The sequence below is a fragment of the Pseudomonas sp. GW821-FHT09E04 genome, assembly GCF_059416185.1.
In genome coordinates this window covers 1-55,904 of the sequence record NZ_JBWKOR010000010.1, presented here as the reverse complement: position 1 = coordinate 55,904, position 55,904 = coordinate 1, and the positions used below count along the sequence as shown (strand labels likewise).

58 protein-coding genes, 1 tRNA gene and 3 pseudogenes are annotated in these 55,904 nt (G+C 58.8%); 44 read left to right on the top strand and 18 right to left on the bottom strand.

Annotated elements, in window-relative coordinates; all coding sequences use genetic code 11:
* The first annotated feature begins 46 nt into the window (after positions 1-46).
* From AC07N4_RS28220 to ychF, 4 genes are all read left to right on the top strand, one after another.
* Entirely contained in the window at positions 47-988 is a 942-nt protein-coding gene (locus AC07N4_RS28220; RefSeq protein WP_003171603.1) for a ribose-phosphate pyrophosphokinase, read from the top strand.
* A gap of 141 nt (positions 989-1,129) precedes the next feature.
* Complete coding sequence (locus tag AC07N4_RS28215; RefSeq protein ID WP_102621216.1) at positions 1,130-1,729, top strand: 50S ribosomal protein L25/general stress protein Ctc; 600 nt, start codon at positions 1,130-1,132, stop codon at positions 1,727-1,729.
* A gap of 171 nt (positions 1,730-1,900) precedes the next feature.
* Positions 1,901-2,485, top strand: coding sequence for an aminoacyl-tRNA hydrolase (gene pth / locus AC07N4_RS28210; protein ID WP_007951726.1), 585 nt, complete (start codon positions 1,901-1,903; stop codon positions 2,483-2,485).
* A gap of 22 nt (positions 2,486-2,507) precedes the next feature.
* On the top strand, positions 2,508-3,608 hold the full coding sequence (ychF, locus tag AC07N4_RS28205) for a redox-regulated ATPase YchF (RefSeq protein ID WP_096822727.1): 1,101 nt from the start codon (positions 2,508-2,510) through the stop codon (positions 3,606-3,608).
* A gap of 62 nt (positions 3,609-3,670) precedes the next feature.
* Here ychF and AC07N4_RS28200 read toward each other — a convergent pair whose 3' ends face one another.
* The gene (locus AC07N4_RS28200) at positions 3,671-4,888 is read right to left on the bottom strand and encodes an MFS transporter (RefSeq protein ID WP_096822726.1); all 1,218 of its coding nucleotides are present in this window, start codon (positions 4,886-4,888) and stop codon (positions 3,671-3,673) included.
* 333 nt (positions 4,889-5,221) lie between these two features.
* Between AC07N4_RS28200 and AC07N4_RS28195 the strand changes: the two genes are divergently transcribed.
* The 15 genes from AC07N4_RS28195 (at position 5,222) to AC07N4_RS28125 (ending at position 20,592) form a co-directional block, all read left to right on the top strand.
* Entirely contained in the window at positions 5,222-7,279 is a 2,058-nt protein-coding gene (locus AC07N4_RS28195; RefSeq protein WP_493066610.1) for a methyl-accepting chemotaxis protein, read from the top strand.
* 115 nt (positions 7,280-7,394) lie between these two features.
* Positions 7,395-7,471 (top strand) — tRNA-Met (locus tag AC07N4_RS28190).
* Positions 7,472-7,640: 169 nt separating this feature from the next.
* Positions 7,641-8,882, top strand: a complete 1,242-nt coding sequence (locus AC07N4_RS28185) for a tyrosine-type recombinase/integrase (RefSeq protein WP_493066611.1) — start codon at positions 7,641-7,643, stop codon at positions 8,880-8,882.
* A gap of 171 nt (positions 8,883-9,053) precedes the next feature.
* Positions 9,054-9,935, top strand: a complete 882-nt coding sequence (locus AC07N4_RS28180) for a hypothetical protein (protein WP_493066612.1) — start codon at positions 9,054-9,056, stop codon at positions 9,933-9,935.
* A 134-nt stretch (positions 9,936-10,069) separates the two neighbouring features.
* Positions 10,070-10,339, top strand: coding sequence for a helix-turn-helix transcriptional regulator (locus AC07N4_RS28175; RefSeq protein WP_493066613.1), 270 nt, complete (start codon positions 10,070-10,072; stop codon positions 10,337-10,339).
* Entirely contained in the window at positions 10,340-10,642 is a 303-nt protein-coding gene (locus AC07N4_RS28170) for a helix-turn-helix domain-containing protein (RefSeq protein ID WP_493066614.1), read from the top strand.
* A gap of 317 nt (positions 10,643-10,959) precedes the next feature.
* Complete coding sequence (locus AC07N4_RS28165) at positions 10,960-11,121, top strand: hypothetical protein (protein WP_493066615.1); 162 nt, start codon at positions 10,960-10,962, stop codon at positions 11,119-11,121.
* Positions 11,118-11,414, top strand: coding sequence for a DUF3077 domain-containing protein (locus AC07N4_RS28160; RefSeq protein ID WP_493066616.1), 297 nt, complete (start codon positions 11,118-11,120; stop codon positions 11,412-11,414). Before AC07N4_RS28165 ends, AC07N4_RS28160 begins: the two co-directional genes overlap by 4 nt.
* Entirely contained in the window at positions 11,411-11,626 is a 216-nt protein-coding gene (locus AC07N4_RS28155; RefSeq protein ID WP_493066617.1) for a hypothetical protein, read from the top strand. The genes AC07N4_RS28160 and AC07N4_RS28155 overlap by 4 nt, the downstream gene beginning before the upstream one ends.
* Entirely contained in the window at positions 11,623-12,147 is a 525-nt protein-coding gene (locus AC07N4_RS28150; protein ID WP_493066618.1) for a hypothetical protein, read from the top strand. Before AC07N4_RS28155 ends, AC07N4_RS28150 begins: the two co-directional genes overlap by 4 nt.
* Positions 12,148-12,167: 20 nt before the next feature.
* Entirely contained in the window at positions 12,168-12,443 is a 276-nt protein-coding gene (locus AC07N4_RS28145) for a hypothetical protein (RefSeq protein ID WP_493066619.1), read from the top strand.
* On the top strand, positions 12,436-13,317 hold the full coding sequence (locus AC07N4_RS28140; RefSeq protein ID WP_493066620.1) for a toprim domain-containing protein: 882 nt from the start codon (positions 12,436-12,438) through the stop codon (positions 13,315-13,317). The genes AC07N4_RS28145 and AC07N4_RS28140 overlap by 8 nt, the downstream gene beginning before the upstream one ends.
* On the top strand, positions 13,304-15,106 hold the full coding sequence (locus AC07N4_RS28135; protein ID WP_493066621.1) for a DUF927 domain-containing protein: 1,803 nt from the start codon (positions 13,304-13,306) through the stop codon (positions 15,104-15,106). The genes AC07N4_RS28140 and AC07N4_RS28135 overlap by 14 nt, the downstream gene beginning before the upstream one ends.
* Positions 15,107-16,591: 1,485 nt before the next feature.
* Positions 16,592-17,962, top strand: a complete 1,371-nt coding sequence (locus AC07N4_RS28130) for a hypothetical protein (RefSeq protein WP_493066622.1) — start codon at positions 16,592-16,594, stop codon at positions 17,960-17,962.
* Entirely contained in the window at positions 17,962-20,592 is a 2,631-nt protein-coding gene (locus tag AC07N4_RS28125) for a lytic transglycosylase domain-containing protein (RefSeq protein ID WP_493066623.1), read from the top strand. The genes AC07N4_RS28130 and AC07N4_RS28125 overlap by 1 nt, the downstream gene beginning before the upstream one ends.
* Positions 20,593-20,595: 3 nt before the next feature.
* On the opposite strand, the gene AC07N4_RS28120 is transcribed toward AC07N4_RS28125, so the two are convergent.
* A complete protein-coding gene (locus AC07N4_RS28120) occupies positions 20,596-20,760 on the bottom strand; it encodes a hypothetical protein (protein ID WP_493066624.1) in 165 nt (54 codons plus the stop codon).
* Positions 20,761-21,464: 704 nt separating this feature from the next.
* On the opposite strand from AC07N4_RS28120, the gene AC07N4_RS28115 reads away from it, so the two are divergent.
* Entirely contained in the window at positions 21,465-22,094 is a 630-nt protein-coding gene (locus AC07N4_RS28115) for a hypothetical protein (RefSeq protein ID WP_493066625.1), read from the top strand.
* Between the two features lie 26 nt (positions 22,095-22,120).
* Positions 22,121-22,285 carry a hypothetical protein gene (locus AC07N4_RS28110; RefSeq protein ID WP_493066626.1) on the top strand — a complete coding sequence of 55 codons (165 nt, stop codon included), beginning with the start codon at positions 22,121-22,123 and terminating at the stop codon, positions 22,283-22,285.
* A gap of 783 nt (positions 22,286-23,068) precedes the next feature.
* Here the strand turns inward: AC07N4_RS28110 and AC07N4_RS28105 are convergent.
* Complete coding sequence (locus tag AC07N4_RS28105) at positions 23,069-23,581, bottom strand: hypothetical protein (protein ID WP_493066627.1); 513 nt, start codon at positions 23,579-23,581, stop codon at positions 23,069-23,071.
* Between the two features lie 594 nt (positions 23,582-24,175).
* On the opposite strand from AC07N4_RS28105, the gene AC07N4_RS28100 reads away from it, so the two are divergent.
* From AC07N4_RS28100 to AC07N4_RS28050, 11 genes and pseudogenes are all read left to right on the top strand, one after another.
* Positions 24,176-24,694, top strand: a complete 519-nt coding sequence (locus AC07N4_RS28100; protein ID WP_493066628.1) for a hypothetical protein — start codon at positions 24,176-24,178, stop codon at positions 24,692-24,694.
* Between the two features lie 6 nt (positions 24,695-24,700).
* Complete coding sequence (locus AC07N4_RS28095) at positions 24,701-25,138, top strand: type II toxin-antitoxin system YafO family toxin (protein WP_493066629.1); 438 nt, start codon at positions 24,701-24,703, stop codon at positions 25,136-25,138.
* 69 nt (positions 25,139-25,207) lie between these two features.
* On the top strand, positions 25,208-25,426 hold the full coding sequence (locus AC07N4_RS28090; protein WP_493066630.1) for a hypothetical protein: 219 nt from the start codon (positions 25,208-25,210) through the stop codon (positions 25,424-25,426).
* A gap of 23 nt (positions 25,427-25,449) precedes the next feature.
* On the top strand, positions 25,450-25,704 hold the full coding sequence (locus tag AC07N4_RS28085) for a hypothetical protein (RefSeq protein ID WP_493066631.1): 255 nt from the start codon (positions 25,450-25,452) through the stop codon (positions 25,702-25,704).
* Positions 25,701-25,892: a helix-turn-helix transcriptional regulator gene (locus AC07N4_RS28080; protein ID WP_493066632.1), complete on the top strand. Its 192-nt coding sequence runs from the start codon at positions 25,701-25,703 to the stop codon at positions 25,890-25,892. The genes AC07N4_RS28085 and AC07N4_RS28080 overlap by 4 nt, the downstream gene beginning before the upstream one ends.
* 67 nt (positions 25,893-25,959) lie before the next feature.
* Positions 25,960-26,220 (top strand): annotated as a pseudogene (locus AC07N4_RS28075) (pyocin activator PrtN family protein); the annotation flags it as partial.
* Positions 26,212-26,493, top strand: coding sequence for a helix-turn-helix transcriptional regulator (locus AC07N4_RS28070; RefSeq protein ID WP_493066646.1), 282 nt, complete (start codon positions 26,212-26,214; stop codon positions 26,491-26,493). The pseudogene AC07N4_RS28075 and the gene AC07N4_RS28070, both read left to right, overlap by 9 nt.
* 38 nt (positions 26,494-26,531) lie before the next feature.
* Positions 26,532-26,804 carry an excisionase gene (locus AC07N4_RS28065; RefSeq protein ID WP_493066633.1) on the top strand — a complete coding sequence of 91 codons (273 nt, stop codon included), beginning with the start codon at positions 26,532-26,534 and terminating at the stop codon, positions 26,802-26,804.
* Between the two features lie 418 nt (positions 26,805-27,222).
* Positions 27,223-28,470, top strand: a complete 1,248-nt coding sequence (locus AC07N4_RS28060) for an S-type pyocin domain-containing protein (protein WP_102621214.1) — start codon at positions 27,223-27,225, stop codon at positions 28,468-28,470.
* Positions 28,471-28,479: 9 nt separating this feature from the next.
* On the top strand, positions 28,480-28,749 hold the full coding sequence (locus tag AC07N4_RS28055; RefSeq protein WP_102621213.1) for a bacteriocin immunity protein: 270 nt from the start codon (positions 28,480-28,482) through the stop codon (positions 28,747-28,749).
* On the top strand, positions 28,746-29,006 hold the full coding sequence (locus AC07N4_RS28050) for a bacteriocin immunity protein (RefSeq protein ID WP_256580623.1): 261 nt from the start codon (positions 28,746-28,748) through the stop codon (positions 29,004-29,006). The genes AC07N4_RS28055 and AC07N4_RS28050 overlap by 4 nt, the downstream gene beginning before the upstream one ends.
* Before the next feature lie 80 nt (positions 29,007-29,086).
* Here the strand turns inward: AC07N4_RS28050 and AC07N4_RS28045 are convergent, their stop codons facing one another.
* Positions 29,087-30,190 (bottom strand): DUF2817 domain-containing protein, encoded by a 1,104-nt coding sequence (locus tag AC07N4_RS28045; protein ID WP_493066634.1) that lies wholly within the window; start codon positions 30,188-30,190, stop codon positions 29,087-29,089.
* Positions 30,191-30,345: 155 nt separating this feature from the next.
* Here AC07N4_RS28045 and ggt point away from each other — a divergent pair, with 155 nt between their 5' ends.
* The 4 genes from ggt to AC07N4_RS28025 all read left to right on the top strand — a co-directional run bounded on the left by ggt (position 30,346) and on the right by AC07N4_RS28025 (position 34,094).
* Positions 30,346-32,178, top strand: coding sequence for a gamma-glutamyltransferase (ggt, locus tag AC07N4_RS28040; protein ID WP_493066635.1), 1,833 nt, complete (start codon positions 30,346-30,348; stop codon positions 32,176-32,178).
* Positions 32,179-32,443: 265 nt separating this feature from the next.
* Positions 32,444-32,746, top strand: coding sequence for a type II toxin-antitoxin system HigB family toxin (locus AC07N4_RS28035; RefSeq protein ID WP_085709278.1), 303 nt, complete (start codon positions 32,444-32,446; stop codon positions 32,744-32,746).
* Between the two features lie 3 nt (positions 32,747-32,749).
* On the top strand, positions 32,750-33,121 hold the full coding sequence (locus tag AC07N4_RS28030) for a helix-turn-helix domain-containing protein (RefSeq protein ID WP_273537701.1): 372 nt from the start codon (positions 32,750-32,752) through the stop codon (positions 33,119-33,121).
* A gap of 154 nt (positions 33,122-33,275) precedes the next feature.
* Positions 33,276-34,094 (top strand): MerR family transcriptional regulator, encoded by an 819-nt coding sequence (locus AC07N4_RS28025; RefSeq protein WP_493066636.1) that lies wholly within the window; start codon positions 33,276-33,278, stop codon positions 34,092-34,094.
* Between the two features lie 79 nt (positions 34,095-34,173).
* On the opposite strand, the gene AC07N4_RS28020 is transcribed toward AC07N4_RS28025, so the two are convergent.
* The 6 genes and pseudogenes from AC07N4_RS28020 to AC07N4_RS27995 all read right to left on the bottom strand — a co-directional run bounded on the left by AC07N4_RS28020 (position 34,174) and on the right by AC07N4_RS27995 (position 38,491).
* On the bottom strand, positions 34,174-34,395 hold the full coding sequence (locus AC07N4_RS28020; RefSeq protein ID WP_102621208.1) for a helix-turn-helix domain-containing protein: 222 nt from the start codon (positions 34,393-34,395) through the stop codon (positions 34,174-34,176).
* A 7-nt stretch (positions 34,396-34,402) separates the two neighbouring features.
* Complete coding sequence (locus tag AC07N4_RS28015) at positions 34,403-34,963, bottom strand: DUF2975 domain-containing protein (protein ID WP_102621207.1); 561 nt, start codon at positions 34,961-34,963, stop codon at positions 34,403-34,405.
* A gap of 93 nt (positions 34,964-35,056) precedes the next feature.
* Positions 35,057-35,656 carry a flavin reductase family protein gene (locus tag AC07N4_RS28010; RefSeq protein WP_493066637.1) on the bottom strand — a complete coding sequence of 200 codons (600 nt, stop codon included), beginning with the start codon at positions 35,654-35,656 and terminating at the stop codon, positions 35,057-35,059.
* An 87-nt stretch (positions 35,657-35,743) separates the two neighbouring features.
* Positions 35,744-36,175, bottom strand: a pseudogene (locus tag AC07N4_RS28005) (methyl-accepting chemotaxis protein); the annotation flags it as partial.
* Positions 36,176-36,283: 108 nt separating this feature from the next.
* Positions 36,284-36,970: pseudogene (locus AC07N4_RS28000) on the bottom strand (PAS domain-containing protein); the annotation flags it as partial.
* A 207-nt stretch (positions 36,971-37,177) separates the two neighbouring features.
* The gene (locus AC07N4_RS27995) at positions 37,178-38,491 is read right to left on the bottom strand and encodes an MFS transporter (protein ID WP_493066638.1); all 1,314 of its coding nucleotides are present in this window, start codon (positions 38,489-38,491) and stop codon (positions 37,178-37,180) included.
* A 200-nt stretch (positions 38,492-38,691) separates the two neighbouring features.
* On the opposite strand from AC07N4_RS27995, the gene AC07N4_RS27990 reads away from it, so the two are divergent.
* Positions 38,692-40,110: a short-chain fatty acid transporter gene (locus tag AC07N4_RS27990; RefSeq protein ID WP_102621203.1), complete on the top strand. Its 1,419-nt coding sequence runs from the start codon at positions 38,692-38,694 to the stop codon at positions 40,108-40,110.
* A 35-nt stretch (positions 40,111-40,145) separates the two neighbouring features.
* Here AC07N4_RS27990 and AC07N4_RS27985 read toward each other — a convergent pair whose 3' ends face one another.
* A complete protein-coding gene (locus AC07N4_RS27985; RefSeq protein ID WP_493066639.1) occupies positions 40,146-40,490 on the bottom strand; it encodes a HepT-like ribonuclease domain-containing protein in 345 nt (114 codons plus the stop codon).
* Positions 40,487-40,777, bottom strand: coding sequence for a nucleotidyltransferase family protein (locus AC07N4_RS27980; protein ID WP_493066640.1), 291 nt, complete (start codon positions 40,775-40,777; stop codon positions 40,487-40,489). The genes AC07N4_RS27985 and AC07N4_RS27980 overlap by 4 nt, the downstream gene beginning before the upstream one ends.
* Positions 40,778-40,922: 145 nt before the next feature.
* Here AC07N4_RS27980 and AC07N4_RS27975 point away from each other — a divergent pair, with 145 nt between their 5' ends.
* The 3 genes from AC07N4_RS27975 to AC07N4_RS27965 all read left to right on the top strand — a co-directional run bounded on the left by AC07N4_RS27975 (position 40,923) and on the right by AC07N4_RS27965 (position 44,620).
* Positions 40,923-42,623 carry an acid phosphatase gene (locus AC07N4_RS27975; RefSeq protein ID WP_096822676.1) on the top strand — a complete coding sequence of 567 codons (1,701 nt, stop codon included), beginning with the start codon at positions 40,923-40,925 and terminating at the stop codon, positions 42,621-42,623.
* A 119-nt stretch (positions 42,624-42,742) separates the two neighbouring features.
* On the top strand, positions 42,743-43,915 hold the full coding sequence (locus AC07N4_RS27970; RefSeq protein ID WP_096822675.1) for a hypothetical protein: 1,173 nt from the start codon (positions 42,743-42,745) through the stop codon (positions 43,913-43,915).
* A 180-nt stretch (positions 43,916-44,095) separates the two neighbouring features.
* Complete coding sequence (locus tag AC07N4_RS27965; RefSeq protein WP_096822673.1) at positions 44,096-44,620, top strand: SET domain-containing protein-lysine N-methyltransferase; 525 nt, start codon at positions 44,096-44,098, stop codon at positions 44,618-44,620.
* An 8-nt stretch (positions 44,621-44,628) separates the two neighbouring features.
* Here the strand turns inward: AC07N4_RS27965 and can are convergent, their stop codons facing one another.
* Positions 44,629-45,273 carry a carbonate dehydratase gene (gene can, locus AC07N4_RS27960; RefSeq protein WP_096822671.1) on the bottom strand — a complete coding sequence of 215 codons (645 nt, stop codon included), beginning with the start codon at positions 45,271-45,273 and terminating at the stop codon, positions 44,629-44,631.
* 141 nt (positions 45,274-45,414) lie between these two features.
* On the opposite strand from can, the gene AC07N4_RS27955 reads away from it, so the two are divergent.
* Complete coding sequence (locus tag AC07N4_RS27955) at positions 45,415-45,822, top strand: serine kinase/phosphatase (protein WP_493066641.1); 408 nt, start codon at positions 45,415-45,417, stop codon at positions 45,820-45,822.
* Between the two features lie 46 nt (positions 45,823-45,868).
* On the opposite strand, the gene rimI is transcribed toward AC07N4_RS27955, so the two are convergent.
* On the bottom strand, positions 45,869-46,321 hold the full coding sequence (gene rimI, locus AC07N4_RS27950) for a ribosomal protein S18-alanine N-acetyltransferase (RefSeq protein WP_096822667.1): 453 nt from the start codon (positions 46,319-46,321) through the stop codon (positions 45,869-45,871).
* Complete coding sequence (locus AC07N4_RS27945) at positions 46,314-47,066, bottom strand: energy transducer TonB (protein ID WP_493066647.1); 753 nt, start codon at positions 47,064-47,066, stop codon at positions 46,314-46,316. The genes rimI and AC07N4_RS27945 overlap by 8 nt, the downstream gene beginning before the upstream one ends.
* Before the next feature lie 231 nt (positions 47,067-47,297).
* On the opposite strand from AC07N4_RS27945, the gene mksB reads away from it, so the two are divergent.
* Genes mksB through mksF form a run of 3 tightly spaced genes read left to right on the top strand, consistent with a single transcriptional unit; the run spans position 47,298 to position 52,103 of the window.
* Complete coding sequence (gene mksB, locus AC07N4_RS27940) at positions 47,298-48,575, top strand: Mks condensin complex protein MksB (protein ID WP_273539198.1); 1,278 nt, start codon at positions 47,298-47,300, stop codon at positions 48,573-48,575.
* Positions 48,565-49,266, top strand: a complete 702-nt coding sequence (mksE, locus tag AC07N4_RS27935; protein WP_047599132.1) for an Mks condensin complex protein MksE — start codon at positions 48,565-48,567, stop codon at positions 49,264-49,266. The genes mksB and mksE overlap by 11 nt, the downstream gene beginning before the upstream one ends.
* Complete coding sequence (mksF, locus tag AC07N4_RS27930) at positions 49,263-52,103, top strand: Mks condensin complex protein MksF (protein ID WP_102621194.1); 2,841 nt, start codon at positions 49,263-49,265, stop codon at positions 52,101-52,103. The genes mksE and mksF overlap by 4 nt, the downstream gene beginning before the upstream one ends.
* Positions 52,104-52,172: 69 nt before the next feature.
* Here the strand turns inward: mksF and AC07N4_RS27925 are convergent, their stop codons facing one another.
* From AC07N4_RS27925 to AC07N4_RS27915, 3 genes are read right to left on the bottom strand one after another with little or no spacing between them, the layout of a single operon-like run.
* Positions 52,173-54,476 (bottom strand): PqiB family protein, encoded by a 2,304-nt coding sequence (locus AC07N4_RS27925; RefSeq protein WP_493066642.1) that lies wholly within the window; start codon positions 54,474-54,476, stop codon positions 52,173-52,175.
* Entirely contained in the window at positions 54,469-55,092 is a 624-nt protein-coding gene (locus tag AC07N4_RS27920) for a paraquat-inducible protein A (protein ID WP_096822659.1), read from the bottom strand. Before AC07N4_RS27920 ends, AC07N4_RS27925 begins: the two co-directional genes overlap by 8 nt.
* Positions 55,079-55,738 (bottom strand): paraquat-inducible protein A, encoded by a 660-nt coding sequence (locus AC07N4_RS27915; RefSeq protein WP_096822658.1) that lies wholly within the window; start codon positions 55,736-55,738, stop codon positions 55,079-55,081. The genes AC07N4_RS27920 and AC07N4_RS27915 overlap by 14 nt, the downstream gene beginning before the upstream one ends.
* Positions 55,739-55,904 lie beyond the last annotated feature (166 nt).

Sequence of the window (55,904 nt, the reverse complement as noted above, 5' to 3'; positions counted from 1 at the left end):
TTTCCTATACTCATCCAGGTATACCCTCAGCCTTCAGGTACTGCGCGTGTCCAAGATGATGGTCTTTACGGGGAACGCTAACCCCGATCTGGCTCGGCGTGTTGTACGTCAGCTGCATATCCCTCTCGGTGACATCTCTGTCGGTAAATTCTCCGACGGCGAAATTACAGCCGAGATCAATGAAAACGTTCGCGGTAAAGACGTTTTCATTATTCAGCCGACTTGCGCTCCGACCAACGATAACCTGATGGAACTGGTAGTGATGGCTGACGCCTTCCGCCGCTCCTCGGCTACTCGTATCACTGCTGTTATTCCTTATTTTGGTTATGCCCGTCAGGATCGCCGTCCGCGTTCCGCACGTGTGGCTATCAGCGCGAAAGTCGTCGCTGACATGCTTACCGTAGTCGGCATCGACCGTGTTCTCACGGTTGATCTGCATGCTGACCAGATTCAGGGTTTCTTCGATATTCCGGTAGATAACATCTACGGCTCCCCGGTTCTGGTGGATGACATCGAAGATCAGCGCTTCGAGAACCTGATGATCGTGTCCCCGGACATTGGTGGCGTCGTGCGTGCACGTGCCGTTGCCAAGTCCCTGGGCGTGGATCTCGGGATCATCGACAAACGCCGTGAGAAAGCCAATCACTCTGAAGTGATGCATATCATCGGTGATGTCGAAGGGCGCACCTGCATTCTGGTCGATGACATGGTCGATACCGCCGGCACTCTGTGCCACGCGGCCAAGGCCCTGAAAGAGCATGGCGCAGCCAAGGTCTTTGCCTACTGCACACACCCTGTGCTGTCGGGTCGGGCCATCGAGAATATCGAAAATTCCGTGCTGGACGAGCTGGTGGTCACTAACACCATCCCGCTGTCCGCTGCAGCACAAGCCTGTGCACGTATCCGTCAACTGGATATCGCACCGGTTGTTGCCGAAGCGGTTCGCCGCATCAGCAATGAAGAATCGATCAGCGCGATGTTCCGTTAAGGGCCCTGCCCTTCTCGAAATGTCTCGTTGACGAAAAGCGCCCCGCCCCGGCATTCCTGCCGGGGCGGGGCTTTTTTGCCCATACCGTGTTCGGCGCTGGTCGCAAACGCCACTCGGTCATGGCTATTTTGGAGATACAAAATGAACGATTTTACTCTGAATGCTGAAGCGCGTTCCGACCTGGGGAAAGGTGCGAGCCGCCGCCTGCGTCGTCTCGCCGCCCTGGTTCCAGCTGTTGTTTACGGTGGCGACAAAGCCCCTGAATCCATCAGCATGCTGGCCAAAGAAGTTGCCAAACTGCTCGAAAACGAAGCGGCTTACAGCCACATCATCGAGCTGAACGTTGGTGGCACCAAGCAAAACGTGATCATCAAAGCTCTGCAACGTCACCCGGCCAAAGGCCACGTGATGCACGCTGACTTCGTACGCGTTGTAGCTGGCCAGAAACTGACCGCTATCGTTCCTGTGCACTTCATCAACGAAGCTGCTCCAGTGAAGAAAGGCGGCGAAATCTCGCACGTTGTTGCCGAGATCGAAGTTTCCTGCCTGCCAAAAGATCTGCCTGAGTTCATCGAAGTCGACCTGGCTGACGCTGAAATCGGTTCGATCATTCACCTGTCGAACATCAAAGCCCCTAAAGGCGTTGAGTTCGTTGCTCTGGCTCACGGTAACGACCTGGCTGTTGCCAACGTCCACGCTCCACGTGTTGCTCCAGAAGCTACCGAAGGCGCAGCAGAGTAATTCACTCTGTGAAGCCGGAGTGAGCAGGTAACATCGCGGACTGGAACGTAGCGAGAAAGCGGGCGAGAACGCGGAGTTTACATCCATGGTAAATGAGCATTTTTCGTCCACTTTCGCCGCCTTCCCTGATCGCGGCGATGTTATCCACCACTCCAAGGAAGGGCCCCTATCGTGACTGCCATCAAACTGATCGTTGGCCTGGGAAATCCAGGCGCTGAATACGAACAGACCCGGCATAACGCAGGGGCCCTTTTTGTTGAGCGCATCGCCCACGCACAGAATGTGAATCTCGTGGCCGATCGCAAGTATTTCGGCCTGACCGGGCGGTTTTCGCATCAGGGTCAGGATGTTCGTCTGCTGATTCCCACCACCTACATGAACCGCAGCGGCCAGGCCGTGGCGGCACTCGCCGGTTTCTTCCGCATCAAGCCTGAAGAAATCCTGGTGGCGCACGACGAACTCGATCTGCCTCCGGGCGTCGCCAAGCTCAAGGTTGGCGGCGGTCATGGCGGTCACAACGGATTGCGCGACATCATTGCGCAATTGGGCAATCAGAATACGTTCCACCGCCTGCGGCTTGGCATCGGCCACCCGGGCGTCGCCAGTATGGTTTCAAATTTCGTCCTGGGTCGTGCGCCACGCGCCGAACAGGAAAAACTCGATGCCAGCATCGACTTTGCCCTCGGCGTGCTGCCGGATATCCTCGCCGGTGAATGGAACCGCGCGATGAAAAACCTGCACAGCCAGAAGGCCTGACTCTTATCCGAGGGGAAACACCATGGGATTCAATTGCGGCATCGTCGGCCTGCCTAACGTCGGCAAGTCCACCCTGTTCAACGCCCTGACCAAATCCGGGATCGCGGCCGAGAACTTCCCCTTCTGCACCATCGAGCCGAACAGCGGCATCGTGCCGATGCCGGATCCGCGTCTGGACGCCCTGGCGGCCATCGTCAATCCGAAGCGCATCCTGCCGACCACCATGGAATTCGTCGACATCGCAGGCCTGGTAGCCGGCGCCTCGAAAGGTGAAGGCCTGGGTAACAAGTTCCTGGCCAACATCCGTGAAACCGACGCGATCGCTCACGTCGTGCGCTGCTTCGAAGACGAAAACGTGATCCACGTTTCCAACAGCGTCGACCCGAAACGCGACATCGAAATCATCGACCTGGAACTGATCTTCGCCGACCTCGACAGCTGCGAGAAGCAACTGCAGAAAGTCGCGCGCAATGCCAAGGGCGGTGACAAGGACGCAGTCGTTCAGAAAGCCCTGCTGGAGCAACTGATCGCTCACTTCACAGAAGCCAAGCCTGCGCGCAGCCTGATGAAGAACATGAGCGCCGATGAGAAAGCGGTGATCAAAGGCTTCCACCTGCTGACCACCAAGCCGGTCATGTACATCGCCAACGTTGCTGAAGACGGTTTCGAGAACAACCCGCACCTGGACGTGGTCAAGGCCATCGCCGAAGAAGAAGGCGCCATGGTCGTTCCGGTCTGCAACAAGATCGAAGCGGAAATCGCCGAGCTGGACGACGGTGAAGAGAAAGACATGTTCCTCGAGGCCCTGGGCCTGGAAGAGCCTGGCCTGAACCGTGTGATCCGCGCCGGCTACGAAATGCTGCACCTGCAGACCTACTTCACCGCCGGTGTCGAAGAAGTCCGCGCCTGGACCGTCCGCGTCGGTGCCACCGCACCACAAGCTGCTGGCGTGATCCACACCGACTTCGAGAAAGGCTTCATCCGCGCCGAAGTGATCGCCTACAACGACTTCATCCAGTACAAGGGCGAAGCGGGCACCAAGGAAGCCGGTAAATGGCGCCTGGAAGGCAAGGATTACATCGTCAAAGACGGCGACGTGATGCACTTCCGCTTCAACGTGTAAAAGCTGCACCCAAAAAAAGCCGCGTTTGATACGCGGCTTTTTTGTGCCTGAAATTCAGCCCGTCAGACTTTTTTGGTTCTTGGCAGAAAAATCGCCAGCACCCCGAACAACGGTAGGAACGAGCACAGGAAGTACACGTACTCGATGCCGTGAATGTCCGCGAGATGCCCGAGCAACGCCGCACCAATCCCGCCAAAGCCGAACATCAACCCGAAGAACACGCCGGCAATCATTCCGACGTTGCCCGGCACCAGTTCCTGCGCGTACACCACAATCGCCGAGAACGCCGAAGCGAGGATGAAGCCGATCACCACGCTCAGAACAGTGGTCCAAAACAGGTCGACATGCGGCATGAGCAGCGTGAATGGTGCAACGCCAAGGATCGAGAACCAGATCACCGCCTTGCGCCCGATCTTGTCGCCAATCGGCCCGCCGAAGAACGTGCCTGCCGCCACCGCGCCAAGAAACAGAAACAGGTGCAACTGCGAACTGGCCACCGACAGGTCGAACTTCTCGATCAGGTAAAAGGTGAAGTAACTGGTCAGGCTGGCCATGTAGAAATACTTGGAGAACACCAGCAATCCAAGCACCACCAGCGCGCTGGTCACCCTGCCCTTCGACAACCCGTGAGTCGCCGCCTGGCCAGCCTTGAGCTTGAACAGGTTCAGGTGATGGGCGTACCAACGGCTGATGCGGTACAGCACGAACAGCGCAAACACCGCGAACAGCCCGAACCACGCCACATTGCCCTGCCCAAATGGAATGATGATTGCCGCCGCCAGCAACGGCCCGAAAGCCGAACCGGCGTTACCACCGACCTGGAAGGTCGATTGCGCCAGACCGAAGCGCCCGCCCGACGCCAACCGCGCGATACGAGACGCTTCGGGGTGGAAGGTCGAGGAGCCGATGCCGATCAGCGCTGCCGCCAGCAGAATCAGCGGGAAACTGCCGACCATCGACATCATCACAATACCGATCAACGTACACACGGAACCGGCCGGCAACAGCCACGGTTTCGGGTGCCGGTCAGTGTGGTAACCGACCCACGGTTGCAACAGCGAAGCGGTCAATTGGAACGTCAGGGTGATCAGGCCGACCTGGGTGAAGGTCAAGCCGTAGTTGGCCTTGAGCATCGGATAGATCGATGGCAGCACTGACTGGATCAGGTCGTTGATCAAATGCGCCAGCGCCACCGCGCCGATGATGCGCATCACCAGAGGACTGCTTTGTGGAGGAGCGGACGCCGACGCAGCGGCGGTCTGAACGTTGCTGATAGCCATGGGAGTTTCCGTACAGCAGATGGGTGCACACGGGCAGGTGCGTCAATGTGCCATTTTTCGGTGCGCCAGCGCCATCCCCTTAGCCAGCTAACGAACTATTCATTCATCGCAACGCAAGTGATAGCGCAAAGCCATGGTCTGATTCTTGCCTTGCTTCTCCGCTTGAACGCGGCCCCCTTACAAAGGGGATCGAGAATGGGAAGTTTTGCTACAGAGTCTGCCTACAGAGCGGACGAGAGTGGACTTTCGAAGCCTTTTAGCAGGGCACTGATCGCGCTCGCAACGAACGCGATGCACGCCAATGGTGCGTGGTGTCCAGAGGAGTCATGGGGCATGCAGGCTTTCTTATCACCGGGGATCAAATTGCTGGGGCGGTTTGGCTTCGCGCGTAAATTCCAGTTGTTGTTTCTGCTGTTCATTCTGCCGTTGGCCGGTAGCCTGTTGATGATCGGCCAGGACTATCGCGACAAGCTCAACCTGATTTCCGGCGAACGTGCCGGTGTGCGTCAGTTGCTCGCCCTCGATGCACTCGATAATCTGCTCGCCGCCCAGCGCGACCGCGCCGCCCGCTGGCGTGCCACGGAAACCAACCGCCAGCCGACGCCCGCGACCCTCGCCGCCATGGCCGCATTCGACGGCGTGCAACCTGCCGTCGCCCAAGCCACACTGGATCTGGGTAATGCGTTGAAAGCCGAAGGCGCGGAAGGTGAAACATTGGCTCGCTATCAGGCCCTGCAAACCGCACTCGGTGGTCTGGACTCCAAGAGTCTGGCCGGCGTCGGCTGGTGGCCGGACGGTTACGATCGCTTCACCAACGCCCTCAGCGCCCTGCAAGCGTTGCGCGAACAAATCGCGATGGACAATCGCCTGATCCTCGCGCCATGGCTGGAAACCTATCTGCTGACACAGATTTCCACTCAACATGCACCGGACCTGATCGAACGGGTCGGCCGACTGGCAGCCGTGGGCCAGGCGTCTGTGGTGTCCGGGCAGTTCACCCTGCAAAGCCGCCTGCAACTGCGTGATCTGCGCAGCCGCATCGGCGATGCTCGCGAGCAGCTTGTAAAAACTGCCGGCCTGCTCGAAGCGCGTCTGCCGAGCGCCCTGCAAGGCTGGGCCGGGCAATACCACGACAGCCTCAAGCAGCTGGATGCCGGGTTGAAAGTGCTGGATGACGGCGTCTTCGGCGGCAGTATCAATCTCAAACCTGAAGAGTTCGAGCGCAGCCTCGATGCCCTGCTCGGCAACCTCGCCACGCTGCGCCAACAATCACTGGTGTCGCTGGATCAGCGCCTGGACGACTACCACAGCTCGGCGATTCGTCAGTTCATCGTTGTGGCGACGGTCTTCGGTTGTCTGCTGCTGGCAGCGCTGTATCTGTTCGTCTGCCTGCAAGCCTCGATCCGTCGCAGCGCCAGCGGCATTACGGTGCTCGCCGAAGCCTTGCGCGACGGCAATCTGAGCCTGCAAGTGCCGGTCGTGGGCCGAGATGAACTGGCGTCGATCAGCACCGCGCTCAACGTGGCCGTGGTGCAATTGCGCAACAGCCTGCTGGGCGTCGATCACGAGACCTCGCAACTGAGCAACGCAGTGCGCAGCCTCAACGATCACTCCAGTGGCGCTCTCAGCGAAGTCGAAGCGCAGCAATTGCAGATCAGCCAGATCGCCGCCGCAGCCACGCAATTGGCGGCGACCTCCCAGGGCGTCGCGCAGAGTTGTGAACAGGCCTCCGGCAGCGCCCAGCACACCCGCCGCATCGCCGCCGACAGCAGCCGCGACAGCCAGCGCACCACGGCGAGCATTCAACAACTCAACCAGCGCCTGAATGAGACTGCTGCAGCGCTAGGCCGTGTCAGCGAGCAGGGGCAGCAGATTCAACTGGTGGTCGATACCATTCGTGGCGTCGCCGAGCAAACCAACCTGCTGGCGCTCAACGCCGCCATCGAGGCCGCTCGTGCCGGTGAACAGGGTCGCGGTTTTGCTGTGGTGGCCGACGAGGTGCGCAGCCTCTCGCAACGCACGCAATCGTCCACCGCGCAGATCGCCGGCACCGTCGACAGCTTGCGTGCGACGGTGAATGAAGCGGTAAGCCTGATGGAAGCCGCGTGCGGCCAGGCGCAATCGGATGCCGAAGCCGTCACCGGGCTGGGCGAACGCCTGGGAGAAATCGCCAGCGCCGTGCAGAGCGTCACCGACACCCTCGCGCAGATCGCCACGGCGGTCGAGGAACAGGCGAGCACCGCCGATGAAGTCAGCGGCAATATCCAGCAGGTCGATCAAGCGGCGGTTCGTCTGCTCGAAGGCGCCCGGGCCGTGAACCTCGCGGCGGACACCTTGAGTCAGGGCAGCCACGCCTTGAGTGCGAATACCGGGAGATTTCAGCTGCGATGAAAGCCCTCCCCGCCCCGTTTTTCGGTGCGGGAGGATAAGCGGTTGAAAATAAGAAGAAATATTTTAAATTTACGCTTGACGCTTTTTCATTTCAGGGGAATAATGCGCGCCACTTGGCTACATAGCTCAGTTGGTTAGAGCATAGCATTCATAATGCTGGGGTCCGGGGTTCAAGTCCCTGTGTAGCCACCAAGTACCGATTCACAGATGTCTCTAGATGTCTCTGAATCAAAACAAGAAGCCCGCCTAGTGCGGGCTTTCTTGTTTCTGGCTATCCCTCCTTGTATCCCCCTATACCTTCCCTCTGTGTATCCCCCTGTGTATCCTCGGCAAATAATTGAACCGAAGGGATACAGGTCAGATGAAGCGTTCAGAGATAAAGCGCCGCCCCCTCTCCGATACCGCATTGGCCGGGCTAGAGCCTGACGCCAAGGAGTATCGCGAGCTCGACGGGAACAGCCTTTATTTCCGCGTGAAAACTGACGGCCAGAAATCCTGGCAGCTCCGGTACAAGAAGCCTGACGGGAAATGGTCATGGCTCGGGCTGGGCGGCTATCCCGATGTGAGCGGGTCGGTGGCCAGGCAGAAAGCTGCCGAGCTGCGCGCCGACGCTGCTGATGGAAAGAACCCGATCATTACCAAGCAGGCTCGCAAGAAAGCGGAAAGGAACACTGCCGCCGAAACATTCGAGCCGCTGGCAAGAGAGTGGTACACCTCCCGACTCACCAACTGGGACGCGGGCACGTCGAAGCGAATCATGGGCGCCTTCGAGCGTCATGTTTTCCCCGTGTTCGGTAAGCGCCCCTATGCAGAGATCACCCCACTGGAGTGGATGGAGTTTCTGCGAGGCATGGAGCAGAAGGGAATCCTCGAACAGATGAGCCGGGTTCGCTCGTACTGCCGAGACGTCTACGACTTGGCCAGGGTAACCGGCCGCGCGACTCACAACCCGCTTGAAGGCCTTCAGAAGTACCTCCAATCAGGTAAAGCAGAGAACTACGCTCACGTGCCGCCGGATGAACTGCCGGGCCTGATCCGCGCAATAGCAGCCTACCCTCATGCTCATGATGTGCGCCTCGGCCTACGACTGCTGAGTCTCTTCGCCGTGCGACCTAGCGAGTTGCGCGAGGCACGCTGGTCTGAGTTCGATTTTGCCAAGAAGATTTGGACAATCCCCGTCGAGCGTAAAGGCCGCAAGAAAGGTCTTGAGCACTTGGTACCGCTTTCCACTCAAGCGATCGCCGCGCTGGAGGAACTGCGTCATTACACCGGCAGCTATCCCCTTCTCTTCCCGGGCCGGAGCGACCACACCAAGCCGCGTAGCGACACAGTGTTCCTCATGGCACTGCGTCGGATGGGATACGAAGGTCGGCAAACTGGCCATGGGTTCCGGCATATTGCATCGACGGTGCTCAACGAAAACGGTTTCGACGAGAACCATATTGAGGCTCAGCTTTCGCACAAGAAGCCCGGCGTCGCAGGTATCTACAACAAGGCCCAGTACCTGCCGCAGCGCATGACGATGATGCAATGGTATGCGAACTACCTCGACGGACTGGCCGACGGCACAGTTGTGCAAGGCAACTTCGGGAAAAGGGCCTGAACCGGCCTTCCAAGGCTCTCGGAGACGCATATAGACTTAAATCTAACGCTGTTCAATCGCTGGTGATCAGACAGACACAATATGTTGGCACGCCTAGTCATACGGGGGGAGAAGTCGGCCCCCATCCGCCCGGCCGGCCGACTTTACAGAATGCCGGGAGAAGAGTTGATCATGGAAACGGATAAAGAGTTTGATGCCTTTACAGACGAGGTGCCGTTCGAACCCATATGGCGGCTGCGCGTCATGCAAGCACGCGCCAAGCTGGTGCTTGAGAACCGTTCAGAACATGAGATCCGAGTGGCCGCCTCAACTATCGAGTGGCTCACCAGCGAGTATTTTTACAAAGAGAAAGAATCCTGGATTGCTCATCAAATAAAAAACGATGGGCCGATACTCTGTTATCTCCCCGACGAAAAACGGACAGAAGATGGGCTATGGGAGCTGGTCGATCACAACCCTGACATCATTTCCGATGAGTTCGATTTTCCGAATGAAGAGAACACTAGCCGTCTTGAGGCACTGGAGGAAAGTTTAAAAGGGGTCGACCTTGACGATGAGAATTTCCCAGACGCAAAACCCTATGAATACTTTGCCGTTTTAGCATTGGTGCTCATTGGGGAGGCGATCCTTTCGTTTCAGGACGATGAGTGGTGGCCACCCGTCCTGAAAGAAGACCTCCCTATGGTGCGCCTTAGCTCGATTGCCAACAATGCGGTAGACATCATGGAGGTTATTTGTAGAGCGGAGCAGCGTCAGGACGAACACGAAATGCGTAAGAGAATCGAGTTTTTCTTGCATGACAATGAAAGAAGAATCCCAGAGCAGGTTGATGAGCTAGTGAGGCAAAGGGTTTCTCTCGCAGCAAGTCTCGCAGCAACTGCTCGACATAAAGAAACAAGCGAGAGCAGGTCAGCAGCTCTGCTGTGTTGGGATGCCACCGGGTCAAAGTTCAGCAGCCGAACAGCCTTCGCCCGGAATAAACACAGAGAATACGGAGTTACCGAGAGAACGCTTTATGGGTGGATCACGGCACACGTGCGTTCAAAAAACTGACTGACGTCTACCATCTGCGCGCATACAGTACGGTATACGCGCTAACGGTACAGTCTCCGCGCATGCTGGTCTGTCGAGAGTACCGTTGCGCAATCATCCTGTTTCCCGTCTACATCAGTATCGGGAAACGCAAAATGCACACCATCTATACACCGCACCACCCCTCTGCCTCCACCGCGCAGAACTTCGACCCGGCGATCACCCTGATTCGCATGCCGGACCTGGAAGCGATCACCGGCCTCGCCCGCCCCACGGTGTACAAACGCCTCAAAGATGATCCGACGTTCCCGCGCCCAGTGCCCCTGAGTAACAGCAAGTCGCGCGGCTCGCCGGTTGGCTTTGTTTTGGCTGAGGTACAGGCCTGGGTTCGCCAGCGCATCGCACTGCGTGGGGAGGCCGCATAAATGACAGACAAAAAAATGGCCGACCAACAGGCCAGCCACGAAAACACTCACGTAGAGAATACCAGCGGAACTGCTCAACGTGCTCGACTTTTGGAGCGCCTGAGAGCCGGCCCGATTGATACTTTCACCGCCGTTCGCGAGCTGAACATCGTTCGCCCTGGTGCTCGCATCTGCGAACTGCGAGCCCTCGGCCACAAGATCCACACACACCTGCTGACATTGACTGATGATCAGGGTCGCAGTCACGGTCGCGTGGCGTTGTACTACCTCGGCACCAATCCGCCAGCCGGAGTGCCAGCATGATGACTATGCTCATGCCAAGCGATAGTCGGTCGCAAACTTTGCTTGCTCGGATGGGGCGTCAGCGCTATGGTTCAAGGGTCACGGTAAATCCCGTGACCGACCTTGGCCGGTCGAGTATCGTTAGGCGCACAAGCGCCCACCATCCGATTGCTGGCGCTTTTTTTGCGTCCGCACAATCGTTTTATGGCGGCTGTGCGTGGGACACCTTCGGGTGTGCCGGGTTCCTAACGTCCCGGTCGGCCAACCCGCGTACAGCTGCCACCCATCCTCGCTTGGCCGCGAAAAGTGGCAGCTCCTCAACGTTAGGAGCTACACAAATGAAACCTGCAATCACTCCGTCCGCAATTCGCGCCCTTGTTCATCGCCACATGGCCCTGAGCGCTCTCCGCGCAAACCTATCCCTCTCCTCTCGTCTCACCCGCTACAACACCAACATCACCATCGCCCGCAACCTGGAAGCCCTTGGAGGCGTGCAATGAACACTCATACCGAGCTGGAGGTTACCCCGCTGCTCACGAACGCCTCGGAATTTCACACTGTGGGCACGCGATCATTCTTTTCCGTCTCAGCCGGCGTTCCTGTCGTCGATGCGCTACACGAAGCGAGCTGCTTCCTCGCGGCAGGCGATGCAATGCTGACGAAAGCCATTGATAGCGGCCTTGGCGTCGACGAGGTATTTGGTATCAGGCTTTTGATGGCCGCAGCCAAGGCGTTGGTTGATTCGTCCACCGCGCCTATCCAGTTTGGCAATCGCCAAGGCGGTGCCAAATGAACACTCCAGCTCTCTCGACCGAAATCAGCGTTGAAGACATGCGGGACGTTCAGGAAATTCTGAAGCTGCTCGCGCTTTCCCTCGCCCTGATCGCCTCACCTTCAACCAACATACTCGTGGCAAGAGTTACTGCAGTTTTCGCTCAGCACACTGCAATGGCCTGGGCGGAACTTCTCGACAACTTGATCGCTGCGCAAGGGGGTGCCCAATGAGCAGCCTACTTTCAACTGCACTCAACGCCGAACGGGAACACGCGGCTCAGTGGTGGAGTGTCCTCAATCAGTTGCGCATTTCCAACGAGTTGCCGGAGTGGGTTCGAGCAAAAGGATTTGGTAGCGATGCCGACTATGAGCGGGTATTGATCGCGAGAAGCATCGTCAATCGGACGCTATATGGCGTGGATGAGATCCAACCGTCAGATGATCTTGATCCATGCACCTATGAGCGTCAGCGGCTCATTGATCTGATGGAGCTGGAGCGCACCTGCTATCTGACGTGGTGGACCATGCTCAGCGAAATGCGAGCGCGTAGACAGCTACCGGAATGGGTTTTGATTAATCGCATAGGCAACGGCCCGGATCATGAACTGTGGTGTGACAAAGAGGCCCAGGTCAACCAGATGCTGTTCGGGCAACCAAGCGTCCGCCACTTGGCGACGCAGCTCCGTTTACCTGACGGCCCGCGACTCGATTCTCGCCAGCGCACAGCATCGCTGACTCCCGTGAATTGCTGATTCGATAAAGGTTTAAGCACATGAAAACTCAAAATGGCGCGCCAGCGCCAACGGGATCGGCTTGCCCGGGAAAAGCCACAGAGCTTTTCTACGTGACCCATCCTAAAGCACTAAAGGCGTTGCTTGGCCCGTTCCTGACGGAGTCTGACGCCGAGTGCGGGCGCGTGGTTATGCGTAGCGTCGACGCTCAGGTGACAGCCTGTCTCGTTGAATCCATCGACGACATCACGCACTGGCACGCCGTGAACAATGGACGGGTTTGCCGGGCCTTCGCAGGGAGCGCCAGTCATGGATGACGCAGCGATCCTGTTCCGTGATGCGCTCCAGGCGACTTATGGTCCGCTTGATTGGCTCCCTGTGCCAGATGGCAGCATTCACCGGTTCCGCGTCCCAGACGATAAGCCCGGCACTCTCAATGGTTGGTATGTCCTGTACCTGGATGGTATCGCCTCCGGTGCTTTTGGCAGTTGGAAGTCTGGAGCTGCCAACACTTGGTGTAGCCGCGAACCGGTAGACGCTCACGAGGCCGCGCAGATACGCGAGCGAATTGACCAGGCCCGGCGCCAGCGCGAGGCCGAACAACAACGGCGCCAGCAGCAAGCCGCAGAGAAGGCTAATCACTGGTGGCGCAATGCTCGGCGCGCATCGCCTGATCACCCATACCTCACAGCCAAAGGAGTTCGCTCCCACGGTCTGCGCCAGCGCGGCGCGGATCTGCTCGTACCGCTGTACCTCGACGGCCTCCTAGTCAATCTGCAGCGAATCGCTCCAGACGGCGCCAAGCGTTTCTTGCCCGGTGGGCGCGTGAAAGGCACGTACTCACCTCTAGGCATCATCGAGCCCGGCTCCTTGCTCTGCATATGCGAAGGGTGGGCGACGGGCGCGAGTCTCCACCAACACGGTGGTTATGCCGTTGCCGCTGCCATGAACGCGGGAAACCTGTTCCCGGCGGCGATGGGGCTTCGCTCGCGCTACCCGGACCAACCATTTGTTATTGCTGGCGACGACGACCGACTCACCGAAGGAAACCCAGGACGCACTGCAGCGAACGCAGCCGCGGCGGCAGTGGGCGCTCAAGTGGCTTTCCCCGAATGGCCAGAAGGTGCGCCGGCTGACCTCACTGATTTCAACGATCTCGCAAACTGGAAGCTCGCCAATGGCCAAGCCTGATACCAACGTGATCAACCTTCGGCCAGAGGCCGCGATCATCTCACCTGCTCGACCTTGTTGGGCGGTATACGAGCACTGGGTGATCAACGAGAACGGCCGCAAGCTTCGCCCGGGCGTTTACTGGCACAGCTTCAAGCGCACCGCTGCGGACCAGGACGATGCCGAGAATGACGCCGCCGACAGGCCGATCAGTGATGAGTGGATCTCAAGCCCGGTCATGGTCGTGGCGCGCACCACCAACAGTGACGACGGTAGCGAGGGACGGCTCCTCCGACTAGTGACCGAGGGCGGGATCAAGGAGTGGATCATTGCCATGGAGGTTTTCGGCGGCAGCGGCGAGGATGCCCGGCGCGCCCTGTTCGGTATGGGCGTCATCATCGCCCTTAAAAAGCGCAGCACGTTCATGGAGTACCTGCTCGACCAGCACCCCGCCGAAGTGTTCGCCACCACCAGCCGGCCGGGTTGGCACGAGTCGGGTGCATTCGTACTGCCCGGGCGGACGATCGGCGCCGCAAACGTGCGATATCAGGCCAGCAACAAAGCCCAGGTGCTTTTCAGTCAACGCGGCGAGCTGGCGCAGTGGCAATCGCAGGTAGCTGCCAAGTGCGCAGGCAATCCGGTACTGACTCTGGCAATCGGCTGCTCTCTGGCCGGCCCACTGCTGAGTTTGGTCGGCGTGCTGGGTGGCGGGGTTCACCTTGTGGGTGACAGCTCGAGCGGCAAGTCTCTGGCCCAACTGATCGGATCGTCGGTTTGGGGTGACCCGGGCGTGTTCGCCGCCAGTTGGGATATGACCAAGGGCGGCCTTGAGATCGAGGCGTCGAGCCGTAACGACACCATCCTGCCGCTGGACGAGATCAAGCGTGCTGACCCTAAACGGGTACAGGAAATGGCGTACTCACTCGCCAATGGCCAGGGCAAGGGCACCATGACCCGAGAGCGAGAAGCCCGAGGCAAACTGAGCTGGCGTCTGCTGACACTCTCCAGCGGCGAGCGATCACTCTCTGAGCACGCTGCCATATCCGGAAATGCCGCCCACGCCGGCGCCGAGTTGCGCATGGTCGACGTGAACGCCGGCACTCGCACGCACAGAGCTTTTGATGAGTTGCATGGTCTTGAGGGGGCGGACTTTCACCGGCAACTCACCGTGGCTGTCAGTGCGCATCATGGTCACCTCGGGCCAGCCTTCGTGGAGCGCCTTGTCGCAGCCGACGACAACTCCGGATTGCTCAGTGACTTTGACGGCATCCGTGCCCAGTTCATCGAAGACAACGCCCAGGCCGGGCGCGTAGCCGATCGGTTCGCGGTGATCGCGCTAGCTGGCGAGATGGCCATCGCTTTCGGCTTACTACCCTGGGAGCCGTGTAGCGCCCTCGCCGACTGCCGCCTGCTCTATAGCGAATGGCTTGCTCGTGTCGGCGGCGGTAACGCAGAAGACCGCCAGATCCTCGCTGGCATCACCGACTTCATCGACAAGCACGGCAGCAGCCGTTTCTCCGATGTCGACGCCACTGAGGTGGACGCCAAGGTGTTCAACCGCGCCGGCTACTGGGAGCTGGTGGCTGGTAAACGACTCTACCTGTTCAACAAGTCCGCACTTACCGAAGCCGCTCAGGGGTTCGGGCTAAACCGCGTGATCAAAGCGCTGGAGGTGGGAGGCGCACTGGCCAAGCGGGACAGCGATCGGGATAGCCGCAAAACCAAAAAGTATCGCATCCCCGCCGGCGGCTCGGCGCGCCTGTACGTGGTTGACCCTGAAGCCTTGGACAGCGAAGGGGGCAGCGCATGAGCCCCATCACCATCAAATGCGAATGCCCGAGTTCATAGGAACCTACAAACGTGGGGAACAGGGGGAACGGGGGAACAGCCAGCAAAACCGTGGCTTGTAGCCGTTCCCCCTAATTGAATGTATGGGGAACAGGGGGAACACAAACATGTTTTTGAATATAGAACCTCGGGGCTTTCTGGGCATTTGGTTATCACTGTTCCCCACAAAAAAACGTGGGGAACGGGATACCCCTCTGGAAGCCCCGGAAACACTGGGCGTTCCCACTGTTCCCCCGTTCCCCCGTTTTTTTTCTACAGACACATTTGGGCAATGGAGCAGATCGAGTGAGGTGATCTCATGAGCCTCCTCTCATCTCTGCTGGATCACATGCCGCCGCCAGATGCTCGGAAGCCTCCCGAAAGGCTCGCGCCAACGCTGGCGCGCGTCCCTAAAGATGAATATCCCCCAGCCTCATCTGTTCACATGAGCGCCGCGACAGCTACGCCTGAATGGCGCTACTCCCGAGACCGATACCTCAATCACATCATGGTGTGTCGAGCTTGCTACGCGCCTACCGGGCGCCATTGCACAGAGGGCGCTCATCTGCGCGCTGACTACGAGAACACACCGATGGAAGCACGCATCTAGGAGCACGCGACAACGAGCAATGCCACCTGGGCAAACCGCCCTACTCAGCCAAAGCCCGCCACAAGCAGGCGCCTTTTAGGAAACTCATATGACTATCCCATCCACGACCAATCACCTTTCGACTCCACTTGGCATCACTGACCCATTACTACTGCGCGTGCTGCGTGAGCACGTCAACCAGATTAATCAGCTCGCAGAGGGGCGCATAACTGCCTTCTACTCTGCGCTCACCGCTGCGCCTACCAGCGGACCTTGGATGCAGGGAGACTCCGTGAAGAACTCGGCGCCGTCGGAGTTAGGCACCGCCGGCTCGAAATATGTCATCGAAGGATGGGTCTGCGTCGTCTCTGGAACACCAGGGACATGGGTTCAAAAGCGATTTCTGACGGGGAACTGATGAGCCAACAGATTTGCTCGTAGATCAGACCTGAAAAGGAAGAGCGAGAGCTCGGAGCTGGCAAACACCCAGCCCCGAGCGCAACTCCCAGGATACGACCTAAGGTCAGGACGAACGGCGCACAAAATCACTGTTCAAATATACAGGTAAGACCAAATCTGCTAATATTAGGTTATAACCTTGCATCGGAGAATGAGTTATGAGCACCAAGACCCGAGGCCACCAAACCAAGCCAACCCGCGCAGAGATTGCCGCCGCATATGAACGTCTGCGCAACGCAGCGAACTCAGGAAGCGTGCAGGCGAACGCAGCACTGATCGCCCTGGCGGAGCGCCGTCCTCTGCTTCCTACGGACGTCTTGGTCGCATGACCCTTTCTCAAAATACCCACGGCCCTCAAGGCTTCCCCTCTTCCGCGCCGTCAGCAAATGACGGCCCAGCATCGCACCACGTGGAGCTGATATGGACGGACTACTCGATTTAGTTAAAACCCCTGCTGGCCAAGGTTTATTGGCGGCTGCCTTTGGTGGGTTGGCCGGCGCTCGCCGTGGCGCCCCAGTAAACACGCTCGGCGCTGCAGGCTTGGCGGGTATTGCCGGCTACAGCAATGCATTGCAGAGGCAATCCACTGATCAATACCGGGACATGCAGGCACAGCAGATCCAGGCCAATCTGAAGAAGCAGAACATGGCGATGGATATGGCGCAGCGCATGTTCGGTGGGCAACCAATGCCGGGAATGTCGCAGGGTGGTGTGATGGCGCCAGACAGCTTCGCCGCGCCCGGTGCCGCACCTAGCTCAATGCCGTCGACCCAGGGCCGGCAGCCGCAAGGCGCTTTCCCGCTCGGTCTGAATGACGTCGCGGCTTACAACATGCTGGACCTGCCGAATGGATCGACGATTCTCGACCTCTACAAGCAGGCCAACAACCCGCAAGAGCGCAAGGGCGGCAACTACTACGTCGACCCGCGCACTGGTCAGCAAACCTACATGCCGAAGATGGCTGAAGGGGTGATGATGAATGAGCAAGGGCAGGCCATGCCTGTTCCTGGCGCCGCGCAAGCGAATGCCGGCTACAAGGGTGCTGAAGCGGGCTCGGTAGCTGCAGCGCAATTCCCATGGGCAGTCGGCCAAAAGGCCGCTGAGCAGCGCGGAGCAGCGAGTTACGACCCAATGAAGGTGATCGGCCAAGACGGAAACGAATACTTCGTGCCGCGCCTCGATGTCGCGGCCGGCGCAGGGGGTTCTGCCCCTGGGCAGGGCGGAGGGTTCATGGCTGGCCGAAATCCGGTCAACCAGTCCGCCACTCAAGACTTGAACAAAAACTGGATCACCAGCACCTATCAGCCGACGCTGGATTCCGGCAAGGCTGCTGGCGACATGAGAAATTCAATCCAGGCGGCTCGAAATATCGACCTGAACACTGGATATGGCACTGAGGCTAAAGCGCTTGGTGCCAACGTCCTGACCAGTCTTGGGATTGCTCCAAAAAATGCGGAGCTTTTCGCCACAAACGCGCAGAAGTTTCAATCTGTGGCCATGGACCGTTTGCTGACGGTGCTGGGCGCTCAGAAAGGGCCCCAGACCGAGGGAGACGCCGACCGGGCAAGCAAGACATTCGTCAGCCTCAAGAACACGCCGGAAGCGAATACTTTCATCCTGGACCTGGCAGAGGCGAAGGCCAACCAGGACGCTCGGAAAGCCCAGTTTTATCAGGACGCCCTCCCCCAGGCCCAGAAGGAAGGCGATCTGATGCGTATTGATCGTGAGTGGCGGAACATTCAGGGCTCTATCTGGAACGACCCAATACTCAGCCGCTGGCAGAAACGGTAATGGATCTCTTCGGCCAGCTTGAGAAGAACAAAGGACTGCCACCGGGCCTACTTGATGCGATGTGGTCGGCAGAGTCGAGTCGCGGGCAGAACATGCAGTCGCCCAAGGGCGCGCAAGGTCACTTCCAATTCATGCCAGCCACGGCTGCCCAGTATGGCCTCCGCGACCCGAACAACCTGCAGCAGTCGGCCACCGCAGCAGCGCAAATGATTTCCGACATGGTGCAGCAAACCGGCAGCGTGCCCACGGCACTGGCCGCCTACAACTGGGGAATCGGCAATGTCCAGCGGAAAGGCATTGATGCTGCGCCGGCCGAGACCCGCAACTACATCCAGAAGGTGACCGCCTACATGCCCAAACAGGAACCGCAGGACGATGCCTGGGCTGCACTCCGCAGCAAGTACAGTCAGCAGGCGCCACAGGCCCCAGCGCCAGAAGATGAGTGGAGCGCCCTCAGACAGAAGTACTCGATGCCGGAGCCGCAGCAGGCGCAGCTCGGAAGCTCTGCCCAACCCGGCCAATCTGATCAGCTCGCCCCGGTAATCTCGCAGCAGGCTCGCACCACTCCACCAGATCGCCTAGCCGGTCGTAGTTGGCTGGAACGTGGCACGCTCGGCGCCGGCAAGGCTGTCGCTGATCTGATGGAGGGTGTGGGTCTTGGTGGAGTGCTCTGGCCTCGCGGATGGCAGCGCGCGCCGGGGGCGGATGACGATCTGATGTCTGACCCTGCCGGACTTAGCGGCAACATTGGCGGCCAGATTGGGCTGGCCTATCTCGGCGGCCGTGGTCTTCAGGCCGGCGGTAAAGCCATCCAGGCGGCGAGTGCGGCGCGCGCCATGCCGGCAGTGAAAACCGTAGGCGGTCTGGTAGAAGTCGCCGGGAATGCCCTTGTCGCCCCAGCGAGCTATAAGCAGGCTGCTGGGGCCGGTGCAGCATTGGGCGCCTTGTCGCAGCCTGGGGATGTGACTGAACGAGCAGCCAATGCACTCACCGGCGCGGCTGGTGGCAGTGCGGGCCTAGCGATCGGTCGTGGCATCGGCAAAGTTGCTGGTGGGGTCAAAGCGATGATGACGCCTGCCGCTCCGATCGAGATGGAGATCTCGGCAAAGTTCGCTCAAAAAGGCATCGACTACAACGCTCTGCCGCAGGCTGTTAAAGCCCAAGTCATCAATATTGGCAAGAAATCCATGGAAGACGTGGACAAGCTTGATCCTGTCCAGCTTGGGCGCATGGCTGACTTCAATGCCGTAGGGATCAAGCCTACGCGTGGATGGTTGAGCCGAGACCCCAAACAGTGGTGGCTGGAGAACAACCTCAACACGGTAGATGACCAACTCAAAACGCGGTTTATGGACGCCCAGCAATCGCTGCTTTATGGCGTGAGAAAAGGCGCAGGCGAAGCAACGGATTATCAGCGCGGGCAAGCGCTGCAAAAGTCCGTGACCGACTATGACGCAGGACTGAAGGCTAAGGCCGACGATCTTTATCAAGCCGCGCGCAACACCACCGGCCGGGATATCCCTCTCGACCCTCACAAGTTCGTCAACGACACCTCCGTGGAGCTTGATCAGCAGATGCTGGGCTCGAAGCTGCCGGCGGACACGCTGAGCTGGTTCCAGAAAGCGACCACCGGCAAAGAGCCATTCGACATGGGTACCGCTATGCAGCGCCTGCAAGCGCTGAACGGCAGGATTTACAGCACGAACGATCGAGCCGAAGCTGTAGCGCTCGGGATCGTCAAAAAGCACCTGATCAATGCGATCGACAACAGTGAGACCGCGGCATTCAACCCGGCGCCAGGTATGCGCAGCCCGGGCTCGGCCCCTGGCGACTCGAGGCAGCCGTTCACTGCTGCGCAAATTGGCGGGCAGGCAAGGATTCCCGGCGCAGCACAGGGCTCCAGCGATGGCGGGTTGATCCCTTTCCAAGGTGGCGTTGGTCCTGTCGGCGCCGGCCAATCTGGCGAGCAACCAATCCCGGGTATTGCGGAGGCGTTCCGCTCTGCGCGCTCGGCCGCAGCTGATCGATTCCGATTCCAGGAAGCCAGCCCATTGATCGAGAAGGTCTTGAAGGGCAACTACGCGCCCGAGGATCTGCCGGAGATCGTCGGGAAGATGAAGGTTGACCAGCTCAAAGGCTTGTCCCAGCTCGAACGGGAGCGCGGTGTGCCGATCATGAGCTCTCTGCAGGATGCCGCCCGGGCTTATATCCGCGACTCGGCAACACTGCAGGGGGAAACGGGTGGGTCGTTCACGATCAATGGGATGCGCAAGGCGCTAGATAAAATCGGACCAGAAAAGGGCAAGGCGCTCTTTGGTAACGATGGCTGGGCTGAATACCAAAGAATCTTGCGGGTTGGTGGCGCTATCAACAACCCACCGATGAAGCCCGCCGGGTCGACCACAGCACCGAACCTTCTGCGTTTTGCACAAACCCTCGGGAAAATTCCAGTGCCTGGCGCTCGCGGCCTGCTCGATATCACGATCACTGCCGCCGGCAAGGCCAAGCAAATGTCTGATGTTGGCTCAGCTCTCAATCCGCCATTGAGCATGACGGTGCCCAAGAAGCCACAATCAAGCTTGCTGCCACTGCTCATGGGGCCGGGATTGCTTGGCATCTCGGAGCAGTAACGGCTAGTCCTCGTCAGGCTTGATCAGGACGATTTTCCTGATCAGGCTACCCTTGGGCAGATACTTTTTAGCGAGAACGGTCAGCCAGCCTTCAAGCTTGACCAGTAGCTGTAAGCCGATGAATACAGCTGAGATTTGAATTGCCTGTGACAAATGTTCGCCAACCACAAAAGCCTCCAAGCCCGCCGATGTGCGGGCTTTTTATTGGGATGAAGACTGCCGTCCTGCGGGGTGGGAGACTTGACGCATCGCGCCGCAGCTTTGCGACCTTGCATCCAAATGACGGAACCTCCATATCTCCCATGCGCTGAATTCGCAACATGTCACAACAAATCCGCCCCGGGGCTTCACTTGTTTTGTTGACTTAAATTCAAATTACAACGAATTGGGTCAACCTCTTTGTCGTATGCATTTCAGCACTATCGGCTCATATGGCCTCTCATCGAACGATGACGGCACGGCCGCAATGGTTGCAAGCCGAGCTTTTGGTCAGTGCGCCGCCTCCACCGCAGGCGAAGGTGAGCGAGGACTAATGGCTTTCGTGCCATGAATTTGTAATGGCAGTCACGTAATGATCTATTGCTTGGTCGCACAAAAAAAGCATCCGCAGACGTATCACAAGCCTCGGATGATCAATTCCTGCGGCCCTGCGGCCCTGCGGCCGCTTGATGAGATTTACTGATATTGATAGCAATTTAAGCTGTATGCATGTACAGTACCTCGAGATTTTTGTTGCCAAATCCTGATTTCGATAGTCTTTCAGGAACCATTAGATTTGCCGTTGAGGCCGCCCAAATTCGATGAGATGCTATTGAGGTAGCTCATTGCTATCTGTAAAGTTCGCTCCCCAGAGAATTTGACGGTACGAAGCATTGGAAGCGGACGTTAATCCAACCAATGAGGTTGAAGAAGTTCTACAATCGCGCCTCAGACTTGAGCTTCCCAACGAAATCTCCGCTGAGACGGTCGATCCTGTGGTGGCTTTACTCAAGGACGCGCCAGAAGGGACTGCGATTGAGCTTCACCTGCGACATAACGCAGGTGGGCGTGTGGACAAAATGGTTTCTTTGATCGATGCTCTTAATGAAACGAAGGCAACGGTCGAAATAACCTATAGTCGATACATCATGAGTGCCGCGGCAACGATCTGGCTTCACTTTCTGCTGCGGTCTACGGCGAACGTACAGTCACTGATGCCTAAAAAGCCCGGTGTCGTGATGTACCACAGGCCGCGTAAGACCCAAGGTGACTATCTTTGCTTCGCGGATGAGGTTGTTGATGATCATCCGTTGAAGGGCCCGCTGGCCCAGCAAATGAAAATTTTCGATGATTTATTCGAGACGATGTATTTGGCCTTCCTACGGATCGGTCCTGACGGGCAAATAAGGGACGAGCCTGATGAATGCATGGTGCACGAACCGGATGGCCTTACCTACCGCCACTGGGTAATGCGATTGCGAGAGAGTTATTACGGGAACCAGGACTGCCTGATTCCTGTCTGAGAATACAACGGAGTGGAGACGGCGATATGACTGGCAAATCGTTAAGGTATCTCAAACCTGCCTCACCAGAGGAGCGTAAGCTTAATGCTGAGCGCACCCGTGAGGCGGTAGCTTCCTACAAAAAAGCTACCCAAGATATTCATGAAATTTGTGCAGCTAAGGGGTTGGTTGAGCCAATCCTTACGGCATGAATTCGTGAACAAAAAAAACCGCCGAAAGGCGGTTTTTTGTTTTTGTCATTATCTGTGTAATTTTTCTGAGACAGCCTGGCAAGCTGTCATTCCCGAGTTCACCACCCACTCAGGCGCAAAAAGGGCACTTGCGAAAGACGTCACACCTGATCTGTATGACTTGACTGGAGGAAACGGAGTAACCAGTAACGGTAACCACCTAATGGTTACTCTCATTAGCCGATGCTGCTATGGCGCGCACGGTTCAGGCCATTCCAGACGATACTGGAGACAGTGACCAAGCGCGGTGACCAGCATCAGTGACTACATCCGCTCTCACCGTCAGAACGGATACCCGTGACGTGGTTGCCACTCAGGTTGCCAGGGTATTCCAAGTTTTTGGGGGCCATAAAAAAGGAAACAGACGCCCATACCGACGACGTGTAACAAGGCTGGCTGTTACAGGCCCTGTTACAGCAAAACACGCCGCTTCACGCAACGCGCTACTTACAGATTTCGCGCCCTCCGAGCTGCGTGGTAAGCCACAAAGTACGCAGGCTGGTACGCGCCATAAGTACGCGTTTTTCTCTGCGTAACGGGCGCAAGATTGCGGAGGTTCGCACCATAGGTTTGCAGTGCTGGTGCGAACCAAGCTGGTAGTTTCCAGCTTGGTTTCTACGGTTGGTTACCAATCCGGAGCGGCAACCGAGCCATGGTTACAGGCAAGGTTTCAACTGAACTGATTGCTGCGCCCATCGTTACGCTTACTGCCTAACAGCGCCTTTTTTGATGGTGGGACCGATATCAAAACTGGGCGTTAGGCGCTTTCGAACAATTGTAAGTCGGTGGCGTGCGGCTATAGAGCACGCCCTCCTCGTAAGATCGATAGTCACCGTTAAGCCGGCTCAAAGTGTGATGTTCCAGCGCCGGCTTGCCTGTCACCGAATTTTGAACACTTGAAGTCCATTTGACCTCATCCTCGGTGACGGCTGCTGCCAGTCCATTTGCAGCTTTCGAGGCAATATCCAGATGGATCGTTTTCGTAAGGCGCTGTCCGCCAATCACTGCCTCACAAAGCAATACAAGAGGCCCGGAATTGGGGGCGGCGGCCGAAGAGGGAGACGAGGCAAGAGAGTTTGGCGCTGGCTCTTGCGAAGAAACTACAAGGCCTGCAGCCTTTACCACGGCGATTGCCTTTTCCAGAGGGACGGCTTTTTCAGTCCCCTGGATGCAGCGTTGAAAGTCATCAAATTTGTGGTCGCACCCGCTTAGGGCTGGCAACACGCAAGCTGCTCCAAGAACCATCATTGTTCTCATGTGATCTCCATTGGAAACTGGCAGCCAGCCCATAAGCCAGCATTTTTACTCGGGAGGTTTCGGCGGCGCTGCCCATGATATTAGAACCTCAACGCTGCCAGTGCTGACCGGCACCTTCATTCAGTGTGGTGAGAATGCCACTGCGTGGCACTGTGACCACAATTTCGCGTTGCCGTGAAGCTGGCCTACCGGCACCTCCTTACGCCTCCTAAGCCGGATATACACAACCCCTGGGGCATCGCTTAAACAATGGCTATACGCCCCCCCAGGCATCGACCACTTTCAACGACTCGAAACGCTCGTCGGCGAGTGAGCAGTGAGCAGTGAGCAGTGAGCAGTGAGCAGTGAGCAGTTTGTGCCATGCGCTGAGTGTCAATACCGATAAACCCACGCTGGTACGCTTTCGTTTCACAGATGGAGGAAAATTCGGTGTTTGGCCCCGTTATTGCAGCGGCTTCCATCCGTCAGATAAAGACAAATAGCACCCAAATTTTGCACCAATCTTGTAGCAGATTTGGTCAGACGATATAGAGTCACTGGAAACGAAGACCTGATTGATACTGCAACCAGACCACGCCCAAGAGGGCAAAGACCATGAAACACACCCGCCACGACCCTTATTCAAAGGAGGACATGCTTTCTCTTTATTTGCATGTGTCGTCGTCGTGCGCACAAGTTGCCGCAGCTTCGAGCAGCGATCTGGAAGCATCCTCGGATGATGCGAAAGTTCGAGCTCCTATCAAAGAAGCGATTGTGACTCTCGGAGAGTTGAACGAGCTAGCCAGCGAAGCTGGGCGCGCCATGCTCAACAATACTCCCCCGCGTCATGCTATTGAGGATGAGCCGTTTTCGGACATAGCGAGCGCGCTACGTACTCTGGAGTCACTCCTAGACAGTAAATCTGAGGTGTACTCAAATGCCCCTAGCGTCTGGGGTGAGTTCGGCGTACTTCGTAGAAACCTGGCTCTAACCAGGTCTCGTATGGCACAAAACTCTATGGTTTTGAGGCAAATGTCCCGTGTGCCTGAGGTCTACGAAAGCGCGATAGATATGAAAGGGCTGGAAGCCTTGGCTTCTGCTGCAACAGAGCGCCTGCATCAGCTTGTGAACTGACGCTGTATGACAATCACTGTCGAATACAGCTCCGACACATACGACGACCTTTTTAAGGATGTGCTCGATCAGTATCCGACACTAGAAAAAAACCTCCTTGAAGATTTCCGTACCTACATAGCATCCAACAGAAATACGCTTCCAGATTACTTTGGTCGCGACACCTCTTACACCCAACCGTACGAGGCGTTTATTGCCTGTTTGATGCATATTCATATTGCGATCCCCCCGTTAGCGTTCCACAAAAACAAACCACAATACGACCGCACATGCCCGGGTGATCCAGCAAAGGACGCTGCGTTGGTGTATGTGAATGGTCTGCTAGATGAGGATCACTATGTCCTCATAGCCCTCCTTCACCCGGGCGCTCATAGCAAAGCTCGCAATGAAAAAGTGATGAAACGACTAGCAGCGGTAGCGAAGGATTTTCGAGACACTCACTGACTTCCCAGGCGCACTCCCCCTTTCCAAAGCCCTGCTACGCTTTCATTTTTCTCGAATGGAGTCGAAGCAATGCCCACTCCCGAATACTCTCTCCCAGATGTCCTAGAGCGCATGTATCGCAACCAGCTCGCCCTGGAAGCCGCACTAATGGAGCTGACCCTGTTAGTCGAAAGCCAAGGGCATGCCGACGTCGGCGACAATATCCGAACCGCACTGGAGACGATCGGCGACAACGCCGGGCACATCCATCAAGGTTTAGCCCGACTAAAAGCACAGGGGGCGCAGTAAGCGAACCCGAGTGAGGAGTGCATATGGACGATGACTGCGAAGTGGTGTTCGTAGCAGGCCTGGGCAAGATGCTCGGCCGCACGGAGGCGGCGGTGCGCCAAGGTCTGAGCCGTGGTGTTGATTGGCTGCCGAAGGGCTTCAAGATGGGGAGCCGGCATTGCTGGCTAAGGGAAGACGTGCGGGAGTTCCTGCGGGAGTGCCGCGATGGGGAAAACAAGGCGCCTAAGGTTGGTCGACCACGGCAGACACCGCCAACGTTGAGAGACATTAGAAGATGACAGAGGGCATTGATCGTTTTCTACGCCTCGATGAGGTGCTTCATATTACCGGCCTCAGTCGGGCCACAATCTACCGCCGGATTCGGGAAGGCACATTCCCTAAGCAATTTCGACTAGGGCCTAACTCGGTGGCCTGGCGTCAATCAACAATCGCTAGATGGATGTCCGATCTGAGCCCGAGTGACTGACGGATTCGGCGGCGGGTACTTATCGGCTCGCACGTGGATTAACGACGTTGTTGCGAGGAGAAGACCGATGAACACCCTTTTCCTTCTGATGGCTCAGTATGACGGCCAGGTCCTTGTTCCATTAGATCGTGTTTGCGCCGACTACTTCACTCATCTCACACCTGAGAAGTTGAAAATGAAGGTGGCGGCCGGCCAGATTGACCTCGTAATTACTCCTATTGAGCAGAGCCAGAAATCTGCGCGTGGAGTACACGTGAACGACCTAGCGGACTATCTGGACATTCAGCGCGATAAGGCCAAAACGGAGCATGATCGGCTGATGGGACGCTGGCCCAAAACGCTGCCACGCCAATCGGTCAGCAAGGTGGAAATTGGGAATGATCGACCTGCTGAGCTTGCTGATCAATCAATACAGTTCATTAGGCTGCCGGAAGTGAAACGGATTACAGGAATGAGCACTACCACGATTTATGAGATGGCCAATGCTGACCAATTCCCCAAACAGGTAAAGCTGGGTGGTCGGGCTGTGGCCTGGGTTAAGTCAGAAGTGCTGACCTGGTGCGCGGACAAGATCGAAAGGGCAAAAGAGTCGGATCTCTAGCCAGAAGGTCAGTCGACCGAAATTGTGGAGTGCACAAGATGCGCTACTTGACCGTAAGAAAGTTTTCCAGCGAGTCGGGATACACAGAAGCTGCCGTGAGATCAAAAATCGCTGACGGAACTTGGGTAGAGGATAAAGTATGGCGACACGCTCCTGATGGTCGAATGTTGATCGATGTAATAGGCTACGAAGCCTGGGTAGAGATGGGCAAAAAGTCGGCGACCAATCGAGCAGATAAACTCCGATCACGACTGAGCCCCGCGCCGCTGATGGGTAAGGCAAAACGAGGAAGCCCAAAACCGCTGGAATGATACCGCTCGTCGGATCAATCCGACTTACCAAATGGTCACTTTAGAGCACCTTCTGGCGAAAAGAAAAAAGGCCAAAAACCACCTAACAGCGAACACCATGTATCCCCAGATGTATCCCTTGCGCAACCGCAAATACAAATACTCAACAAATACAGATAGTTAAGCGCTCAGTTCAAATGTCTGTGTACCACCAAGTACTAAAAACGGCTTACCGAAAGGTAGGCCGTTTTTTTATGCCCGGAGAAAAGTGGCCTACCTCAGTGGGCCGGCCTGATTCCGTAGGAACAGAGCGCGAAAGACGTACGAAGAGGATTATTCGTTCGATCAGGCCCCTGTATCTCGGCAAGTCGGTTTGATCGCTCTCCCGATTGACCGACAAGCTCCCCCGTCTCGTTCCAAAGACAGACAGGGAGTTGTCATGGACCTGGACAAGTACCTTTTCGACGATGAATGGCATCGAAAACGCCCGAACGGCGGTGCCTCATGGGCCGCCTGGTTTCCGCCCCGAGAGCCGGAACCCGTCTACGTTCCAACAGATGAATGGCCAACCCCAAAGCCCCGCGACGATCTGGTATTTGCCAAGTCCTGCACACCGGACAACTGGTGTCGAACGGATGCCGGCACAACACCTGAGCCCGCCTCCAGCTTCGGCAAGATCATGGTGGCGGGCGCCATACGCTTTCCCGCAGCCAGTAAGGTCGTAGCGAAAGCAATCGGCGCCGATCTGGCCTTGGGGCGCATGGCGGGCGGTGGAATTCTGCAGCAACGTCTCAACTGGGCCATACGGGGCGCAGGCGGGCCGGCCAGTGTGTTCATCCTCGGGATGCTGCCGGCCAGAATGGGCGACGGCACCCTTTATACCGACGAACAATTACGCACCCTACCCCGCGCCACCACTCGCGTGCGCTTCCAGTTTCGGCGTGACATCGATGGGGTGATGCAGATCTACGGCATCCACACCGGCGTCTTTGGCGACGACTCCGTGCGTACCGTAAAAGTCGAGTGGAACAACGACAAGACCGCCATGGAGGCCAAGCTCAACGGCATCACGATTTTGTGGACGCCGCAACGCGGGCCGCAGGGATCGATGCCGCCGCTGGTTTATCCGGAACATGGCGAGCCACTGAGCACGATCCTCGTCCACCCGATCGCCGCGAACACCGACAGCCAGATAGAAATCCTGCCCGGCGAAGACATCACCGCCGAGGATTGTATTCTGGTGTTTCCGGCGGAGACCGGGTTGAAGTCGTTGTATGTGGTGTTTTCGAAACCGGCCAGATTGATGCCGGGGACGGTGACGGGGGTTGGGGAGGATGTTTCCGGTGTATGGCTTGACCATGCCCGGGGGGGATCTGGTGCGCCAATCCCAACCAGCATTGCCGATTCGCTAAGAGGGCGTGAATATTCCAGCTTTGATTCATTCAGGCGCGCCTTCTGGGCCGAAGCATCAAAAGATACCAGGCTAGCCGGGCAACTCAGCGAAGATAGCCTGGAGCGTATGCGCAACGGAAAGGCGCCTCGCGCCCGATTAGCTGATGCGGCTGGTAAGAGAATCTCTCACGAAATTCATCATGTGGAACTGATATCTCAAGGCGGCGAGGTCTATAACGTTGACAACCTGAGGGTCCACACTCCTAAAAATCACGTCGAAATACACCAGGATTGAGGCAACTGCATGAGCGACCCCTTCATCAAAAGCAATTTCTCTGATTACACCGAACAAGACTTCGTTGAGTTCATTGACGAGATCAGAAAGGAAGACAAGGCACCTACAGATGACCGTGCAGATATTCTATTGCTGCACTTCAACAAGATCGTTGGGCATCCGAGCAAGATGGATCTTATCTACTACCCTGAGCCAGGTGCTGACACGTCGTCCTCTGGCATAGCCCGTACAATCGCGACATGGCATGAAGCAAACGGACTGCCTAGCTTCAAGAAGTGAAGATCTATGAAAAAAACATTTCTGACTACACAGAAGCCGAGTTCATTGAGTTTCTGAACTCCGTGCTGGCGGCCAATACAAGTCCTGATGAAATACTTGATCCTTTACTTTTTGCGTTTGAACGTCTCAGTGAGCACCCGGCAGGATCTGACTTGATCTACTGGCCAGAGGATGGAGCGCAATGCACTCCCGAAGGCATCACAGAAACTGTGAAAAAGTGGCGTGCTGCCAACGGGCTGCCAGGCTTCAAGCAGTAAACATTAGGCCCCCCGCAGTCCAACCACTGCACATCTCCAGGCAGTCAAAACGGCTTACCAAAAGGTAAGCCGTTTGCTTATCACTCGCCCACCAAGGCCGCCAGCCCCTTCGCCCAGATCTGCCGCGTGCGCAAACCGACCATCGCCCGCCAGTCCGGATCGGCCGGATAGAACTGCTCCAGCAGATTCTGTTTGATCTTGCGCCCCGTCGCATCCAGCGGATCGCCATGCAGATGCAGCCAGTGATCGTCGCGCAAGTAGCGATGCACGTCCGGCCCCGGATAAGTCCCGCACTCGATCACGAACGGCATCAGTTGCACGTCCGGCAGCGCGTTAAGCAACGCCTGCGAGGTGTAACCGGTAGCGGTTGCCGCGACACCGGTTTCGCTCAAAGTCTCGGCACCGGTATGCAGCGTGTAGAGCCACGGGCCGTAGATCGATTGCGCCCGGGCCAGTGCCGGATAAGGCGCCTGAGTGATCGTCAGCAGCATCGGATGACCGTACTCGCCGGCGCCGGTGTGCAGGTCGAAACACATCACAGTTTCAGCACCGGCCAGGTGGTTCTCGATGATCTGATGCAGCGTGCGATTCGACCAGCTCGGGGCAAAGCCTCCGAAAAACAGCCCATCGGGATGACTGTGCTGGCCGCCCTCGACAATCGACATCACCGCCGGCCAGCCGTGCTCGGCGATTTGCCCATCGAGCAAGGCATCGGCGCACTGCCGCTCGGGGCCATTCAAATCGGCGCAGGCGTAGATCTCATGCAGCGCGGCGTAAGCCTGGTTGTCCGGAAGCGGTTGATTGAAATCCAGATGATTACGATTGAGGTCGATGTTGTCTTCGTTGACCCGCCGCAACCATGCGGTGCCCCACGGATTGATCAGGTGAATCATCACCACCGCCACATCCTTCGGCAGCGAACCAGGGCTGAAATGCTTCAACCAGTCGATCTGACATTCCGAACCGTAGTAGCCCTCCACCCCGTGGGTGCCGCTGAGCGCCACCAGACGCCGTTTGGCCTGCGGGTCTCCCAGCACCGCCACATCGGTGCTCAACGGCTCGCCAAACGGCCCGCAGCGCGGATGTGCGTAGGAGGTGAGCGTCGCACCGGCCGCAGTGGCGGCGGCAAGAAACTGTTCGCGCTGATGGCGGTAGCTGGACTGGGTCGGAAACTCGCTGTGCATAGTGGCCTCTTGTTGATTGTTCTGGCTTCACGCTTGGCCCTGACCCTACAGAAAATTCGCCAATGCATGAAGGACAAACATACCGACGGTTTGCGTCCTGCACGGTCGGCCGATACAGTCCGTCAGACTTTTATCCCACGGACGGAGAGCCCCGCGTGTTTCCAGCCCTGCCCCTGAGCCGCTTTCGCCTGCCGGCCCTGACGCTGATCGTCAGCGCCATCACCCTCACCGCCTGCAATGCACCGCCCTCCTCGACCTTGCCGCTGGCGCCGGAAGCCGCCTCTGGTTACCGCACTGACCTGCAAGCCAGCCATGCCGAAAAACACATGGCCGCCGCTGCCAATCCGCTGGCTGCCGAAGCCGGTCGCGAGATGTTGCGTCAGGGTGGCTCGGCCATCGATGCCGCCATCGCGATGCAAGCCGTGTTGACCCTGGTCGAACCGCAATCCTCCGGGATCGGCGGTGGCGCGATGATCGTGCTGTGGGATGGCAAGCAGGTGCGCACCTACGACGGTCGCGAAACCGCACCGGCCGGCGCGACCGAGAAGCTGTTCCTGCAGGCCGATGGAAAACCGATGCCGTTCCCGCAGGCGCAGATCGGCGGACGCTCTGTCGGCACACCGGGTGTGATGCGTGCGCTGGAACTGGCGCACAAACAACAGGGCCGCTTGCCGTGGGCGACATTGTTTGCACCGGCAATCAAACTGGCCGAACAGGGCTTTGCGATCTCCCCTCGCCTGCATTCGCTGCTGGAGTCCGACCCGGTGGTGCGTCGTTCGCCGGACATGGCCAGGTATTTCTTGAACAGCGACGGCAGCGTCAAAGCCGTCGGCACCCGACTGCAAAACCCGGCGTTGGCCGCCGTGCTCAAACGCATCGCCAACGAAGGAGCGGACGCTCTGTACAAAGGCCCGATCGCCGAAGAAATCGTGGCCAAGGTCCAGGGCCACGCCAATCCCGGCAGCCTGTCACTGAACGACCTTCAGCACTATCAGGCCAAGGAGCGCGCACCACTGTGCACCGACTACAAGCGCTGGCAGGTTTGCGGGATGCCGCCGCCGTCATCAGGCGGGATTGCGGTGGCGCAGATTCTCGGCACCTTGCAGGCGCTGGAAACCCGCGACCCGCGTCTGTCCCTGACACCGCTCAAACCGGCGCAAACCGATAAACCGGCCGGCCTCGAACCTGCGCCGCAAGCCGTCCACCTGATCGCCGAAGCCGAACGACTGGCCTACGCCGACCGCGCGCAATATGTGGCCGATACCGACTTCGTACCGGTGCCGGTCAAAGGTCTGGTCGATCCGGGTTATCTGGCCAGCCGCGCGAGCCTGATCGGCGAACGCAGCATGGGTACCGCCAAGCCCGGCACCCCACCGGGCGTGCAGGTTGCCTACGCACCGGATCGCTCGCCGCTACGCATCTCAACCTCGCAAGTGGTGGCGGTGGATGACTTCGGTGGCGCGGTGTCGATGACCACCACCATCGAAGCGGCATTCGGCTCGCACCTGATGGTTCAGGGCTTTTTGCTCAACAACCAGATGACCGACTTCTCGTTCATCCCCGAAGAGAACGGACAGAAAGTCGCCAACCGTGTGGAACCCGGCAAACGCCCTCGCTCGTCGATGGCACCGACCCTGATCTTTGATCGCAGCAGCGGCGAGTTCGTCGCCACCGTCGGCTCTCCGGGTGGCTCGCAGATCATCGAATACGTGGCCAAAACCACCGTCGGCCTGCTCGACTGGAACCTCGACCCGCAAAGCGCCATCAGCCTGCCCAACTTCGGCAGCCGCAACGGTCCGACAGAACTGGAACAGGGCCAGTTCACCCCGGCACTGATCCAGGCGCTCAAGGACAAGGGCCATACCGTCAACGAAATCGACATGACCAGCGGCACCCAGGCCATCGTGCGGATCAAGGATGCGCAGGGGAAGGCAACGCTGGCCGGTGGGGCGGATCCTCGGCGTGAAGGGGAAGCGTTGGGGGATTGAGTTACCGTTGCCAACTGAAAAAGGCTTACCGAGAGGTAAGCCTTTTTTGTATGTCCATGAATCCGATTCGGTTGAATCACATTGCCTTTTCCTACACCGGAAAAATGCTGTCCGGGATAGAGTTTTCACCCACTGAGCTCACTCACGCCCCCCCTTTCCCTCCACTGCCGACAGCATCGGTAAAAGTCACCAATTGATACCAACCATTTGTCCAGAATCCACCAACAGACTTGCAGCAGTCCCACTGCGGGACTAGGATCACGCCATGAGAATCATCGCCATCAGTCAGCTAAAAGTCTTTTGGGAACAATATCCGGAAGCAGAGCAGCCATTGCTGGCATGGATAGACGAAGCAAGAAAGGCAAGCTGGAAAACACCTGTGGATATCAAGTCACAGTTTGCTTGCGCCAGCATTCTGAAAAGCCGAAGAGTTGTATTCAATATCAAAGGCAATTCCTATCGCCTGATTGTCGCCGTGGCGTACCGCTTTGGTGCGGTGTACATAAAATTTGTCGGCACTCACAAACAGTACGACGCAATCGACGCTGATACCGTCGAAATGGAGTAACCCATGAACATACGTCCGATTCATACCGAAGAAGACTACCGTGCGGCGCTCGAAGACGTGTCCGCTCTTTTCGAGAATGAGCCAGAACCCGGCACGCCTGAGGGTGATTACTTCGACATCATGATCACCCTTATCGAGGCCTATGAGGCCAGGCACTTCCCACTCGACCTGCCCAACCCGATTGATGCCATAAGGTTTCGGATGGAGCAGTCCGGGCTGTCGGCAGCCGATCTCGCTCCCGCAATTGGCCGGACAAATCGCGTTTATGAGGTTCTGAATGGCAAGCGCGCCCTGACGCTTCCCATGATCTGGAAACTTCACGAGCTGTTCGGTATTCCGGCAGAAAGTCTGATCAAACCCATGAAATCGGTTTGATAGAAAAGCCCGAGTACAGCAAGCTCGATATGCTCCAGCCGCCCCCAACGCATATCACCGGTACAGAGCAATAAGATCGAACACTTTCCCGGGCTTGAGCTTGCCCTTAGGGCAATCCTTAATGTGGAGTCCGAGCAGCCAACAGGAGAGGTTCATGCTTACCATCGGACAAATGGCCCGCAGCCACGGGCTCACTACCAAGACCTTGCGTCATTACGACAGCATTGGTTTGTTCAGCCCGGCAGTCACCGGGCGTGACAACGGCTATCGCTATTACCGCCCGGAGCAGATTGTCACGCTTGGGCGGATCATCTGGCTCAAACAATTGGGCATGGCGCTGGAAGACATTCGTTCCCTTGCCTCAAGTGGGGGCATGGACAGCGTCATCAACCTGCGCGAGTCCCTTGAAAACCACGCTCGGCAGTTGAAGGCCGATATCCAGCGTAGCGAAAACATCCTGGGACAACTGACCCGCTACCTCGCGCAACCGGATCGTGAATTACCCGCCATGCAGACACCTCAGCGCATTGCCTGCCCCGAGTTGCGCATCATGGGGATGTCCTGGCAGCAGGAAGATGAAGGCACCATCGCCCAGATGTGGCAGCGCTTCGTACCACGGGAAGGTGAGATCGATCGGCTGCACGACCCGATCGGCACCTTCGGTGTATGCCAACCGCTGGAGGACGGCCAGTGGCGCTATATCGCCGGACTGCCGGTGGGGGCCGATGCGCCTCTGGTCGCAGGCATGGTCGAGCTGCGGATACCGGCGCGTGACTATGCCCGCGTTGAACACCACGGCACCGTCACCACGTTGCCGGAAACCTTCCGCGCCGCCTATAGCGAATGGCTGCCCGCTGCCGGCATGGCACCGGCCGAAGGCATCGAGTTCGAATACTGCGGAGAACGTTTCTTCGGCCCGATGGACCCGCGCAGCGTGGTTGAAATCTACATTCCGTTGCACGACCCGGATTGATCCTGGAGCCTGCTGCGACAAACTTCACTGACCATCCCCGTGTTGCCAGAGCAGCACCTGCGCCTGGCAACCGGAACCCTCAGGCTTCGCCCTCCTCATCCGCCACCCGAACCAAAAGATCGCCGGGCTGACAGTTGAGGTACTCGCAGATGGCATCCAGCGTCGCCAGTCGCAGCCCTTTGACCTTGCCCTGTTTCAGCAGCGACAGGTTGGCCTCGGTGATGCCGATGGCCGCTGCAAGGTCTTTGGATTTGACCTTGCGCAACGCGAGCATCACATCCAGTTGAATCACGATAGGCATGTCGACCTCATATAAACGTGCGGTTTTCCCGGTCCACTTCGCTTGCTTGCGACAGGATCCGCGCAATCACCGCGATACACGCGGCCAGGAACAATGCGACGAACGAAGCAGCCGTGATACTCAGGGTGAACAGCCGCTCACCGACCGGCGCATTCTGGGTGACCCACAAGCTGAGCATCGGCTCACAGAGGAAATCCAGCAGCACCCAGATCGCCACGGCTCGCCCGACCTTGCCCAGATGACCGGCCGTTTCACGGGCGAAATACTCACCCCGCCCATAGCTCTGAAACAGCCGGCGCAAATGGTTCAAGCCAGACGCCAGCGCCAGCAGGGGAATACTCGACAGCACGATCCCGCCCAGCTTCTGCCACCATGGGAACAGCGTTGCGGTGTCGACCATTTGTGACAGTTGACGCTCGCTCAGCGCAAACCCCAGCCCCCAGCCCTCCTTTTCCGCCAAGGGTGGGTAAACCCACAACACAGCATTGAGCAGCAGCATTGCGACGATCAGGATTAACGTCATCGTCGCCATGCGCCGACTGAATCGAACGAGTCCGCTGGTGGTCATGGGAAAGCCTCACAAGAATGAATGTGAGCGCCACACTAGCGATTAAAATTATCGAATAACAATAATTAATTGCTACAAAACATTAACAAGCCGTCAAACGTCCAGATTCTTGCCATCCACCGGATCGCCAATCGTCAGGAAATGCCCACCTGCCACATGGTGCAGCGTGCGCAGTTCATCATGCCCTTCAAAATGCCAACGCCCGTCGCTGAAGACTCGCGAATCAGCCTGCGCCGCGATGACCTCCGCCAGGAACAGATCGTACTGTTCATGATTGCGCGGCTCCGGCAGCAACCGACACTCGAGCCACGCCACGCAGCCTTCGAGCAGCGGCGCCTCGATCTGCTCGCCAGCGAAAGTCTGCAAGCCATGGGCCTGAAACTTGTCCCGGCCCTGATCACGATTGATTTCGAGGCCCGAAGTCGAACCGACGGTCTGCACAATGTCGGCCTGATTCACGCAAGGAACGTTGAGAACGAAGGTGCCGGACGCTTCGAGCAATTGCCGGGTCCAGGTCGACTTGTCCAGCACCACCGCGACTTTCGGCGGTTCGAAATCCAGCGGCATGGCCCAGGCGGCAGCCATGATATTGCGCTGCCCGTCATGGGCGGCGCTGACCAGCACGGTCGGCCCGTGATTGAGCAAACGGTAGGCTTTGTTCAGGGGAACCGGGCGACGGAAGGATTCGCTCATGGGATCTGCTCCGGGAAAAAGAGCCGATTGTAGCGGGATAAAAACAGCGAAGGGATCGCCTTGGACAATCCCTTCGCCTGACAGGCATCAGCTGGACAACTGGTTGGCGAACTGGCCGACCGCGTTCACTACTTTCTGCGCGCCATCCTGGATCTCGACGATCACCGTACCGGCCTCTGCCGCCAGCGCCAGCCCTTGCTCGGCCTGAAGCTTGCCGTCGGTCATCAGCGCCACGGCGTTGCGCGCCATGTCCTGGTTCTGACGCACCACACCGACGATTTCCTCGGTTGCCTGGCTGGTGCGCGAGGCCAGTTGCCGCACTTCGTCGGCCACCACCGCAAAACCACGGCCCTGTTCGCCTGCACGGGCGGCTTCAATGGCGGCGTTGAGCGCCAGCAGGTTGGTCTGCTCGGCAATGCCGCTGATGGTCTTGACGATGGTGCCGATCACCTGCGATTGCTCGTTCAGCGCTTCGATGCCTTCACCGGCGGTCTGCATGTGCCGTGACAGGTCGCGCATCACGTTGACCGCTTCGGTGACCACACGGGTTCCGCGCTGGGCGGTGCTGTCGGTCTGCAAGGACGTGCTGTAGGCGATGTTGGCGGCCTCGGCGACGGCTTGCTCCTGATTGACCTGATCGGTGATCACGGTGGCGAACTTCACCACTTTGTAGAGCTTTTCGTTGGCGTCGAGTACCGGGTTGTAGGACGCCTCCAGCCAGACGATCCGGCCATGCTGATCGACGCGCTTGAATCGTCCGGCAACGTACTCACCGTTGTTCAAGCGGCGCCAGAAGTTCTGGTACTCGGCACTGTTGTACTCATCCGGTTCACAGAACATACGGTGATGTTTGCCCTTGATCTGCGCCAGGCTGTAGCCCATCCCCTGGAGAAACCGGTCGTTGGCACTCAGCACGTTACCGTTGAGGTCGAACTCGATCACCGCCGTCGAACGCACCAGCGCGCCAATCAGGTTCTCGTGCTCGCGGGAGGCTTCGATGGTGCGGGTCAAGTCGCTGGAGAAAATCGAGAAATGCTTGATCCGTCCGTCCGATGAGCGGATCGGCTGAGCGATCGAACGCAGCCACGCCTCTTCGCCATTGCCGCGCGACAGACGCACGGCACCGGCGAAATGCTCGCCCCGGGTCAGTGCAGACTTGAAGCGGTGATGAAATTCGTCGGACTTCACATGGGCCGGCACGATGTCTTCGATCGCGCGGCCGACCAGGTCCTGGCTCTTGTAGAGCATTTCATTGAGGAAGTTCTGGTTGACCGATTGAATCCGTCCGTCGGGCTCAAGGGTCAGCACCAGCATCTCGCTTTCCAGGCTCTCCTTCACTTGCAGAAGGCTGGAGAGTTCTTCACGAAGAGCCGCCAGCTCTTGCTTGAGGCGTTTGTTGAACATGGGAAAGCACCGATGGACTAGATGGAAAGCGGGGTTACAGCCTAACCATCGGCCTTGGAAATCTTTTCTGAAGTGCGTTTGAGCCTTGTCCTACAAAAATAGTTACGCCTCGGGAAATCAGGCTGTTCCAGCCACCTGACAATGTCCTGCGCGCGGCATCCGCGAGCCGAAATACGCCGCACTGGCGACGCCCACCGCGCCCATCACCGCACAGAACATCACACAGATCCATGGGCTCCACGGCATCAGACCGATCAGCAGCAACGGTGTGACACTGGCCCACGCGGCGTAGGCAATGTTGTAGGTAAAGGAAATACCCGACACGCGGATACGGGCCGGAAACAGACTGACCATTACCGACGGCACGGCGCCGACCACGCCACAGCAAAGCCCTGCGATGGCGTAGGCCAGACCGACCCAGTCACCGCCGACAATCAGGCAGGTGTAGAGCACGCCGATGCCCAGAGGCAACAACAGGCTGTACAGCATGACGGTGCGCCAGGCGCCGATGCGATCGACCAGCCCGCCGGCAATCACGCAGCCGATGTTCAGGAAGACGATGCCCAGGGCACTCAATGCAAAGGTATGGCCGGCAGTCATGCCGAAGGTCTTTTGCATCATGGTCGGGGTGATGACGACGAACACCACCACCGCCGAAGTCAGGACGCAGGTCAGGAGCATGGCCGGCAGCATTGCCAGACGATGCTCGCGCAATACCGTGCGCAACGGCAGTTCGACCCGAGCCTCACGTTGCGCCTCCATGGCCATGAACACCGGGGTTTCGCTCAGCCAGCGACGCAGCCAGACGCCGATCACACCGAACACGCCACCGAGCAGAAACGGATAGCGCCACGCGTAATCAAGCACTTCGGCGGGGGTGAAGACTTGTGCCAGGAAGGTCGCGGTCAGTGCGCCGATCAGGTAACCAAACGTCAGCCCGGCCTGCAGAAAGCCCAAGGCGTAACCGCGATGCCCGGCCGGCGCATGCTCGGCCACGAACACCCAGGCGCTCGGCACTTCGCCGCCCACCGCCGCACCTTGCAGGATGCGCAGCGCCAGCAGCAACAACGGTGCGAAATAACCGATCTGTGCATAAGTCGGCATGATCCCGATCAGCAGGCACGGCAGCGCCATCATCAGGATGCTCAGGCTGAAGACCTTCTTGCGTCCCAGCCGGTCGGCGAAATGCGCCATCAGGATCCCGCCCAGCGGGCGCGCCAGATAACCGGTGACAAAAATCCCGAAGCTTTGCAGCAGACGCAGCCACTCAGGCATTTCCGGCGGGAAGAACAACTGGCTGAGGGTCAGGGCGAAGAACACGAAAATGATGAAATCGTAGATCTCCAGCGCCCCGCCCAAGGCTGCAAGGCCGAGGGTCTTGTAGTCGGAACGGCTGAATGGCGCCGGTCGGGCTTCGGAGTTGGCAGTCATGGCAAAGAACTCTGACACAGGCAAAAAACAAGGCGCCCATGGTCTACGCAAACGGGCCGATGGACAACCCGTTAGACCATAGTCTGATTCGGCAAAACACGGTCACAAAAATCCGCCGGTTGATTTACTGTTGGCACCTGTCCAGACGGGCCGGCCAAGCCCCGAAGACCACAATAAACATAAAAATCCGAGGTACTCCCGTGGCCGTTGATATCGAAGATAGCCGCTCTGCGCGCTTTGCCTTGCGCTGCTCAAGCTTTGCCGAACGCTGGTTTCCCGACTCCTGGGTGTTCGCCGCACTGGCGGTGATCATCGTGGCGCTGGCCACCTTGGCCATGGGTGCCAAACCCACCGATGCTGCCATGGCGTTCGGTGACGGTTTCTGGAGCCTGATCCCCTTCACCATGCAGATGGCTTTCGTGGTGATTGGCGGTTATGTAGTCGCCAGCTCGCCACCCGCCGTAAAGCTGATCGATCGTCTGGCGCGAATCCCGAAGAACGGCCGCTCCGCCGTGGCCTGGGTCGCGCTGATCTCAATGGTCGCGTCATTGCTCAACTGGGGCCTGTCGCTGGTATTCGGCGGTCTGCTGGTGCGCGCCCTCGCCCGTCGCACCGATCTGAAAATGGATTACCGCGCCGCCGGTGCCGCTGCCTATCTGGGCCTTGGCGCCGTGTGGGCGCTGGGCTTGTCGTCGTCTGCCGCACAGTTGCAAGCCAACCCCGCCAGCCTGCCGCCGTCGATTCTGTCGATCACCGGGGTGATTCCGTTCACCCAGACGATTTTTCTCTGGCAGTCGGGAGTGATGCTGCTGGCGCTGGTGGTGATCTCGATCATCATCGCCTACGCCACCGCACCGGGTCCGAACTCGGCACGTGATGCCAAGGCTTGTGGCATCGACCCAGCCTTCAACCTGCCGCCCCTACAACCGCGGACCCGGCCCGGCGAATGGCTGGAGCACAGTCCGCTGCTGATCATCGTGCTGGTGCTGCTGGCGGCCGGATGGCTGTTCCATGAGTTCTCGACCAAACCGGCAATCACCGCGATTTCCGGGCTCAACACCTACAACTTCCTGTTCATCATGCTTGGCGCGTTGCTGCACTGGCGCCCGCGCAGCTTCCTCGATGCGGTGGCGCGAGCGGTGCCGACCACCACCGGCGTGCTGATCCAGTTCCCGCTGTACGGCTCGATTGCCGCGCTGATGACCACGGTCAAGGGCACCGACGCCCAGACCCTGGCCCACCACATCTCGACCTTTTTCGTCAGCATCGCTTCCCACGACACCTATGCGCTGCTGATGGGCGTGTACTCGGCGATTCTCGGTTTCTTCATTCCGTCCGGAGGCGGCAAGTGGATCATCGAGGCGCCGTACGTGATGCAGGTGGCCAACGACCTCAACTATCACCTGGGCTGGGCGGTGCAGATCTACAACGCCGCCGAAGCCCTGCCGAACCTGATCAACCCGTTCTACATGCTGCCTCTGCTGGGCGTGCTGGGGTTGAAGGCGCGGGACCTGATCGGCTTCTCGTTCGTGCAACTGCTGGTGCACACGCCGCTGGTGCTGCTGTTGCTGTGGGCGCTGGGGACGACATTGGCGTATACGCCGCCGGTGATGCCGTAATTTGAAGTGATCACGCCTGTTTACAGCAGGCGTGATCAGCTTGGCTGTAGAGGCAAGACTTTCAAAAGCTCAGGCAGGGCGCTCTGAACCGTGTCCCAAACCACATCGAGATTGATATCGAAATAGCCGTGAGCGATCCGGTTGCGCATACCGCGCATGCTGCGCCACGGAACCTGGTTATTTTGAGCAGCGAACTCCGGGAAACGATCCATGATCTTGGTAGCCGCTTCGCCAATGATGACCAGACTCATGATCACCGCTTGCTGGGTGCGCTTATCTTCAACGAACTCGTCTTTATTCAGCCCCTCGACAAAGATCAGCGCATCATTCGCAGCCTGGCGCATGTGTTCGAGGTAGTCGCCAATTCGATTCTCAATCATACGGGACGGGCCTGATCCAGTACCTGTTGACGGAACTTCACGGGCAAGTCTCCCGGCGTCAACAGATCGACAGAAATGCCCAACAAGTCTTCAAGCTCAACCTGAAGCCCGCCAAGGTCAAACAGCGTTGCCCCGGGAAGTGGGTCGACCAACAGGTCAAGATCACTACCTTCCACGTCAGTCCCCAACAATGCCGAACCGAACACGCGAGGATTGGCCGTCGGAAAGCGGTCGACCAATTCACGAATGGCGGCTCGTTGCAGATCAAGTGCTATGGAAGGCTTCATGGTTTCACCTGCGGATTCAATACTGCGCCAGTCTAGCAGTGGTGGCGGGTGGCAAACACCGCACCTTTTGTCACCCAACCGTCACATTCCCTTGCTAGCGTCCGCCCGAAACATACTGAAACAATTAAGCAAAACGGACTTCGACATGAACGACGACACAGACGGCAAAGATCCCTCCTCGCCAGAATCCGACAATCCCACCGACACCAGCCGTCGCCGCTTTCTCGGCGGTGTCGCTGTCCTGGGTGTGGGCGCCACGCTGGCAGGGTGCGGAAATGCCGGTGATCAGCCGGGCAAACCCGAGGAGCGCCCGCTCTCGCCTGCCGAGCTGGACAAGGCCCTGCGCGATCAGGTGAAGACCGTTGTGGTGATCTACGCCGAGAACCGCAGTTTCAATAACCTGTTCGGTGATTTCCCCGGTGTCGAAAAGCCGTTGTCGGCGCTCAAGCCTGCCGACTATCAACAGCGTGACCGCGACGGCAGCCTGCTGCAGACCCTGCCGCCGGCCTGGGGTGGTGTGTTGCAGATCGGCCCGCAGACTCTCGATGGCGTGACCTATCCCAGCGCGGTCCAGTTCCAGGAAAACCTGCCCAACGCGCCTTTCGCCCTCAAAGGCCCGAACGCCGAGGACTTGCCGCTCGGCCTGGTGACTCGCGACTTGTGGCACGTGTTCTATCAGAACCAGATGCAGATCAACGGTGGCAAGAACGACGGCTTCGTTGCCTGGGCCGACTCCGGAGGCCTGACCATGGGTCACTACGCCCAGAGTCGCTACTCCCTGCGCCTGTGGGACGTGGCCCAGGAATTCGTGCTGTGCGACAACTTCTTTCAGGGTGCATTCGGCGGCTCGTTCCTCAATCACCAATATCTGATCAGTGCCACCGCGCCGTTCTACCCGAACGTCGCCAGTTCGGTCGCCAAGAGTCAGATCGCTGCGCTGCAAAGCGACGACCCGGCCGATCCACGCCTCAAGCCGCTGGAGCAATCACCGGCCAGCGCCATGACCGGCCCGCCGCAGTTCGGCCCAAGCGCGCTGACTCCGGACGGTTACGGGGTCAATACACTCGCCCCGCCCTACTGGCCGACGTGGATTCGCGACCCGGAGCGTCCGGCGTATTCCAAAGCCGATCTGCCGAACGTCCTGGTGCCCCAGACCCACGAACACATTGGCGACAAGCTGTCGAAGAAGAACGTCGACTGGGCGTGGTACGCCGGTGCCTGGCAGGCGACGCTGGATCAGTACAAGGATTCCGGCGGTATCCCGAAAATCCCCAACTTCCAGTATCACCACCAGCCGTTCAATTACTTCCAGCAGCAAGGCCCGGAGCATCCCGAAGAGCGCAGCAAACGCCTGCGCGACGCCGGTCTGGGCGATGAATCGAGCACCAACAAGTTCTTCGCCGATGCCGAAGCGGGCAAGTTGCCGGCCGTGAGCTTCTACAAACCCCAGGGCAACCTGAACATGCACGCCGGTTACGCCGACGTGGCCTCCGGCGACCGCCACATCGTCCGTGCCCTGAAAGTGCTGCGGGAAAGTCCACAGTGGAAAAACATGGTGGTGATCGTGACCGTCGATGAAAACGGCGGCTGGTGGGACCACGTCGCGCCGCCCAAGGGCGATCGCTGGGGGCCGGGTTCGCGAGTACCGGCGCTGGTGGTTTCACCGTTTGCCCGCAAAGGCACGGTGGATCACACGGTCTATGACACCGCTTCGATCCTGCGCCTGATCACCCGGGTGTTTCAGCTGGAGACTCTGGCGGGTATCAAGCAGCGTGACGATGCAATGACCGGCCGGGGTCAGAAGCCGATGGGCGACTTGACCAACGCCCTGCATTTCAAGGTCTGAGGACAGGTCCTGCGGTACAGCTCAAAAAACTGTGACTGACGGCTTCTCGCCATCACCCGGCTGATCCAATATGTGGCGCACCCGACCAACGGGGAACCCACGCTGAAAAGGATCTGAGCATGTTCAAACTCGCAGGACTTACCCTCGCTGCGCTCACGCTGAGCGCAGCCGCCCACGCCGATGTCGACCTGAAACTGGGCAGCACCGAGCGCGTCACCCGCCTCTTCGCCTATCCCAACAATTGCAGCGTGATCTGCTTTCGCAACTGGACGCTTGAGCAGACTGTCGCCCATTACCTGACTCAAAGTGTGCAGCGCGATGGTTATGCCAACGCCAAGGTGCTGGTGAAAACCGACAACCATCAGCTGTACGCCGAGATCAGCGGCGTGCCGAAAGGCTATGACAAGCCGCTGGCCGCGCTGCTGGATGCCGGCGACCTGGCCTACACCGGCGCCAGCAAGCTCAACGCCGATGGCAAATGGGCGTACAGCTGGTATCTGTTCCTGCCACTGGGCATGGCTCTGGAAAACCGTAAAAGCGTCGAACTGCTGCACTTCCCGCCGGATTACTCGCTGACCCAGGCCCAGGATTACCTGCGCTCCAACACCACCGACCGCTGGGCTGCGCTGCTGACCGACAACGGCATCCCCGCCGACCAGACGCCGGGCTATCAGACCATCATCGACATCGCGCCGATTGCCGCGCCCGCCAGCGCCGGCAAGGATCTGGAAGGGGTCTACGACTACTTCAAGGACTACCAGACCACCATGGTCAAGGAAGTCAGTCAGAACGCCAAAGGCGCCACTCTGCCGATGGTCGCTTTCGGCGCGCCAGTGCGTAACTGGATCAAACAGCAATACGGCGCGACCGTGAATGTACTGGGCCTGGCCACCATCAGCCCAAGCGCAGGCGTGAACGTGCCGGTGCTGGGTTCCAACCACCCGAGTTACATCTGGTACGCCGCCGACCCGGCCAACTACACCGGTGACGATGCACAGGCCAAGGCCGATGCGGCAGGTTTGAAAGTGATGGGGCAAGACTTGAGCGCAGCCTGCTGGCAGGCCGGGATGGGCAGCAAACCGGGCACCGATCCGAAAACCTTGCTGAACAGTTGCACCCAGACCTGGCAAGTGACGCAGAAAACCAAGACCTGCGAACTGTTCTACACCTCGATCCGTAACGAAACCGCAGCGCAGGCAGCGACCACCTGCTCGACCCCGACGATCAAGACTCAGCTGCAACAGCTGAACGGTCCGTTGCCGGCCATGGCAGCACCGGCTCCCCACTTCTGATCGAACGCATGAAGTTCCCGTGTCAGCCTTGGCTGACTCGGGAAAGCGTCTATTTCGCCTGTCAGATCTGACAGTAGACCGCTAGTGTCATTTACGGGATTCTTGGATTCAAAGCTTGGGCTCAAGGACTGACAGGATGTCAGTCTCGGGAATCGCGACACCTGGCCGACAAGGAACGTTATGAACACTTACGCACTGCAAAGTGGCTCCCCTCGCGACACCGAGGGCATTTATCCCTTCGCCGGACTCCCGGTTCGCCTTGGATTCCCCTCCAGAGCTGATTTCGAAATTGTTCAAGGCAGCCATGCCATGTCCATCGCCGTCGTGGCGCGCCGGGAATTCCTGCGTATCACCCGAATGTGCAGGGTCTCGGGTCAACTGCTGCCTTACCGCTGCCGGCAGACCCGACAACTGCAGCCCGGTATTCATATCTACGATCCGCGCTTTTTCGGACTGTTCGAACACTCGTGCGACCCGAACGTGTTTCTCGACATGAGCGAATTATGGCTGTGGGCACTGCGGGACATTAAGCCCGGCGACCGGCTGACCATGGATTACACCGCCACCGAGGACAAACTGCTCAGGCAGTTCGTCTGCGGTTGCGGGTCTTCACACTGTCGCGGGTGGATCGTCGGCTACGACGAATCCCCCAATCTTGAAGGCCAGCGCTATTTGCAGAGCTGGCGTCGGCAAGGTTTGCGCTGACCGGAGAGTTACTGCGCTTCTACCGGACGCAAACGGTATTGCGGCGGCAGTTGCTCGAAACCGCTGATGGTCGTGTTCAGGCTCTTCCAGCGGCCATCCTTGATGCCGTAGATGCAACCGTGGATCGACAGGCTCTGCCCGCGATGCCAGGCGTTCTGGATGATGCTGGTGTGAGCGACGTTGGCCACTTGCTGGATCACGTTGAGCTCGCACAGACGATCGACCTGCTCTTCTTCGGTCGGCAACTTGGCCAGTTCTTCACGTTTTTCGTAATACAGATCGCGGATCGACCGCAACCAGCCATCGATCAGACCGAACTGGCGATCCTGCATCGACGCCCGCACACCGCCGCAACCGTAGTGGCCGGTGACCAGAATGTGTTTGACCTTGAGCACGTCCACCGCGTACTGGATCACCGACAGGCAATTGAGGTCGGTGTGCAGCACCACGTTGGCAACGTTACGGTGAACGAACAGATCGCCCGGCAGCATGCCGACGATCTCGTTGGCCGGCACCCGCGCATCGGAGCAACCGATCCACAGATATTCCGGCGTCTGCTGGCGGGCCAGTTTGGCGAAGAAATCCGGGTCTTCCTTGGTAATCGCGTCAGCCCAACGCTCGTTGTTATCAATCAGGTCTTGTAAGTCATGCATGCTGTAAGGCCTCAAGAAAGATGCGCTGCTTTGACAGACAACCGTCCGTCGGGGTCACGAAAGGATCGCAAGTGATTTCGTTGGAATTCTCGTGTGCCCGGTGAGTCCACCTCAGTAAGGCCCACAGTATGAGGATTTGCCATGACTGATTCACGACGTCCCTTCGATGCGGTGCAGCCGGAGCCCATCGATGATAACGAAGACCGCATGGGATCGGTGCATGAGCTGGACTTCGACGACGAACAGCCCAGCGCAAGGATCGGCGACGAACTGCCGGAAACCGAGCGTGAACAGCTGATGCCCCGCAAGCGGGTGCGTGAGGCGGGCCTGACCGGCGCTTCAGTGGCTGATCACGAGCCGACCGACGATGATCTGAGCCCGGAAACCCTGATCCATGAGGACGGCGCGCGGGATGCGGACGAGCCAGGATCAGGCAATCAGGCGGATTGGGACTTGAGCATTGTCGATGAGGACGACATTGGCGGCGGGGACGGGCTGGATGAAGCGGAAATGGCACGGCGCGATCCGATGGATGGCAAGCGCGGATGACCTGAAAGAACGCCATCGCGGGGTGACCCGCGATGGCGATCAACGCTTAATCCACCAGGGTGCAGGCCATGACTACGGCGTCTTCACGCCCGCCCACCGCCGGGTAGTAATCCCGGCGCCGGCCGATTTCGTTGAAGCCATAGCGCTCATACAAGCGAAAGGCCGAGGTATTGCTGTCGCGCACTTCGAGGAAACATTCCCGGGCATCCGCGGCATAGGCGCGAGACATCAGGTGTTCGAGCAATGTCAGCCCAAGGCCCCGGCCCTGATTTTCCGGTTTGACCGTGATGTTGAGCAGGTGCGCCTCATCCAGAATGATCTGCACCACGCCATGTCCGACTTGTTGCTCGCCTTCGAACATCAGCCAGATCTGGTATTTGCCCAGCCCGTCGAGAAAGATCCCGCGAGTCCATGGATGGCTGTAGGCCGCAAATTCAATCTTCAGTACGGCATCCAGATCGGCTTCGACCATCGGGCGGAACGTTACAGCGTCACTCATTCGATTCTTTCCAGCGCGCCATCAGCCGACGCATGGCTTGCCACACGGCGGCCTTGCGCTGTGGCTCTTCCATCAACAATTCAAGCCCCGGCACGGCCCACGCCAGGCCAAGACCCTCGATTTGCAATTCGCGGTTGAACGCTTCGGCATCCGCTTCGCCGGCAAAACGCACCGCCGGCAGGCCGATCAGCCACAGGCAGGCGCACGGCGCCGCCTCCATTTGAACCGACAGGAAACCCTGGACGAAATCCCGGGCCGCTTCGGGCCCCTGATCCATCGTGCCGCGCACCAGCAATGGCCAGCGCACCGGATCACCGACGATCTGCGGCGCATCCGGCAGACCGGCGGCGCGCAGCATGTCCTTGAGCAACAGGTACGCCGGATCGCGGGACTGGAAAGAATCGCCTGTGGGTAACTCCACCAGCAACAGGCAACGACCGGCCCGCAGCAATTGCAGAGTAAAACGCGGTGGCGGGACCGGCGCCGGTTTGACCACCACAGGTGTTTCGTCGACTTCTTCCACCGGCTTGGCGCCCGTGCGGGTGCTGGCCAGCGAAGGTCGCGGGACCTCGATCTTCGGCCGTTCGACCGGACGCGCGGCAGGCTGCACCGGCGCATCGGCCTGCGGCGCAGGTGCCACGAACACCGGGACGTCAGGCTCGGGCTCGGCAACGTCCAGCAGCTCGGGCCGTGACGGCGCGGCAAAGGGCAATTCGGTGCGCGGCAGCCAGTTGACCACCTGCATGGCGTTCAAATAGGCGCGGCGGCGGGACTCGATTAGCAAGGGTCGGCCACTTGTGGATAACTGAAGTGCGCTGATTCTACCGCCCTTCGCTCAAGATCGCCCGCTGTTGATCGATAGTCTTGACCGATACCTTGACGCAAAGAAAAGCGACAGCCCGTCCCGAGAGTGAATCGCATCCCGCGTGATGCAGTACAATCGCGGCTTTTAATCGCCAACCAGCCGGCCATTCCGATGATCGAACCCAAGCGCGTCTTGCGCGCCCTCGCTGAACACTGGGCACTTCTGGAGCCACTGTGCGAGCACTTCGACCAAGGCACCCTGAGCCTCAACGAACTGCGCACGCAACTGGCCGCCCAACAACTGGACAGCACGCCGCAGGACATCACCAGTCTGCTCGACGTGTGGATTCGCCTCGACATTCTGGTGCCCGTGGCCAAAAGCCCGAACCGTTTCGAGCTGAACGCGCAGATTCACGACTTCCTCGCCTACCTGCGTCGGGAACACCGACTCGGCCTGTGCCTGGAAATCGAAGCTTACCTGCGTCACCTCGAGCGTCTGGCCGGTTACATCCAGGATGCGTTCGACATTCGCGACGGCAATGATCTGGCGCGTCAGCTGCGCCTGCTCGACATGCGCGTGCGCGACGTTCTGAAGAAACTCGACAATGACGAACAGGCACTGGTGGCCGTGGCCGAGCGGGCCAAGACCAGCGACCGGCAGATTCCGCTGCGTCAGCGTTACGCCGAAGTACTGGCGACCTGGGACGAATACGTCGAGCCGATGATTGATCTGGTGAACGCCGACGGCGCCTTCGAACAAGGCGTACGCAAGGTCGAAACCGTGCTGCTGAAGATGCTCAGCGAACAGCAGCGCCTCGGCCATCTGGTCGATGACGACATGCTGCTGCGCACCCACGCGCGCATCCTCGAGATGCAGACCAGCGCCCAGCTGACCCTGCGTCATGCCCGGGAATTGCTGCTGCCGTTGCGTGAAGAAGCTCGCCGGCACAACGCCGTGACCCGTGGTGCTGCGCTGGCGCTGGCCGCGATCCGCCGCAAAGGCATCGACGCCGTACCGCAAGCCGCGATGCCGCTGTTCACCCGGCCGCAAAGCACCTTCCTTGGCAGCGCCAGTCAGGTCGAGGCCTACGTCTACGCCCTCGCCCGTTTCGAGCCGAAACCGGCGCGCTTCCCCAAGGCGCACAAGACACAGAAAGGCGAAGCCCCGCGCGCACCGCGCACGGTGCGCGAAATGGTCGACCGTTGCGAAGAATCCCTGCCAATGCCGGATCTGATGACCTGGCTGCTGGAGCAGGAACCGGACGGCGCGACCGACGAATTGCTTTACTGGTTCTCGCGCCTGTCGCGGGAAAAACGCTTCAAGCGCGAGCGTCTGGAACGCCGCGAATACCACACACACGAGCACCAGGTCAGCCTGCGCTCCTTCGCCCTGCTCTCGGCCGCCGACACCGCCGCCGAGGATTCTGCGAGCATCCCCAATGCATCTTGATCTTTCCGAACTGTCGCAACTCGCGCCGATCTTCCGCGAGCTGTTCAAGGGTTACCACGTCAGCCGCCGCGATCCGGAGCTGTACGCGCAACTGTCGAACTTCCAGGACCAGTACCGCACGCTGTTCAAGGCACTGGGTTTCGAACTGGTCTGCGACACCCGTGGTTTCTACTATTTCGTGCCGGACATGGCAGCAGCGGCGGTGAACAAGACCGCTCAGCGCCTGGCGCTGTTCACCTTCATCCTCGTCGAGCATCTGGCCGATCAGGGCCGCGATCCGATCGCTGTGCTCGACGGCGGCAGCCTCGGCCGCGAAGAGTTGCCGTCGCTGCTGGAAAAGTACCGCGACCTGTTCATCCAGGCCGAAGTACAGACCGTTGAAGAGCTCGAAGAAAAGATCATGCGCCGCATGACCCAGCTTGGCTTCGCCAGTGAAGAAAACGGCGTGTACCGCTTCCTGCCGCCGATGCACCGTTTCCTCGACGTCTGCCTCTCGGTTCAGCAAGACCGCGATCTGGCAGCCAGCGTTCACAGCGTGCTGCCGCTGCCGGCACCGGTGCTGATCGACGAAGAAGCCGAAGCCAAATTCCTCGAGACCGACGATCCACTCGATCTTTCCGAATTTGAGGAAGAGAGCGAAGAAGACGCACTGGCCCGCGCCATTGCCGAAGAACAGGAGTCCGACGCATGAGCCAGGAACGCTACGGCATCCGCCGCTTTGCCCTTTTGAACACAGCCGGTTACAGCCTCGGACTGTTCCCGCTGGAAGAACCGCTGTCGGTCTACGGCGCGAACAACCTCGGTAAATCCGCCTCGATCAACGCCTTGCAGTTCCCGATCCTGGCGCGCATGTCAGACATGAGTTTCGGCAAGTACAGCCTGGAACAATCCCGGCGTTTCTACTTTGCCTCCGACACCAGCTACATCCTCGTCGAAGTGAACCTGCCCCACGGCCCGCACGTGATCGGCGTGGTCGGTCGCGGCCCGGGTGGCGGTTTCGGTCACCAGTTCTTTGCCTACGCCGGCAAGCTCGATCTGGCGCACTACCAGAAAAACGACACCTGCCTGCGTCAGAAAGAACTGTTCAGCAACCTTGAAAAGGAAGGCCTGAAAGCCTACGAACTCAAGCCTGATGAACTGCGCCGTTTGCTGGTTGGCGGTCATACGTCGATCCCGCTGGATCTGACCCTGATCCCGCTGCGCTCCACCAGCGAGCAGAGCCTGAAGACTTTCCGCGCGCTGTTCATCAACCTGCTGCACATGCGCGAAATCACCGCAGCCAAGCTCAAGCAATTGTTCCTCGATGCCTTCGAACACAGCCTGCGTTCCGGCAGCGTCGATTACATCGCCGCGTGCGAAGAAGCTTTCCGCGACGTGCGTCGCATGGAACAGGACTACAACTCGCTGGTTGCGGCCGGCCCGCTGGTCGAAGCCTTGGCCAACGGCGTGAAACAGCGCGACGTGCTGCGCGGCAAGCTGCATCGCCTGTCGCCACTGCTCGATTCGTTGCTCGGCACCTGGTCGGATTACGCCGGTGCGCGCAAAGAAGAACTGGCGATCCAGGCCGAACATTACCGTCGCGAGCAGGACGACCTGCAAAACGATCAGCGCGGCGGCACTCAGGAGCTGATGCGTCTGGAGCGGGAAATCTCCGGTATCCAGCGCTGGCTCGGTGAGTTGTCGGTGCTGAAAAACCGCTTTGCGCTGGTCGATGACGTCAAGGTACTGGAGCAGCAACTGCTGGCCGCCAAGGACGCTCACGATGAACTGGCCGGTGCGCTGGCGCAGTCCCGTCAATTCAGCGCCGAGGATCTCGAGGAGCGTCTGCGGGATCTGGAAAAACGCCTGAAGTCGGTGAAACAGCAACTCGATCACGCCGACAACAACAGCTACGCCCGCCTGCGTGAAGAGTTCTCGCAACAGGACGTCGAACGCCTGATGCGTCTGTTCAACAGCGCGCTGTTCAGCCTGCCGCTGGGCGAACACGGCATCACCCTCGACGAGGACGGCGAGTGGGTCAAATCGGTCGAGCTGATCCTCGACGGCTTCAAGGGCGAGCGTTTCGAAGTGCCGGGTCTGTCGATCGACATCTCGCACATCGAGCCGCCGGCCCTGCAAGCGCTGGCCGACCGTGCCGCGCTGCGTGATCAGAAAGAGCGTCTGGAAAAAGAACTCAAGCAACTGAAAACCCAGCAAGCCGTGGCCGCCGACCGCGCCGCGAGCAAGACCCAGACCGAAGCGCTGTACCAGCAGGTGCTGGATGCGCAGAAAGCTTTGGAAGACTTCCGCCGCACCCAGACTCTGAGCGCCGAAGAAGGCGACAAGCTGGAGCAACTGGCGCAGATGGAAGCCGCGCAGGACGAACTCAAGCGTTCCAGCGATGCGTTCACCGAGCGCGTCCAGCAACTGTCGGCCAAGCTGCAACTGGTCGGCCGCCAGATCGCCGACATGGAAGCCAAGCAACGCACCCTCGACGATGCCCTGCGTCGCCGTCAGTTGCTACCGGCGGATCTGCCATTCGGCACGCCGTTCATGGATCCGGTCGACGACTCCATGGACAACCTGCTGCCGCTGCTCAATGACTATCAGGACAGCTGGCAAGGCTTGCTGCGTGCCGATGGCCAGATCGAAGCGCTGTACGCGCAAGTGCGCCTCAAAGGCGTGGCCAAGTTCGACAGCGAAGACGACATGGAGCGCCGTCTGTCGTTGCTGATCAACGCTTATGCGCACCGTACCGACGAAGCCCTGACCCTCGGCAAGGCGCGTCGCGCAGCCGTGACCGATATCGCGCGGACCCTGCGCAATATCCGCAGCGACTACGACAGCCTCGAGCATCAACTGGCACTGTTCAACCGCGAGATCAACAAGCGTCAGGTGTCCAACCTGCAGAGCTTCCGCATCGTGCTCGCGCCGAACAAGGAAGCGCTCAAGCACATCGACCAGATCATCCACAGCGCCGGTCAGTACGAAGAAGGCGAAACCCTGTCGGTGTTCGACCTGAGCCAGAGCGCCGAGCAGGACAACAAGAACGAAGAGGCCAAGGAATACCTGGCGCGGCTGGTGGCGGCGAATCACAACCAGCTCGGCCTCAAGGACTTGTTCGAACTGGCGTTCGAGATCACCAAGGTCAACGGCCAGCCGGTGATCCACACCGACATCGATGGCGCGGCGTCCAACGGCACCACGATGACCATCAAGGCGCTGACCAACATGTACTTGTTGCTGCACTTGATGGACCGCGACCTGGCCGGTCGCGTGCGCCTGCCGTACTACCTCGACGAGGCGGCGGACATCGACGAGAAGAACCAGGCAGCATTGCTGGAAACCAGCCTGCAACTGGGCTTCGTGCCGATTCTGGCGAGCGTGAAGCCGCAGGTCTGCGCCAGTGTCGCCATCGACCTGGAAGGCGGCAGCGGCCCGGCCGGCATCTACATCGACGAGGCGGACTGGAAATACATCCGCCGTCACGATGTGGTGAAGGCCACCGTCAATGTCGAAGCGGACGAGCCGGAGCTGGATGCGGTTTGATGCGTAACTGACGGGCACAAAAAAGGGCCGCGATCCATTGGATCGCGGCCCTTTTTCATGGGCTCGGGATTATTTACCGAGGGGGATTTTCGGCGCCCAGGTCAGCCATTCGTCTTCGAACTTGTCGAACAGCGCGAAGGTCTGTTCAGCCCGAGCCGGGTTGCCCATGCGCTCACCGTCCGGCGTGGCGAAGGCGATACCGCCCTGAATCGCTGTCTCCAAAGACTCCGTGCGTACGGTCACGCCCTTGAACAGACCGATATCGAATCCGACACCGCTGGTGTTCCAGAAGCGGCTACCGCTACGTACCAGTGGCGCGTACTTCGGCTCGATCAGGATGTGCACCAGTACCCGATCCGCAGTCTGGCCCAGTTCATAACCGGTGACTTTACCCACGGTGATTTCGCGGTAAGTCACTGGCACACCCGGTTTGAGCGAACCGCGACGAGCGGCGCTCAAGACCAGGCTCAAGCCTGCTTCCTGCTTGGCCAACTCTGGCGGATTGCCCAACGCCACGAAGTTCTTCTGCGGGCCGAGGTTCTTGGCCGCCGGTTGCACTTCGAGGTATTGGCCGGTCACCAGGGTTTCCAGGTTCGAGGTTTTGATCAGCCCCAACTCCGGTTTGACCACCCAGAACTGACTGCCGACCCGGGCAATCTTCTCCGGCACTTCTGTGATGCGCGCGGTGAGGATCACCGATTGCAGGTCATCGGTCAGGTCGACGCTTTCGATCTTGCCCACATCCAGGCCTTTGAAGCGAATCGGCGTGCCGCTGCGCAAACCGTCGGCACGGTCGACCTTGATGGTGACCACCGCGCCCTTCTGATTCGCGTCATCATGATTGGCGAACAGACGGAAGCGCGGAATCCGCTTCTGCAGCGGAGCCTTGGCTTGCGGCGTTTCGAACGCGATGCCGCCGGCCATCAGGGTCTGCAACGACTCGCTCTTGACCTGAATGCCGCCGGTCAAGCCGCCGGTCAACGTGACCCCGCTGACGTTCCAGAACCGGGTCGAGGCGTTGACCAGGTTTTCGTATTCCTTCTCGATGTGGACGCCGATCACCAGTTGCTTCCGGGTCTTGGAGAACTGATAGCTCTGCACCGAGCCGACCTTGACCTGCTTGTAGAGGATCGGGCTGCCGACATCGATCGAGCCGAGCGTATCGGTGAACAGCACCAGGTGCAGACCCGGTGAACGGAGGTCCAGCGGCGGCGCTTTCGGCCGGGCTTCGAACTCACGCTGCGGAGCGCCGCCCTTGTCGCCTGGGCGCACGGCGATGTAGTTACCTTTGACCAACGCTTCCAGACCGGTGATGCCGGCCAGGGAAATCGACGGCTTGACCACCCAGAACTGGGTGCCGGTGACCAGATACTCTTCAGCCAGAGGATCGAGGGTCAATTCAGCGGTGGCGCTGGACAGATCCGGATCGATCTTCAGCGCTTTCAGGTTACCGACCTGAATGCCCTTGTACATCACCGGGGTACGCCCGGCCTGCAAGCCTTCGAAATCGCTGAGTTTGACCTTCACGCGGATGCCGGCGGCGGCCGCATCGAAGTCTTCGTAGAGGCGGAACGGCAGGCTCGGATCGGTCGGCGGGCTGTCCTTGCGGTTCTCCGGCGTAGCGAAGGCAATACCGCCGGCGACGATGCTGGCCAGGGACTCGCTGCGCACTTTCACCCCGGACAGGTTGGCGTCGATGCTGATGCCGCTGGCGTTCCAGAAGCGCGTATGTTTACGCACCAGTTTGGCGTAGGTCGGCTCGATGAACACTTTGAGTTCGACAGTGCTCTGGTCTTCCGACAGCACGTAACTCTTGATCTGGCCAACCTTGATCTGCTTGTAGAACACCGGGCTGCCACGGTTCAGCGAACCCAGGCGATCCGCCTTGATCGTCAGGTGCAGTCCGGGTTTGGAGTCCGACAGCGGCGGCTCTTCGGCCAGGGCCTTGAACTTGCGGGTCGGCTCGCCTTCACCCGGGCTGATCGCGACATAGTTACCCGATACCAGGGTTTCCAGACCGGTGATACCAGCCAGTGTCACACTCGGTTTGACCAGCCAGAAGCGGGTACTGGTCTTCAGGTATTGATCGACATCCTTGTTCATTTCGATGGTGGCGATCACGCCTTTGGTGCCGCCTTCGTCGTCGAGCTTGAGGGCTTTGACCTTGCCGACGGGCATGCCTTTGTAGACCACTTCGGTCTTGTTGGCCTGGATACCTTCACCGCTTTCGAAGCGCACCTGAATCTCGATGCCGGTTTCGTTGTAGGCACGCCATCCCAGCCAGCCGCCGATGATCAGGGCAATCAGGGGCAGTACCCAAATGGCAGACCAGTTCGAAGCCGGTCGGGTTTTCGCTACAGGCAAATCAGTCATGGTCGGCGTCCGACTCCGTGTTATCCCAAATCAGTCGGGGATCGAAAGTGACAGCGGCGAGCATCGTCAGAATCACCACACTGGCGAAGGCGATGGCGCCAAGATTGGCTTCGACGCTGGCAAGCCGGCCGAAGTTGACGACCGCCACCAGAATGGCGATCACGAAAATATCGAGCATGGACCAGCGGCCGATGAACTCGATGAAGCGGTACATCCAGATCCGTTGACGTGCGGACAAGGGCTGGCGGCGCTGCACCGAAAACAGCAACAGCGCGATACCCACCAGTTTGAATGTCGGCACCAAAATACTGGCGATGAACACCACGGCAGCGATCGGAATCATGCCGTGCTGCACCAACTGGATCACACCAGACATGATCGTGCTCGGATCACCCTGGCCCAGAGAGCTGACTGTCATGATCGGCAGTACGTTGGCCGGGATGTAGATAATCGCCGCAGTGATCAGCAACGCCCAGGTTCGGGCGAGACTGTTCGGGCGCCGCGCATGAACCAGCGCACCGCATCGGGTGCAGGTCTGAACATCGCTTTCGGTATCCTGCCTGTTCAGTTCGTGGCATTCGGTACAGATCAGAATGCCTGCATCAATCGCCCGCATGGGCATCCTCTCCTGATAACGCCTGCCAGATCTGGTGCGGTGACATCACCACTTCGAGCCAGACCTGAACCAGTAACAAGCCGATGAAACACGCCAGACCGAGGCCCACGGTGATGGCCGCCATGTCCGCCAGTTTGACGATCGCGACCAGGACGCCCATGAGGTAGACCTCGAGCATGCCCCAGTCTTTGAGGTGGTGATAAATGCGGTAGAGCAACAGGCCGTAGCTACGACCGATGTTGAAACGGATCGTCAGCAACACCATCAACTGACACAGCAGTTTCAGCAGTGGAATCGCCATGCTGCACAGGAATACGACGACTGAAACGCCGCGCATATCGGTATTGAACAGGCCGATAACACCGCTCCAGACAGTGTCCTGCGACGATTGCCCCAGAACATTGAGCTGCATGATGGGCAAAAAGTTCGCCGGCACGTAGAGCAGCAGTGCGGCAATGACCAGGGCAAGACTGCGCTGCACCACGTTATGGCGGTGTGCATACAGTTCGTAGCCACAACGTGGGCAGAGGGCTTTTTCGCCGTGGGCAAGCTTGGGCTTGCGCATCAGCAGATCGCACTCATGACAGGCCACCAAGTCATCCAGCGGTAATTCTGACAGCCCGGGGGCGTCAACCGAATCTGACATAAGGGCTCTGACTCCGAAAAAGTTGGGATCTATTCTAGTGTTCTGATTCGAAAATAACTGTGCAAATTTGTTCGCCGACGGCGAGCAAAAACTTTCCCGCGGGCAAAACAAAACCCCAACTGCTTTCGCAATTGGGGTTTCGGAATTTAATCTTGACGATGACCTA

Coding starts and splice junctions, on each gene's coding strand:
- AC07N4_RS28215 (WP_102621216.1), top strand. CDS start 1,130: ATGAACGATTTTACTCTGAATGCTGAAGCGCGTTCCGACCTGGGGAAA.
- ychF (WP_096822727.1), top strand. CDS start 2,508: ATGGGATTCAATTGCGGCATCGTCGGCCTGCCTAACGTCGGCAAGTCC.
- AC07N4_RS28200 (WP_096822726.1), bottom strand. CDS start 4,888: ATGGCTATCAGCAACGTTCAGACCGCCGCTGCGTCGGCGTCCGCTCCT.
- AC07N4_RS28195 (WP_493066610.1), top strand. CDS start 5,222: ATGCAGGCTTTCTTATCACCGGGGATCAAATTGCTGGGGCGGTTTGGC.
- AC07N4_RS28185 (WP_493066611.1), top strand. CDS start 7,641: ATGAAGCGTTCAGAGATAAAGCGCCGCCCCCTCTCCGATACCGCATTG.
- AC07N4_RS28180 (WP_493066612.1), top strand. CDS start 9,054: ATGGAAACGGATAAAGAGTTTGATGCCTTTACAGACGAGGTGCCGTTC.
- AC07N4_RS28175 (WP_493066613.1), top strand. CDS start 10,070: ATGCACACCATCTATACACCGCACCACCCCTCTGCCTCCACCGCGCAG.
- AC07N4_RS28170 (WP_493066614.1), top strand. CDS start 10,340: ATGACAGACAAAAAAATGGCCGACCAACAGGCCAGCCACGAAAACACT.
- AC07N4_RS28165 (WP_493066615.1), top strand. CDS start 10,960: ATGAAACCTGCAATCACTCCGTCCGCAATTCGCGCCCTTGTTCATCGC.
- AC07N4_RS28160 (WP_493066616.1), top strand. CDS start 11,118: ATGAACACTCATACCGAGCTGGAGGTTACCCCGCTGCTCACGAACGCC.
- AC07N4_RS28155 (WP_493066617.1), top strand. CDS start 11,411: ATGAACACTCCAGCTCTCTCGACCGAAATCAGCGTTGAAGACATGCGG.
- AC07N4_RS28150 (WP_493066618.1), top strand. CDS start 11,623: ATGAGCAGCCTACTTTCAACTGCACTCAACGCCGAACGGGAACACGCG.
- AC07N4_RS28145 (WP_493066619.1), top strand. CDS start 12,168: ATGAAAACTCAAAATGGCGCGCCAGCGCCAACGGGATCGGCTTGCCCG.
- AC07N4_RS28140 (WP_493066620.1), top strand. CDS start 12,436: ATGGATGACGCAGCGATCCTGTTCCGTGATGCGCTCCAGGCGACTTAT.
- AC07N4_RS28135 (WP_493066621.1), top strand. CDS start 13,304: ATGGCCAAGCCTGATACCAACGTGATCAACCTTCGGCCAGAGGCCGCG.
- AC07N4_RS28130 (WP_493066622.1), top strand. CDS start 16,592: ATGGACGGACTACTCGATTTAGTTAAAACCCCTGCTGGCCAAGGTTTA.
- AC07N4_RS28125 (WP_493066623.1), top strand. CDS start 17,962: ATGGATCTCTTCGGCCAGCTTGAGAAGAACAAAGGACTGCCACCGGGC.
- AC07N4_RS28110 (WP_493066626.1), top strand. CDS start 22,121: ATGACTGGCAAATCGTTAAGGTATCTCAAACCTGCCTCACCAGAGGAG.
- AC07N4_RS28105 (WP_493066627.1), bottom strand. CDS start 23,581: ATGAGAACAATGATGGTTCTTGGAGCAGCTTGCGTGTTGCCAGCCCTA.
- AC07N4_RS28100 (WP_493066628.1), top strand. CDS start 24,176: ATGAAACACACCCGCCACGACCCTTATTCAAAGGAGGACATGCTTTCT.
- AC07N4_RS28095 (WP_493066629.1), top strand. CDS start 24,701: ATGACAATCACTGTCGAATACAGCTCCGACACATACGACGACCTTTTT.
- AC07N4_RS28090 (WP_493066630.1), top strand. CDS start 25,208: ATGCCCACTCCCGAATACTCTCTCCCAGATGTCCTAGAGCGCATGTAT.
- AC07N4_RS28085 (WP_493066631.1), top strand. CDS start 25,450: ATGGACGATGACTGCGAAGTGGTGTTCGTAGCAGGCCTGGGCAAGATG.
- AC07N4_RS28080 (WP_493066632.1), top strand. CDS start 25,701: ATGACAGAGGGCATTGATCGTTTTCTACGCCTCGATGAGGTGCTTCAT.
- AC07N4_RS28070 (WP_493066646.1), top strand. CDS start 26,212: ATGGGACGCTGGCCCAAAACGCTGCCACGCCAATCGGTCAGCAAGGTG.
- AC07N4_RS28065 (WP_493066633.1), top strand. CDS start 26,532: ATGCGCTACTTGACCGTAAGAAAGTTTTCCAGCGAGTCGGGATACACA.
- AC07N4_RS28060 (WP_102621214.1), top strand. CDS start 27,223: ATGGACCTGGACAAGTACCTTTTCGACGATGAATGGCATCGAAAACGC.
- AC07N4_RS28055 (WP_102621213.1), top strand. CDS start 28,480: ATGAGCGACCCCTTCATCAAAAGCAATTTCTCTGATTACACCGAACAA.
- AC07N4_RS28045 (WP_493066634.1), bottom strand. CDS start 30,190: ATGCACAGCGAGTTTCCGACCCAGTCCAGCTACCGCCATCAGCGCGAA.
- AC07N4_RS28035 (WP_085709278.1), top strand. CDS start 32,444: ATGAGAATCATCGCCATCAGTCAGCTAAAAGTCTTTTGGGAACAATAT.
- AC07N4_RS28030 (WP_273537701.1), top strand. CDS start 32,750: ATGAACATACGTCCGATTCATACCGAAGAAGACTACCGTGCGGCGCTC.
- AC07N4_RS28025 (WP_493066636.1), top strand. CDS start 33,276: ATGCTTACCATCGGACAAATGGCCCGCAGCCACGGGCTCACTACCAAG.
- AC07N4_RS28020 (WP_102621208.1), bottom strand. CDS start 34,395: ATGCCTATCGTGATTCAACTGGATGTGATGCTCGCGTTGCGCAAGGTC.
- AC07N4_RS28015 (WP_102621207.1), bottom strand. CDS start 34,963: ATGACCACCAGCGGACTCGTTCGATTCAGTCGGCGCATGGCGACGATG.
- AC07N4_RS28010 (WP_493066637.1), bottom strand. CDS start 35,656: ATGAGCGAATCCTTCCGTCGCCCGGTTCCCCTGAACAAAGCCTACCGT.
- AC07N4_RS27995 (WP_493066638.1), bottom strand. CDS start 38,491: ATGACTGCCAACTCCGAAGCCCGACCGGCGCCATTCAGCCGTTCCGAC.
- AC07N4_RS27985 (WP_493066639.1), bottom strand. CDS start 40,490: ATGATTGAGAATCGAATTGGCGACTACCTCGAACACATGCGCCAGGCT.
- AC07N4_RS27980 (WP_493066640.1), bottom strand. CDS start 40,777: ATGAAGCCTTCCATAGCACTTGATCTGCAACGAGCCGCCATTCGTGAA.
- AC07N4_RS27975 (WP_096822676.1), top strand. CDS start 40,923: ATGAACGACGACACAGACGGCAAAGATCCCTCCTCGCCAGAATCCGAC.
- AC07N4_RS27970 (WP_096822675.1), top strand. CDS start 42,743: ATGTTCAAACTCGCAGGACTTACCCTCGCTGCGCTCACGCTGAGCGCA.
- AC07N4_RS27965 (WP_096822673.1), top strand. CDS start 44,096: ATGAACACTTACGCACTGCAAAGTGGCTCCCCTCGCGACACCGAGGGC.
- can (WP_096822671.1), bottom strand. CDS start 45,273: ATGCATGACTTACAAGACCTGATTGATAACAACGAGCGTTGGGCTGAC.
- AC07N4_RS27955 (WP_493066641.1), top strand. CDS start 45,415: ATGACTGATTCACGACGTCCCTTCGATGCGGTGCAGCCGGAGCCCATC.
- rimI (WP_096822667.1), bottom strand. CDS start 46,321: ATGAGTGACGCTGTAACGTTCCGCCCGATGGTCGAAGCCGATCTGGAT.
- AC07N4_RS27945 (WP_493066647.1), bottom strand. CDS start 47,066: ATGCAGGTGGTCAACTGGCTGCCGCGCACCGAATTGCCCTTTGCCGCG.
- mksB (WP_273539198.1), top strand. CDS start 47,298: ATGATCGAACCCAAGCGCGTCTTGCGCGCCCTCGCTGAACACTGGGCA.
- mksE (WP_047599132.1), top strand. CDS start 48,565: ATGCATCTTGATCTTTCCGAACTGTCGCAACTCGCGCCGATCTTCCGC.
- mksF (WP_102621194.1), top strand. CDS start 49,263: ATGAGCCAGGAACGCTACGGCATCCGCCGCTTTGCCCTTTTGAACACA.
- AC07N4_RS27925 (WP_493066642.1), bottom strand. CDS start 54,476: ATGACTGATTTGCCTGTAGCGAAAACCCGACCGGCTTCGAACTGGTCT.
- AC07N4_RS27920 (WP_096822659.1), bottom strand. CDS start 55,092: ATGCGGGCGATTGATGCAGGCATTCTGATCTGTACCGAATGCCACGAA.
- AC07N4_RS27915 (WP_096822658.1), bottom strand. CDS start 55,738: ATGTCAGATTCGGTTGACGCCCCCGGGCTGTCAGAATTACCGCTGGAT.